Source organism: Billgrantia saliphila (assembly GCF_002930105.1).
GTDB lineage: Bacteria > Pseudomonadota > Gammaproteobacteria > Pseudomonadales > Halomonadaceae > Halomonas > Halomonas saliphila.
Map to the genome: position 1 here is coordinate 226,240 of NZ_PJRN01000002.1, position 57,671 is coordinate 283,910.

The following is a 57,671-nucleotide window of genomic DNA, read 5'->3' on the forward strand; positions in this document are numbered from 1 at the left end:
CGTGGCGGCCTCGATGCCGAAGAAGGGGGCGTATACACTGGCGTCGCGTCCGAAGTCCTGATCCGGCGAATACCAGACGATATGCCCGGCCTTGATCCGGCGCACCACGCCGCGCAGGTCGTGCCGATCGATGGCTTCGCCGAAGATATGGCTTCGCGCACCGGTCATGAAGCGGTCGAACAGCGGGTTGTTGTGGGGTCGGTAGACCACGTCAGCAGGAAAGAACAACGAGTGCAAGGCACCGCCGAGATCCAGCGTGGAGAAGTGAATGCCGATCAGCAGCACACCCTTGCCGCGCGCGTGTGCCTCGGCCAGATGGTGCGCGTTGCGGTAGGTAACCCGATGACGTAAATGGCGGGCATCGCGGCACCAGGCGGTGGCCGTCTCGAGAATGCCGATGCCGTTGGCGGCGAAGGTTTCCTTGACCCGTTTCTCGCGCTGCGCCTCGTCAAGCTCGGGAAAGCACAGACGCAGATTGGTATCGACGATATGCCGCCGTCGCGGCACCAGCCGCCAAGCCAGCAGACCGAGGCCACGGCCGACGGCTAGCTTCAGTCGCCACGGCAACCAGGCGCCTAGGTGCATGGCGCCGATCGCCAGCCAGGCGGGCCAGTAGCGGGGGTGAGCGAAGGAATCGGGCCAGTTGCGCTTGGACATTCTCGTTCTCGTTCGGATCGGGGTCGGCTTCGGTCGCAGGTTCGATCAATCCCCATAGCGCCTGGGCACTCGGGGAAGAATGCCGGTCAGCAGCGTATAGCTGATGGTGTCGCAATGGCGCGCCACCTCATCGACCGAGAGTACCGCACCGTGCCGCGACCGCCCCCAGAGCACCGCTTCGCTGCCGATATCGGCTTCGGCAATGTCGGTGACGTCGACGGTGAGCATATCCATCGATACCTTGCCGGCAAGGGCCGCGCGGCGCCCCGCGATCAGTATCGGCGTACCATCGGCCGCGTGCCGATCATAACCGTCGCCATAGCCGCAGGCCACCACGGCAATCCGCGACGGCCGCGGTGCACGCCAGCGGCCGCCGTAGCCCACCGGCTCACCCTGTGCCAGCTCGCGAATGGCGATGATCTCCGAACGCAGCGTCATGACCGGCTCGAGCTGGCGGCTGGCTTCGCTGGGCTGTTCCAACGGGTCGCTGCCGTAGAGCATCACGCCGGGGCGCACCCAATCGCCATGCGCCTGCGGCCAGGCCAGGGTCGCCGGGGAGTTGGCCAGGCACAACGGCGCCTTGAGCGTTTCCGCGAGATTTCGCATGCAGTCGAGCTGCTTGCGGCAGTAGCCCGGATCGACGGCGTCGGCAGTGGCGAAGTGGCTCATCAGCAACGGATCGGCGACGCGATCGGGAGCGGCGGCCAGGCGCGCCCAGACATCGGCGGCCCGCTCGGCGGGGAAGCCCAGTCGATGCATGCCGGAATCGACCTTGAGCCACACCGGGATTGGGCGCTGCGGGCGATAGGCCAGCAGCGCCCGGACCTGCCATTCGCTGTGCACCGCCAGCCACAAGCCCAGAGCCTCGACACGGGGCAGCTCAGCGGCCTCGAAGATGCCTTCAAGCAATACCACGGGAGAGCGCACGCCACCGTCGCGCAGGGCTTCGGCCTCCTCCAGGCAAGCCACGGCGAAGGCCGGCGGCCGCTCTCCCGGCGGCAGGGCTTCCAGCGCCAGGGCGCAGGCCACGGCGCCATGGCCGTAGGCATTCGCCTTGATCACGGCCAACGCCCGGCTCCCCGAGGCCAGTTCACGGGCGATGGCGTAGTTGCGACGCAGGGCGACGAGATCGATATCGGCGACCAATGGCCTGGCCATGGCGAGCCTCCAAGGTAAAACGGCCCGGAACCTGCGGGTTCCGATGAAGAAAAACCACCGACGCATCGGTGGCTTTCGGTCGCATACGTCCCGCTAGCGCAGAGCCGCGTTCAGGACGGCGCCTGGGGGCGCTCACCAATGTTCATCACCGAATCACCGCTGGCTTCGTCGGGCAGCTCCAGCGAGACACGCTCCTCCTCGGAGAGCCAGGCGTTGACGGTGCGTATCGACTCCGGCCCGAGCAGGCCGGCCTGCTGCTGCAGCTGCAACAGACTGAGAATGTAGTCGTAGCGTGCCTCGGCATGCTCGGCGATGGCATTGAACAGGTTCTGCTCGGCATTGAGCACGTCGACGATGTTGCGCGTGCCTACTTCATAGCCCGAGCGGGTCGCCTCGAGCGCGCTCTGGTTGGAGACGATCGCCTGGCGCCGTGCCTCGACGGTCTCCACGTTATTGTTGACCTGAGTGAACAGCGAGCGCACCTGCTGAACGGTATCGCGACGCTGGGCCTCGAAGTCGTACTGGCTGGCCTCGAGCAGAAAGCCGCTCTGGCGGATCTGAGCCCGCGTCGTGCCGCCGGTGTAGAGCGGCAGGCTGGCGCGCAGACCGATCTGACTCTCCGACTGGTAGGAGGTACCGGTACGGTCGCTGTCCGACCAGCCGTAATTGGCGAAGGCGGAAAGCACCGGCTGCTGCCCGGCACGCGCGATGTCGACGGAGCTGCGCGCCACTTCGACGCCGGCCTCGGCCAGCTGTACGAGGGGGCTGCTTGCCATGGCCAGTTGCACCCACTCCTCGCGATCGACCGGCACGGGCCCCTCGATGGGCACCTCCTCCTCGAGCGCCTCGATGCTCCGGTAGCGGTGGCCGGTCAGACGCTCGAGCGCTTCGAAGCTGACCTGCATGGCTCCCTCCGCGGCGATGCGCTGGGCGCGAGCCAGGTCAAAGGAAGCCTGGGCTTCGTGCACGTCGGTAATGGCGATCAGGCCGACCTCGAAGCGCTCGCGGGCTTGTTCCAATTGCCGGCTGATGGCGGTTTCCTGCGCCCGTCGCGCGCTGAGCACGTCGTGGGCACGCAGGATCTCGAAGTAGGCGCTGGCGACATCGAACAGCAACTGCTGCGTGGCGACGTCCACCGTCAGCGCGTCGCGGTCGATCTCGCGCTCGGCCCGTTCGAGTTCGGCGCGTCGCGAGGGGGCATAGAGCGCCTGCTCGGCATCCAGGGTCAGGCTGGCACTGTTGACGGTATCTTCGGTCTCGAATGCCTCTGAAGGCACACCGGGAAACCGGGCACCCTCGTTGGCACTGGAGTAAGTGCGGGCATGACTGGCGCTGCCCCCCACGGAAAGCTGGGGCAGCAGCGTCCCGCGCTGAGCGTCCCGCGCAGCTTCGGTGGCGCGAAAACCGGCGCGAGTGGAGCTCAGTTCGGCATCGTTGTCGAGCGCATCCTGGGTGATCGTCCAGAGATCGGCGGCCTGGGCGTTGGCGGTCATGGCCAGACCGACGAGTACGGCCAGACCGCGGCGACGAAAGTGCCTAGAGATCGGGGGGCGGAGCATTGATTCTTTTCCCTTGTTCAACCCTGCATGGTAAGGACGCTAATGATAACCCGGCAGCATGCAGAAAATATGCAGCCGGTCTGTCGACCGGCTGCATCGTCGATACATCAGTCCCGCTATTCGTTGAAGATGTTATCCATCGACAGGCCCTGCTTCTCGAGCACCCGACGCAGTTTCTTGAGCGCCTCGACCTGGATCTGCCGCACCCGCTCGCGGGTCAGACCGATCTCGTCGCCGACCTCCTCGAGAGTGGCGGCCTCGTGACCGCGCAGGCCGAAACGGCGCACGACCACTTCCATCTGCTTTTCGGTCAGTTCCGCCAGCCAATCGTCGACGTGCTCCTTGACGTCGACGTCGACCAACGAGGATTCCGGACCCTGCTCGTTGTCGTCGGCAAGCGTCTCGATCAGCGGCTTGTCGCTCTCGCCGCCCATCGGATAATCCACCGAGGAGACGCGCTCGTTGAGCCCCATCATCTTCTTCACCGACTCGACAGGCTTGTCGAGGTAGTCGGCGATCTCTTCCGGCGTGGCCTCGTGATCCAGCTTCTGGGTCAGCTCACGGGCCGCCCGCAGGTAGATGTTGAGTTCCTTGACCACGTGGATCGGCAGCCGGATGGTGCGGGTCTGATTCATCAGTGCCCGCTCGATGGTCTGGCGAATCCACCAGGTGGCATAGGTGGAGAAGCGGAAGCCGCGCTCGGGATCGAATTTCTCCACCGCCCGAATCAGCCCGAGGTTGCCCTCCTCGATCAGATCGAGCAGGGTCAGCCCCCGGTTGAGGTAGCGTCTGGCGATCTTCACCACCAGGCGCAGGTTGGACTCGATCATCCTCGCCCGCCCTGCCGGGTCTCCCTTCTGAGCGAGGCGTCCGAAGTACACCTCCTCCTCGGGGGTCAGCAGCGGCGAGAAGCCGATCTCGTTGAGATAGATCTGAGTGGCATCGAGGCTATGATGATAGTGTTTGTCCTCCCGACTCAGCGCTTTCTCGAACGCATCGTCGTCACTATCGCTGGCCGAATTATCCGCGTCCGCCCCGAGTTCCTGTTCGGCCTCGGTGACGTCGTTGAGATCCACATCCTGAAGGTCCCGTTCAAGCATGCTCATCGGTTGCTACCCCGTAGTTTCGTCCTGAGGTGCCGGTACACCTGGCATCGTTTTGTAGCACGCAGCTTCTTTTACTTGTTGTGTTTCCTCATGGTGCCCGTCGCCGGGCACCGTGGGCCACCGTGACGCCCCGGTGGCGCCGCAGCCGAACTATCGCTGCGGCAGATACTGAAGGGGGTCCTGAGGCTGGCCATCCTTGCGCACCTCGAAATGCAGCCTGGCACTTTCGGCGTCGCTATCGCCCATCGTAGCGATCACTTCGCCGGCCTCGACCACATCGTTCTCCGTGACCTGGAGCGAATCGTTGTGGGCGTAAGCGCTCAGGTATTGGTCGTTATGCTTGAGCAGGACGAGGTTGCCGTAGCCCCTCACCCCGCTGCCCGCATAGACCACGATACCGGGGCCAGCTGCTCTGACAGGTTGCCCCTTTTGCCCGGCGATATCAATGCCGGCGGTGATGCTGCCACCCTCACCGAAGCTACCAACCACTTCTCCATCGGTAGGCCACTGCCAGTCAACGTCTTCCACCGGCGTATAGCTTTGACTCTCGCGCTCGGGCTGGCGTTCCGGCGCTCCCGCCACCTCGGTGCCGGCATCCGGTTCTGCCTCGGCAGCCGGTTCCGGCTCTTCCTCGGGCTGAGCCGCAACGGCAACGTCCTCCTCGACACGAGAAGCTTCCTGCGATGTATCGGCGGGAGCCTGCGCAGGCGCTTCGGACCGTCCGTCGGACTGAGACGACGTCGCCGATCGGTTGCCGGCTACGCTCTCGGCGCCGGCGAGAGCCGCCTGACTCGGTGCCGCCCGGTCGCCCTCGAGAGACTGCACGGTCAGGCGCCGGTTGCGCTCGATGGCCTCCTCGTCGGGCAGCAGCCAGTCGTCGCCCTCGCTCCCCGCGGCGCCGCTGCCGAGAGCACTTGCCGTCGCCACTTGTTCCCCATCCCGTTCACCGGAGCGCTGTTCCTGCGACGGTTCGCCCGCGGCATCGCCCAGGCGCAGCTCCTGACCGGGTTGAATGCGGTAGGGCGGGCTGATGTCGTTGAGGCGGGCCAGGTCGCGATAGTCCATGTCATGGCGCCAAGCGATGCCATACAGGGTATCGCCCTGTTCCACCGTGTAGCGGCCGATCGTCTCGCTCTCCCGGCTCGCCGAGAGATCGCGGACCTGGGGCGTGCCACGCTCCTGCTGGGCGGCACAGCCGGCCATCGCCAAGGCAACGGCCGTCATGAGGAACACCTTACGCATTGGAGCCATCCTCCTTGTCAGGCGGGGGTTGAGAGCCTTCAGTTGCCATGTCGGGGTTGTCCCCGGCATAGCGATCAAGCATGAGGACCAGGGCCGCTCCGACCAGCATGGTCACCAGCACCGGCAGCAGCAGGCCGGGCTCCCCGGTCAGGTCGGCGTAGTGGCCGGGTGTCAGGTAGCGGTAGTCGAGCGGGATCATGCGCCCCTCGGGGCCGAGCTGGTAGCGGACGAGTTCACGCCAGGGCCACAGCACCGGCAGTGAGCCGACGATGAAGCCGACCAGCAGCTGCAGGGTCGCGGCGTGATAGTGGCGAAGCAGCCATGAAAGCAGGCGAGAGAAGCCGAACAGGCCAATCAGGCAGCCGATCGAAAACGTGCCGAGCAGCGCCAGATCGAAGCTGCGTATGCCCTGCATCACGGTTCCGTAGAGTCCCATGGAGAGCAGCAGGAAGCTGCCCGAGACGCCGGGCAGCAGCAGCGCGCTGATGGCGATGGCCCCGGCGATGACGAGCATCAGCGAGGGGCTGCCCAGCAGGTTGACCATGGGCATCAACTTGGGTAACCCGTGCGCCAGCAGCAGACCGACGACCAGCGGCAGCAAGTGCCACGGTTTCCAGTCGACGGGATGACGACTGACCACCAGCGCCGAGGCCGCCACCAGGCCGAAGAAAAAGCCGTTGAGCAGCAGCGGATAATCATCCAGCAGCCAGACGACCAGATGTGCCACGCTGACCAGACTGATGCCGACACCAAGCAGCAGCGGCAGCGCGAACGCCAGGTTGAGGTGGACGACGAGCCCACGCAGCCCGCCGCGTCGCCAGGCCGGGATGGCGGCGGGACCGAACTGTTTGATGGTATGAATGAGCTCCTCGTAGATCCCGGTGACGAAGGCAATGGTGCCACCGGAAACGCCTGGCACGGCGTCGGCCGCGCCCATGCCGGCCCCCTTGAGAAAGACACTGAGTTGTCGCTTCAACGAATCACTCCTTGCAACAGCGGCACGAAGCGTACCCGCTCCAGCCGCTGGACGTCATGTTGGTGGCCGAGGCGCCGCACCCGGGTCAGCCACTGCGCCCCCGTCGCATCGGCCAGCGGCAGGATCATCACACCTCCGTCGGCCAACTGCGCGATCAAGGCCTCGGGCAATTCATGGGCGCAGGCGGTAAGCAGCACGACATCGAAAGGTGCGGCTTCCTGCCAGCCATGGCCGCCGTCGGCCAGACGCAGGCGCACGTTATGCGCCCGCAGCAGGCGCAACCGCTGTGCCGCCCGGCGATGCAGGGCACTGATGCGCTCCACCGACCACAGCTCCGGCACCAGGCGAGACAGGATCAGCGTCTGATAACCGGACCCGGTACCGATCTCCAGCACGCGTCGTGGCGCCTCACCCATCACCAGCTCGGTCATGCGCGCCACCATCCATGGCTGCGATAGCGTCTGGCCATGGCCGATGGGCAACGAGGTATCCTCATAAGCACGATGAGCCAACGCTTCGTCGAGGAACAGATGGCGCGGCTCGCCGGCCATGGTCCGCAGCACCCGTTCGTCGACGATGCCCTGGTCTGCCAGGCGCGCCGCCATTCGGTCACGGGTTCGCTGCGATGTCATGCCGACACCGCGCAGCAACTCAGACAATCGTTCAGGCGAATGCATCCAGCCAGCCCTGCACATCTTCGATAGCGGCACGCTGCGTCAGGTCGGTCTGCAACGGCGTGATCGACACATAGCCCGCCTCGATGGCGGCGAAATCGGTATCCGGGCCATCATCGGCATTCTGTCCCACGGCCGCAATCCAGTAGCGCAGCCGCCCACGCGGATCGCGTACCTCCATCGGCCGCTCGGCCGGACCGCGATAGCCCATGCGAGTGACGCGAAAACCCTGGATCTCGTCCCAGGGTAGGTCCGGCACGTTGACGTTGAGCAGGCTGCGGGGCGGCAACGAGAGCTGGTCTGCCGCCCCCACCAGGCTCGCCGCCACACGCCCGGCGGTGTCGAAATGGTGCGAGCCGACCAGCGACATGGCGATCGCCGCCATGCCCAGGTTGCGCCCTTCCATGGCTGCCGCCACGGTGCCCGAGTAGAGCACGTCGTCTCCCAGATTGCCGCCATGGTTGATGCCCGAGATCACCAGGTCGGGTTTCTCGTCCCAGACACCGTTGACACCCAGATAGACACAGTCGGCCGGCGTTCCGTCGACGCAGTGGAAACCGTTGTCCAGTGCCGTCAGCGACAGCGGCCGGCTGAGCGTTAACGAGTTGCTCGCCCCGCTGCGATCGCGATCGGGCGCTACCACGCGCAGCCGGGCATGCGGCGCCAGCGCCTCGTAAAGGGCGCGCAGGCCCGGAGCATGAACTCCGTCATCGTTGGAAAGCAAGAGTCTGCGCATGGATATGACCTCTTCGATATGGCTCACGCCTCGGCGTGGATGCCGTCAAGCGCAAGCGTAAGCGTCGGATGCGCGATCAGTTCGCGCAGCACTGCCGTGGCGAAACCGCCCCGCGGCAGGCTGAAATCGAGCCGCAATCGATCGCCCTCGTACGTCAGCTGTGGATGATCCAGGCGCATGCGCAGGGCGCGCCGGGCCAGGCGGACGCCGCTGCGCTCGAGCCCTTCGCACAGCGCCGCATGCCGCACCTGGAGCGCCTGCTCGTAGCGCCCCGCCTCGCCGCTGGCGTGGGAGTCGCCGACGCCCCACAGTATACCGGTGGGGTGCAGGTCGAGCGTTGCCGCCCGCTCGCTCAGATCGGCAGCGACCGTCTCGACGACGAACTGGCTCGCCGTCCCGTCGAGCATCGCCACGTCGCCCGGTACCAGATGCTGCCAACTGCCGTCCGCCAAGCGCGTGGCCAGCAGTTCGTTGAACAGGAAGCTGCGCGCGGCGGAGAGCAGCATGCCCTCACGATCGTCACGCTTGCGCCAGCCGCGCGCCAGCACCGCCCGAGCGCGCATCAGATTACGCCCCTCCGGGCCGAAGCGCTGGGGGCCGAACAGGTTGGGCACGCCATGCCGGCACAGCCAGGCCCAGCGTTGGTCGAGGCCGGCCTGGACCGCCACCCCCGATATCCGCAGGGTGAAGCGGTTGGTGCGGTGAACGCCGCGCTTGAGCTTACGTGGATGACGCACCTGCTCGAGCACGCGTATCCCGCACTCGCCCAGCCGCTCGCTCAGGTCGGCCGGCGCCTCGCGGCCCGGCAGGTGTAGCGAGAGCCACTGCCGGGTCACGGCAATGCGATCCTTCATGCCCGAGTAGCCCACGGCGCGCTGCGGCAAATTGCCGACGCGTGCGAGATGACGCACCGCCTCCAGGGTGGTAAGGCCGCGCTTCTCGATCCATAGCCACAGGTGCTCGCCATGCCCCTCCGGCGCGAAACCGAGCGACTCCTCGACTACGAAGTCCTCTGGCACCAGGCGGTATTCGCCGGCGCTGGGCGGACCGAATTCGGCCTCGGTGGCACGTGGCCAGTCCCGCCGTCCTAGCGTCTCGCTCACGCATCATCTCCCCGCCGGGCGAGCAGCACCACGGCTTCGGCGGCGATGCCCTCGCCACGCCCGGTGAAGCCAAGCCGCTCGGTGGTGGTCGCCTTGACGTTGACGTCATCGATGGAGAGCGCGAGGTCTTGGGCGATACGCTTGCGCATGGTCGTAATATAAGGTGCCATCTTCGGCACCTGGGCGATTACGGTGGCATCCACGTTGCCGATCCGGTAATCGGCCTCATGGATTAGCGCCGCCACATGGCGCAGCAGGACGCGGCTGTCGGCACCTTCCCAGGCCGGGTCGGTATCGGGAAAATGGCGACCGATGTCACCCAGGGCGCAGGCGCCAAGCAGCGCGTCGCTGATGGCATGCAGCAGCACGTCACCGTCGGAGTGGGCAACGAAGCCATGTTCGAAGGGGATGGCGACGCCGCCAATCATCAAGCGGTCACCTTCGCCGAAGCGATGGACATCGAAACCATGGCCGATGCGGAACATTCAGGAATTCTCCTCGTGGGCCGATCCGGGGCTCGGTGCCGCCTCGGCCCGCTGAGCGGCCAGGACGTGGCCCGCCAACGCCAGGTCCTCCGGGTGAGTGATCTTGATATTGTCGCGGCGTCCAGGCACCAGCCGCGGCGAGAAGCCCAGTTCCTCCACCGCCGACGCCTCGTCGGTGATCGTCAGGCCACGCCTGGCGGCTTCATCCAGCGCACGGCGCAGCAGTCCGTAGCGAAAACCCTGGGGCGTCTGCGCGTGCCATAGCCCGAGTCGCGATTCGGTGGCGGCCACGCGGCCCTCGCCATCGTCACGCTTCATGGTGTCGGCCGCCGGCGCGGCAAGCAGACCGCCCACCGCATCCTGCTGGAGAATCTGGTAAAGACGCGCCAGATCGTCGATGCTCACGCAGGGGCGTGCCACATCGTGGACCAGTACCCAGTCGTTGTCGTGCGCCTCGTCGGCAATCTGAGCCAGCGCCTGTCGCACCGAATCGGCGCGCTCGTCGCCACCGTCGCTGCGCCGCCAGCGGGCGAACGGCACCCAAGCCGGATCGAAGTGGGCATCATCGGGGGCGAGGCACAGGCACAGCCGCGCCGCGGGGAAGGCCCGGTGCAAGCGCGCCAGCGTATGCGCCATGACCGGGCGATCGGCCAGCGTCAGGTACTGCTTCGGCAACTCGGCGCCCATGCGCCGGCCCTGACCCGCCGCGGGAACCACCAGCCACAGCCGCGCATCGAGAGTGCGCTCGCTCATTGCCCGCTCCCGCCGCTGTGGGTGTCGCCAGCGCCGCTTGCCACGCCGGGGACCCAATAGAACTGCTCGTCGGTGCGCACCATGCCGATGTCGCTACGCGCCCGCTCCTCGATGGCGTCGAGACCCGTCTTGAGATCCACCACCTCGGCGGCCAGGCGTGCGTTGCGGTCGCGCAGCGGCTTGTTGGCGGTGTCCAGCTGGACCACGCGTTCGCGAATCTCTTCCAGCTCGTAGACGCCGCTGGCGCCGAACCAGAGCCGGTACTGCAGCAGCGCGAGCAGCAGCAGCAGGCCCACGGCGAGCCACTTGAGCATCGATCCATCCTCATGATTCTGAATGCCCGGCATTATGCCATCATCGCCCGGCCGGCTCACGCCTTGGCAAGGTCACCGTCGATTGACGGCGGTCATCGGCGCAGCATCGCTAGATCGTACCCTGCCTGAACGGCAGGGCACATTCGGCAGCCCGGCAATACGCCTCGACATGGCGGCGCTCCTCGTCGCAGAAGCCTGCCACGGCACGGCGCAACCCCCGATCGGCAATGTAGTGCAGCGAGCGCAGCCGGCGAGGAGCGAAGCCACGCAGGAGCTTGTGCTCGCCCTGGGTACCGGGATCGAAGCACGTCAGCCCCCGCGCCAGGCAGTGCTCGATACCCTGGTAGTAGCAGGCTTCGAAATGCAGGCTGTCGGCCAATACCTCGCTGCCCCAGTAGCGGCCATACAGGGTGCGGCTACCCTGCAGGCAGAGCGCGGCGGCGACCGGCTGGCCGTCGAGGCGCGCCTGAACCAGCAGCAGCGACTCGGGAAGGGAGCGACGCAGGCGACGGAAGAAGTCGAGGTTGAGGTAGCCACTGCGTCCACGCTCTAGGTAGGTAATCTCGTAGCAGCGAAAGAAGTGAGCGAGATCCTGCTCGCCGATGGCCTCGCCTTCCAGACGATGCAAGGTCAGGCCCTGCTCGGCCACCAGGCGCCGCTCGCGGCGAATTGCCTTGCGCCGCTTGGAGCTCAACGCCGCCAGGAAACCTTCGAAGTCGCCGTAGCCGCGGTCTCGCCACTGGAATTGCACGCCGCCGCGCACCAGCAGATGGGGGCGGACCTGGATCCAGGCATCGACCTCGTCGTCGGTGGCGTACAACAGATGCCAGCTCGACAACGCGCTCGCCTCCCACGCCTCGGCCAGCAACTCGCGCGCCATCAGTGGATCGACATCGTCGGCCAGCGCCAACCGCGGACCCGGTACCGGGGAGAACGGAATCGCCGTGAGTCCCTTGGGATAGTAGCGCCCGCCGGCACGCTCCCAGGCATCGGCCCAGGCCCAGTCGAACACGTATTCACCGTAGGAGTGGCTCTTGTGATAGTACGGCATGATGCCGACCAGGGACTCGCCACGCCAGAGCGTAAGATGCCGCGGCGACCAGCCGGTAGCGCGGCTCACCGCCCCGCTCGCCTCCAGCGCGTGCAGGAATTCATGGCGCAGGAACGGATGATCGTCGCCGACCAGCGCATTCCACTGCGCGGCGGATACCGCCTCGATGGCGGGCAGCTCCTTGAGGCTCAGCTCGGGCATGGCGCTTCCATAGGCATAGCGGTGGCGGCTGCAAGTCATCGATGGAGGGCCTACATTGTGCCCAGACCCACCTACCCTTTCCATCATCGCCCAGGAAAGTCGCGACGGAAACCGAGGGCAGATAAAAGGCGGTGACGCAGCCGACCCGACAGACTTTCTGTAATAAAACTACGCAACATGCGCCCGTCGGCTTCAAAGATCGAATTGAATGCGAGATAATTGTGTAAATTTACTTTCACCAGACATTGTGAGGTGTTCCCCATGGCTCGCCCCAGCGCACTACACCCAACCGTCGATCAGGTGACTTCCCGCATCCGCGAACGCTCGCAAGGACGCCGCAAGCTCTACGAGGCGCACATGGCCGCTCAGCACAAGCAGGGCGTGCACCGCGGCGAGCTCTCGTGCGGCAACCTGGCTCACGGCTTCGCCGGCTGCGATCATGCCGGCGACAAGGACCGCCTCAAGCTGACCAATAGCGCCAACTTGGGCATCGTTTCTTCCTATAACGACATGCTCTCGGCGCATCGTCCTTTCGAGGATTACCCCGCCACCATCAAGGAGGCGGCGCGCGGCATGGGCAGCACCGCCCAGTTCGCCGGCGGCGTGCCGGCGATGTGCGACGGCGTCACCCAGGGCATGCCCGGCATGGAGCTGTCGCTGTTCTCCCGCGATGTGATCGCCATGGCCACTGCCGTGGCGCTATCCCACAACATGTTCGACGCCGCGCTGTATCTCGGCATCTGCGACAAGATCGTGCCGGGCCTGTTCATCGGCGCGGCGCGCTTCGGTCACCTGCCGGCGGTGTTCGTTCCCGGCGGCCCCATGCCCAGCGGCCTGCCCAACGACGAGAAAGCCCGCGTGCGCCAACTCTATGCCGAAGGCAAGGCGGGCCGCGAGGAGCTGCTCGAGGCGGAGTCGCGCTCCTACCACAGCCCGGGCACCTGCACCTTCTATGGCACCGCCAACTCCAACCAGCTGATGATGGAGATGATGGGACTGCACCTGCCCGGCGCCTCCTTCGTCAACCCGGGCACGCCGCTGCGCGAGGCGCTGACCCGCTACGCCGCCGAGCAAGCGGTGCGCAACACCGAACAGAGCGGCAACTACCGGCCCTTCTATCGTCAGATAGACGAGCGCGCGATCGTCAACGCCATGATCGGCCTGCTTGCCTCCGGCGGCTCGACCAACCATACCCTGCACCTGGTGGCGATGGCCGCTGCGGCCGGCATCACCATCAACTGGGACGACTTCACCGCGCTCTCGGCGGTGGTGCCGAGCCTGACGCGTATCTACCCCAACGGCAGCGCCGACGTGAACCATTTCCAGGCGGCCGGGGGCATGAGCCTGCTGATCCGCGAACTGCTCGGCGCCGGGCTGCTGCACGGCGACATTCCCACCGTGTTCGGCACCGACCTCACCGCGTATACCCAAGAGCCGTTCCTAGACGACGGCAAGCTGGTATGGCGCGAAGGCCCCGAGGAGAGCCTCGACCGCGACGTGCTGCGTCCGGTCGATGACCCCTTCGCCCCCACCGGCGGGCTGGTGGTGCTCGACGGCAACCTCGGTCGCGGCGTGATCAAGATCTCGGCGGTCAAGCAGGCGCACCGCGTGGTCGAGGCACCGGTACGTATCTTCGACGACCAGAGCCAGGTCAAGGCCGCCTTCGAATCCGGCGAGCTCGACCGTGACGTGGTGGTGGTGGTGCGCTTCCAGGGGCCCAAGGCCAACGGCATGCCGGAACTGCACAAGCTCACCCCCTTCCTCGGCGTGCTGCAGGACCGTGGCTACCGTGTGGCATTGGTCACCGACGGGCGCATGTCGGGCGCTTCAGGCAAGGTACCGGCTGCGATCCACGTCACGCCGGAGGCGGTGGACCGCGGCCCGCTGGCGCGCCTGCGCGAGGGCGACGTGGTGCGCCTGGATGCCGAGAACGGCGAGCTCACCGTCCTGGTCGACGCCGCCGAGTTCGCCAGCCGCAGCGTCATCGAACCCAACCTGGAGCGCTATCACTTCGGCATGGGCCGCGAACTGTTCGGGGGTTTCCGCCACCTGGCTGCCAAGGCCGAGCAGGGCGCCGGAGTGTTCGGCGGCTTCGAGGCCGAGGTCCTGTCGCGGGAGTTGGAGAAGATCGAACAGGAGGACCAATGAACGCATCACGGGAGGGCCGCCCATGACGCGTCAGGCACTCGTCGGCGACATCGGCGGCACCAACGCCCGCTTTGCCCTGGTCACCCCCGGCGAGTTCGTTCCTCACGACATTATGACGCTGTCCTGTGCCGACTATCCCGGCATGGTGGAGGCGGTGCGCGACTATCTCTCGCAGGTCGGTCGTGTGGCTGATGATGCGCCGCGCGAAGCGTGCCTGGCCTTCGCCTGCCCCATCGGCGACGACCAGGTGACCATGACCAACAATCATTGGTCTTTCTCGCGGCGCGAGGCGCAGGCAGCGCTCGGCCTCGAGCGCTTCAAGGCGATCAACGATTTCACCGCCCAGGCGCTGGGGGTGCCGCACGTGGGGCCCGACGAGCTGGTTGAAGTACAGCCGGGCAGGTCGCGCGAGCATGCCGCCTGCCTGGTCATCGGCCCCGGTACCGGGCTCGGCGTGGCCGGCATCTTTCCGGGGCGCCGGGCGTGGATTCCGTTGCCCACCGAGGGCGGTCACGTCACCTTCGCCCCCACCGACGAACGCGAGCAGAACCTGCTGCGCCACTTCCGTAATCGCTACGGCCGGGTGTCGGTAGAACGCATCCTGTGCGGCCAGGGGCTTCTCGACCTCTACCTGGCGCACTGCTCGCTGAAAGGGACCAACCCGAGCTGCCAGCGCCCCGCAGAGGTAACCGCCGCCGCCGCGGGCGGCGATGCCATCGCCCGTGATACCCTGCTGCGGTTTCTCAAGATCCTCGGCGACGTCTGCGGCGATGCCGCCCTGACCATGGGGGCGCGTGGCGGGGTCTACCTGTGCGGCGGTATCCTGCCGCGCCTGCTCGATTGGCTGCCGCAGAGCGGCTTCCGCGAGGCCTTTGCCGACAAGGGACGCATGAGCGCTTACACCCGGTCGATTCCGGTGCAGGTGGTCACCGCACCCTGGCCGGGTCTGCTGGGCGCCGCCGAGGCCCTGCGCAACGAAGAAGTAGAGTGATGAGGAGGTGAAATGATTCCCCAGAGCCTACGAGCCTTGCTCGATGCCACCGATGGCCAGCGCCAAAGCCAATGGGCAGGACGCCCGATATGGCTGGCCCGCGAAGCGTGGGGCGAGCTGGCCGTCTGCTTGCAGGGAGCCCAGGTGCTCCACTTTCAACCTTGCGCATCCGGCCACGCGCGAGCCGGCACGCCAAGCGCAGGCGAGGGCGAAGAAGCGCTGGTGCCCGGCGGCTGGCTATGGGTGACGCCCACGCCGCAGGCGCTGCCCGGCGCCATTCGCGGCGGCATCCCGCTATGCTGGCCCTGGTTCGCCGACGAGCGCGGCGCCGACGAGAGCCCCGACCGCTCGGGCCCCTTCCACGGTACGGCACGCAAGGCCCAATGGCGTCTGGAGGCGGTAGACGAACACGAGGGTGGGGTGGAACTGCACCTATCGCCCAGCGAACGCCTGCATAGCCAGCTGACTCCCCGCGCAGTGATTCAGGCCAACGCCCGGCGGCTCCACGTGGAACTGATCACCGAGCACGCCGGCGAGACGCCGATCAAGCTCAGCGGCGCCCTGCACAGCTACCTGGCCGTGGCGGACAGCTTCGCCTGCCGCCTCGCGGGGCTCGCCGGCGCCCGCTACCTGGACAAGCTGGCCGGCTTTGCCGAGCGTGAACAGCAGGGCGAACTCGCCGTGCGCGGCGGGCTCGACCGCATCTATCACAGCAATGCCGAGGTAACGCTCGACGACGGCAGCCACCGCCTGCGTATCGCCCGCCAGGGCAGCGATTCGGCGGTCGTCTGGCATCCGGGCGAGGTACTGCCCGACGACACGTCCGCCGAGGCGGCGCGCCACTTCCTCTGTGTGGAGTCGGCCAATACCCGGCTCGATCCGGTATGGCTCGTGCCTGGCGCCCAGCACCTGCTGGGTACGACCCTGTCGCGGGTGGATTAGCCGCGCGAGCCACACGCGTCGGACGACAACAACGACATCGAGGAGCCACCATGACCCCTGTGATCGCCTTCGGCGAAGCCTTGGTCGACATGCTCTCCAGTCGACTCGGCGACCAGGCCGGCGACGCCCCGGAGACGTTTACCCCTTATGCCGGCGGCGCCCCGGCCAACGTGGCCGTGGCCTGCGCCCGCCTGGGCGTGCCCAGCCGTTTCCTCGGCATGCTCGGCGAGGATCATTTCGGCGACTTTCTCGCCGCCGAACTCAGCGCTCACGGGGTCGATCTCTCCGGCGTGGTGCGTACGCGCGAGGCGCGCACGGCGCTGGCGTTTGTCTCGCGCGATGCCCACGGCGAGCGCACCTTCGACTTCTACCGCCCGCCGGCCGCCGATCTGCTCTATCGCCTCGAGCACCTGCCGGCCGGTGTCTTCGCCGCCCCCGCCATCGTGCACTTCTGCAGCAACAGCCTCACGGAGCCCGAGATCGCCGACACCACTCTGGCCATGGCCGATATGGCCAGCCGTGCCGGCTGCCTGGTCAGCGTCGATGCCAATCTGCGCCACAATCTGTGGACCAGTGGCAGCGCCGACATCGCCCTGGTCACCCAACTGATCGATCGCGCCGGACTGGTCAAGCTTTCCACCGACGAACTCGAATATCTGCGCGCCGATCATCCGGCCGATGCTTGGCTGGCCGAGCGGCTCGCCACCGGCGTCAGGCTGCTGGTCATTACCGACGGCCCCGGCGAGGTGCGTGCCGTGGGGGTGGAGACGGATTTTCGCATCGCACCGCCCCGGGTCGAGGCGGTCGATACCACGGCCGGTGGCGACGCGTTCATCGGTGGCCTGCTCGCCGAGCTGGCCGGCCATCTCGGAGAGAAGGTCATCGAGGGCGGCTGGCACCGGGACGACGCCCTCCTGCGCCGCGCCGTGGAAACCGCCTGCCGCTGCGGCGCGCACGCCGTGACCCGCCCTGGCGCCTACGCCGCCCTGCCCGACCGCGACGACCTGGCCCGACTGCGCGGCTAGGGCCGGCGGCGCCCCCTCACACCGTAAGCCGCACGGGCAGGCGCCGGCGCAAGGACCGCGGCACCACCTGCTGCCCGACCCGATAGTCGCCCCGCGTGGCGGCCAGGGCACAGGTCAACGCCGTCGAGGCGATGCGGTCGTGATCCTGTACCGCCGAGTTGACCGGCAGCGGCAGGAAGTCGAGCAGGCGACTATCGCCGAAGGTGGCCAGGCGCAGCGTCTGCGGCAGGCCACCCTCCTCGAGCAACACATCGAACACGCCGTCGAGCAGCGTATAGGAGGCCGTGACCACGGCATCCGGAAGCCCGTGCCGCTCGAGCAGCTCGCGCATCAGCCGGGCGCCCTCGGCGCGGTCGTAGCGCTCGGCGCCGTAGGTGATCGCTTCGAGGTCGCGCCCCGCCAGCGCCTGCTGGAAACCGGCCCGCCGCTCGCGGCTGATCGACAATGCCGGCACCGCATCCAGCCAGGCGATACGCTTCACCGAGTCGTCGAGCAGCGAACGGGTCAACTGCTCTGCGGCGTCGCGGTCGTTGCTCACCACGCTGGCGAAGCGTCGGGGATCGAACCCGCGATCCACCGCGACCACCGGCAGTCCGCCCTCCAGCAGCTCGGCGTAGAAAGGGTCATCCATCGGCAGGCAGCTGGCGGTGATCAACACCTCGCAACGCTGGGCACGCAGTGCCAGCGCCAGGTCGCGCTCGGTATCCGGCTGGTCGTCGGAGCCGACGATCAGGAGCTGGTACCCCTGTTCGCGAGCGCCGCGCTCCAGGCGCTTGGCCAGACGCGCATAGCTGGCATTCTCAAGGTCGGGCACGATCAGCCCGAGTATGCGACTCGATCCGCGGCGCAGCGCCGCGGCCTGGGCGTCGACGCGATAGCCATGCTGGCGAACCATCGCCATTACCCTGTCGACGGTATCCTGGCTGATGCGTCGCTCGGCGGCCTTGCCGTTGATGACGTAGCTGGCGGTGGTGCGCGAGACCCCGGCCAGTCGGGCGATTTCGGCGAGTGTCATGGTTGTCCTCTTGTTCCTAGGGCAAAGTCTACGTCAGTCGAACGCATTCCCACCCCCTGCCAAAGTCGAAGATGGAGTGGCTTGCCAATTTAAGTGAATCGATCCAGCATGAAATTCATCTCAGGTGACACGATTCATCAAGCGATTTGACCGCCTCACCGACCGATTGCACTGCTCGGCCCGTCGCCGCGATCAGGAGACCCACCATGCTCACGCTACACCCGGACGATATCCGGCTCGACTGCCAGGCGACGACCTGGCGCGACGCGCTGGAACAGGCCGCCGAGTCGCTGCACCAGGCGGGGCTGACCGCCGCCGACTACCGCGACGGCCTGTTCGAGCGCGAGGCGCAGTCCTCGACCTACCTCGGCAATGCCATCGCCATCCCCCACGGGACGCCGCAGAGTCGCGAGCACGTCCGCACCACCGGTGTGCGTGTGCTGCAATTCCCGGCCGGGGTCGAGTGGCACGATGGCCAGCGAATCCATGCGCTGGTGGCGATCGCCGCCAAAAACGACGAACACCTTGATATCCTGCGCCAGCTCACCCACGTGCTCGGCGACGACAGCATCGGCGAGCGGTTGGCCAGTGCCCGCTCGGCCGCCGACCTGGCCGGCCTGCTGTCGAAGGCGCCGGTGGAGGCGCGCCTGGACGCCGAGACCCTGTGCCTCGGCTTTCCTGCCCGTGACATTCGCGAGCTGGCGCTGGCGGGAGCCGCCCGGCTGCGCCAGCTCGGCTGCGTCAGCAACGAGTTCGTCGCCACCATGGCCGAATGCACCCCGCTGCGCCTCGGCCAAGGCCTGTGGTTCGCCTCGAGCGACCGAAGCGTCGAGATACCGGCGCTGAGTCTGGCCACCCCCGCGGATCCGCTGGAGGAGAACGGCGAGCGCGTCAACGGCATGTTCTGCCTCGCTACACGCGGCGAGGCCCATCGTGGCCTGCTGGAGCGTGTCCTGGCGCTGCTCGATAGCGGGGCGGCCGGCGAGTTGCCCAGGATCGATGCCGCTACCGTGCTGGCACGGCTGGCCGGCGAATCGGCCACGGCCCATACCCGGCTCGCCCGCGTGCTCAACGCCCACGGCCTGCACGCACGCCCGGCCAAGCAGCTGGTGCAGGTGGCCCGCGAACAGAGCATGCCGATCCACGTCCGGTTGGCCGAAGGGGGAAATCAAGCGGTACCGGCCACCAGCCTGACCAAGGTGATCAACCTCGGCGCCCGACGCGGGCAGCAGCTCGCCTTCTCCGCTGAAGGCGCCGACGCCGAGACGGCGTTGCAAGCGGTCTGCGAAGCCGTGGCCACCGGCCTTGGCGAGAGGGTTCTACCATTCGACGAGAGCCGCGAGCGAAGTGCGCCACGCGTCCAGGGCGCGTCACCGCCGGAGCCCTTGCCCGCCGATACGCCCCACCCTGGGGTGGCGGCCTCGCCAGGGCTCGCCATCGCCCCGGTCTTCGTGCTGCAGGCGCCACGCTTCGAGTATCCCGAGCGGGCCGCCGACCCAGTGGAGCAGCAGCATCGCCTGGAACGGGCGCTGCGTACCGGCGCCCAGCAGCTCGAGGCCCTGGTAGGGGAAGCCCGCGGTGGCGAGGTGGCCGAGATCCTCTCCATGCACGAGGAGATGCTGACCGACCCCGAGCTGCACCAGGCGGCCCGCGAGGGCATCGGCGAAGGCCGTTCCGCCGAGGCTGCCTGGTGGGACGCCATCGAGACCGCTGCCCATGCCCAGGAAATGCTCGCCGACCGTCTACTTGCCGAACGCGCCGCCGATCTGCGTGATGTCGGCCGCCGAGTGCTTGGCATCCTCTGCGATGTCGCCCTGCCCGAGGCGCCCGAGACGCCCTATATCCTGGTCACCGACGATATCGGCCCCTCCGACGTAGCGCGGCTCGACACGCGCCGGGTGCGCGGCCTGCTCACCGCCCGCGGCGGCGCCACCGCGCACAGCGCGATCCTCGCCCGGGCGCTGGGCATCCCCGCCGTAGTAGGCGCCGGCGAGCGGGTGATGAGGCTGACCAACGGCGAGGAGCTGATCCTCGACGGCGAACGCGGCCGCGTCACCCCAGCGCCCTCCGCCGAGCGCCGCGCCGCCGCCGAGCAACGCCTGGCCGAGCGCGAGCGCCGTGAAGCCGAAGCCTGGGCAGCACGCTTCGAGCAGGCCCGTTGCCGCGATGGCCACCGCGTGGAAGTCGCCGCCAACCTGGGCAACACCGCCCACGCTGCCGACGCCGTGGAGCGCGGCGCCGAGGGCGTGGGGCTGCTGCGCACCGAATTCCTGTTCATGGCCCATGCCCGGGAGCCGGACCTCGACACCCAGATCGAGGAGTACCGCGAGGCGCTCGACGCCCTGGACGGGCGACCGCTGGTGGCGCGCACCCTGGACGTGGGCGGCGACAAGCCGCTGCCCTACTGGCCGGTGCCGAAGGAGGACAACCCCTTCCTCGGACTGCGCGGCATTCGCCTGTCGCTGACCCGCCCCGAGGTGCTCGGAACCCAGCTGCGAGCGCTGTTGATGGCCGCCGCGCCCACATCGAACAACCAGCCACGGCCGCTGCGCATCATGCTGCCGATGGTCAAGGATATCGGCGAGTTCCGTGCCGCTCGCGCCATCTTCGATCGCCTGCTCGACGAGATACCGGCCAGCGAGCGAGCCGTCGACGTGCAGCTCGGCGTGATGATCGAGGTACCTTCGGCGGCGCTGCTGGCGTCGACGCTGGCCGCCGAGGTCGACTTCTTCTCGGTGGGCACCAACGACCTGACCCAGTACGCGCTGGCGATCGACCGCGACCACCCCGAACTCTCGGCCCAGGCCGATGGCCTGCACCCTGCCGTGCTGCGCCTGATCGAGATGACCGTGACGGCGGCTCATGCCCACGGCAAGTGGGTCGGCGTGTGCGGCGAACTGGCCAGCGACGCCATGGCGGTGCCGGTACTGGTGGGCCTCGGCGTCGACGAACTCTCGGTGAGCGCGCGGCAGGTACCGCTGGTCAAGGCGAGACTGCGCGAGTTCGACCTGAACGAGGCCTACGACCAGGCCGAGCTGGCCCTGGCCCAGGCTACCAGCGAGGCGGTACGCGACGCCCTGGAGGTTCGTTGATGGCCCGCGTGCTCACCCTCACTCTCAATCCGGCCCTGGACCTGTCCGTCAGCCTGGAGCGGCTGGTGCCGGGTGCGGTCAACCGCACCCGCGAGACTCACCTGACGGCGGCCGGCAAGGGCGTCAACGTGGCGCGAGTGCTGGTCGCGCTGGGCCACGACGTCACCGTGTCGGGTTTCCTCGGCGCCGACAACGACGGCCCCTTCCTGCGTGCCTTCGAAGCCATGGGCGTGGAAGACGCCTTTCTGCGCGTGCCCGGCGAGACGCGCGTCAACGCCAAGCTCGGCGAAGCCGACGGGCGTGTCACCGACATCAACGGTCCGGGCACCACCATCGGCCGTGACGCATGGCAGAGCCTGCTCGACGGGCTCGACACGCGCCTGGGCGATGCGCACCGGCGTCCGGATGCCGCGGTCATCGCCGGCAGCCTACCGCCCGGCGTTGGCGCCGAGGATCTGGCCAACCTGATCACGCGCCTGCGCACCGCCGGCCTGCCGGTGTGGGTCGACACCAGCGGTGCGGCGCTGGACCTGGCCATCGACGCCCGTCCCACCGCGGTCAAGCCCAACGAGCATGAGCTGGCCGCGTGGGCAGGGGTCGCGCTCGATACCGCCGAGGCCCGGCTCGACGCGGCCTTACGCCTCTATGCGGCCGGAGTCGAGGAAGCGGTGCTCTCCGCCGGGCCCGACGGGGTGCTGTGGGTCAGCCGTCGGGGCGCCTGGCAAGCGATGCCACCGCGCCTGGCGGTCGCCAGCACCGTCGGCGCCGGCGACACCCTGCTCGCCGGGCTGTTGCACGGCGTGCTCTCGAGTCACCCCCCGGAGCAAGCGTTGCGCCTGGCCACCGCGCTCTCCGCCGAATCCGTCCGCCACGTCGGGGTGGGCGATGCCTGCGCCGACGACTTCGCACACATCCAACAACAGACCCGCGTGCGTCGCCTCAACGACGTCGACGCAGGGGGAGCCCTCGCATGAACGTCATCATTGTCACCGCCTGCCCCAGCGGCATGGCCACCACTTTCCTCGCCGCCCGCCGCCTGGAGCAGGCCGCCCGCCGCCTCGGCTGGCAGCCCAGCATCGAGATGCATAGCGAGCTCGAGGCGCTTGTGCCCGTCTCGCCACAGGCCATCGCCGCTGCCGACCTGATCGTGGTCGCCGCCGATCATGTTCCCGCCGCTCAGCGCTTCGCCGGCAAGCGGCTGTTTCAAGCACCCATCGAGCAGGCGCTGCCCGAGCCGCAAGCGTTTCTCGAACGCGCCGAGCGCGAAGCGAGCGTTTATGCGGCGCCCGCCGAAGCGGCGCCGGCGGCTGCTCCGTCCGATACCGGCGGCAAGCGCATCGTTGCCGTGACCGCCTGCCCCACCGGGGTGGCGCACACCTTCATGGCCGCCGAAGCGTTGAGCGAGGCCGGCAGGGGCCTGGGCCATGCCATCCGCGTCGAGACCCAGGGTTCGGTGGGCGCACAGGACAAGCTGACCGACGAGGAGATCGCCAAAGCCGATGTGGTGATACTGGCTTGTGACATCGAAGTCGACCCGACTCGCTTCGCCGGCAAGCGCATCTACCGCACCTCCACCGGCAATGCGCTGAAGAAGCCGCGCCCCACCATCGAGGCGGCCCTCGAGCAAGCCGAGGTGGAGGACGCCGGCACCGTGGGACGCAAGCGCGAGACCGGCAAGAGTCTCAAGGAGAAGGGGGTCTACAAGCACCTGCTCACCGGTGTCTCCTTCATGCTGCCCATGGTGGTGGCCGGCGGCCTGCTGATCGCGCTCTCCTTCGTCTTCGGCATCGAGGCCTTCGAGCAGGAGGGCACGCTCGCCGCCGCGCTGATGCAGATCGGCGGCGGCACCGCCTTCGCCCTGATGATTCCCGTGCTGGCCGGCTATATCGCCTACTCCATTGCCGACCGGCCGGGGATCGCACCGGGCATGATCGGCGGCATGCTGGCGTCCGACATCGGCGCCGGCTTCATCGGCGGCATCCTTGCCGGCTTCCTGGCCGGCTACGTGGCGCTGGCTGTGACCCGCTACGTCAGGCTGCCGTCGAGCGTCGAGTCGCTCAAGCCGATCCTGATCATCCCGTTGATCTCGAGCTTGGTCACCGGACTGACCATGATCTATGTGATCGGCGAGCCGGTGGCGGCGATCCTGACCGGACTGACCGGTTTCCTCGCCGCCATGGATTCCACCAATGCCGTCCTGCTCGGCGTGCTGCTCGGCGCCATGATGTGCTTCGACCTGGGCGGCCCGGTCAACAAGGCCGCCTACACCTTCGGCGTCGGCCTGCTCTCCACGCAGACCTACGCGCCAATGGCGGCGATCATGGCCGCAGGCATGGTGCCCGCCATCGGCATGGGTATTGCCAGCTTCGTGGCACGCAGCAAGTTCTCCGAACCGGAGCGAGAAGCGGGCAAGGCGTCGTTCGTGCTGGGTCTGTGCTTCATCAGCGAGGGCGCAATCCCCTTCGCCGCCAAGGACCCGTTACGGGTCATTCCCGCCTGCATCGCCGGCGGTGCGGCGACCGGCGCGCTCTCCATGCTGGTCGGCGCCCAGCTGATGGCGCCCCATGGCGGCATCTTCGTGCTGCTGATTCCCAATGCCATCAATCCGATGCTGCTCTATCTCGGCGCCATCGTCGTCGGCTCGCTGATCACCGGCCTGGGCTACGCCGCGATCAAGCGCGATGCCGCGCCGGTGGCGGTGACCGCCAACGCCTGAGTCCGGAGTCGAGCGGTCCCACGAACCTTCGAGCGTCATGCTTGTCAAAATGTCTGACATTTAATAGGCTGGTCGCATTCCCCTTGTGGAGCCGTGACATGACGCTTGATGGCCTGCCCCCACACCAGGGCGGCGCCGAGGAACTGGCCTGCCTGCTGGCCCGCGCGCTGCTCGCCGGCCACTGGCAGCCGGGCGACGCCTTCCCCCGCGAGCTGGATCTCAGCACGCATTTCGGCGTGAGCCGCAACCAGGTGCGCAACGCGCTGGCCAGCCTCACGTCGACCGGCCTGCTCGAGCGCACCGCCGGACGCGGTACTCGCGTCCGTTCGATCGACGACTGGCACCTGCTCGACCCGCTGATGAGCGAGTGGCTGGCCGGTCTCGCCGATCCCGCCCCCCATCTGGTGCGCGAGATTCTCGCCTTTCGCTATTCGGCGGAGCCGGTCGTGGCGAGGCTCGCCGCCGAAGCCGCCGAGGCAGCGGACGTCGAACGCCTGGAGGCCGCCTACCAAGGCATGGCCCGCACCGCAGATGCCGCTCACGAGCAGCATGCGGAGTACGACGTGGCCTTCCACGACGCCATCTACCAGGCCAGCCACAACCTCGTCTGGCGCCAGATGGGCCACCTGCTGCGGCCGTCTATCATCGCCCTGATCCAGCGCTCCCAGGAGCCGCTCCACCGGCTCGATGCGGGCCTGCACGACAGCCTGGCCCGTCACGCCCGGGTACTCGACGCGATTCGTCGCCGGGCGCCCGATGCCGCTGAACGAGCCGCCCGCGACGTGCTGCAGCGTACGGCCGTCGACCTGGGCATCGTTACCGATACCGCGATCACGCCGCAGCATGCGGTAAACCCATAGGGACCCATTGATGAAGATCACCCGACTCAAGACCTGGCAGGTGCCGCCGCGCTGGCTATTTATCAAGATTGAGACCGACGAGGGCTGCTACGGCTGGGGCGAACCGGTCATCGAGGGGCGCGCCGCCACCGTCGAGGCCGCGGTCCACGAACTCGCCGACTACCTGGTCGGCCAGGATCCGCATCGCATCGAGCACCTTTGGAACACGCTGTATCGCGCCGGCTTCTACCGCGGCGGCCCCATCCTGATGAGTGCCATCGCCGGCATCGACCAGGCGCTGTGGGACCTCAAGGGCCGCGACCTGGGCGTGCCCGTGCATCAGCTGCTGGGTGGCGCGGTGCGCGATCGCATGCGCATGTACGCCTGGACCGGCGGCGATCGCCCCAGCGATGTGGGCGCCGGTGCCAAGGCGCTGGTCGCACAGGGCTTCACCGCATTCAAGATGAACGGCACCCCCGAGCTGCAGATCGTCGATTCGCACCGCAAGGTCGACGAGGCGGTGGCCCGGGTGGCCGAGGCCCGCGAGGCGGTGGGCCCCGAAGTCGGCATCGGCATCGACTTCCACGGACGGGTGCACCGCCCCATGGCCAAGGCGCTGCTGCGCGAGCTCGAACCGTTTCATCCGATGTTCGTCGAGGAGCCGGTGGCGCCCGAGCACCTGCCGGCGCTGAAGCACATCGCGGGGGGCCTGGGCTACCCGCTGGCCACCGGCGAGCGGTTGCACACTCGCTTCGAATTCCGCGACCTGCTCGCCGACGGCATGATCGACATCATCCAGCCCGACCTCTCCCACTGCGGCGGTATCAGCGAGGGGCTGAAGATCGCCGCGCTGGCTTCGGCCCATGACGTGGCACTGGCGCCGCACTGTCCGCTGGGGCCGCTCACGCTCGCCGCCTCGCTGCATCTGGATGCGGTAAGCCACAACGCTTTCATCCAGGAGCAGAGCATGGGCATCCACTACAACCGCGACAACGACGTGCTCGACTATCTCGTCGACAAGTCGGCGCTGACCATCACCGACGGCTTCTGTGCCATCCCCCACGGCCCCGGGCTCGGCGTGGAGATCGACGAAGCCTTCGTCGAGGAGCGTGCCAAGGTGGGCCATCGCTGGCGCAACCCGGTCTGGACCCACGAGGACGGCTCCATCGCCGAATGGTAGGCAATGACAGCATCGCGCACCGAAGGAGAAGACCCGATGGGGACCGACGTTAGTCCAGCCTGGATCGCCGTGGACTGGGGCTCCAGCAACCTGCGCGCCTGGGCCATGGACGAGTCCGGCGAGGCGCTGGCTCGCGCCGACAGCGAGCGGGGCATGCTGAGCCTGACCCCGGCGGAATATGAACCCACGCTGCTCGAGGCGATCGGTGCCTGGTTGCCGCGCACCGGAAAACTCCCGGTGCTGGTGTGCGGCATGGCCGGCGCCCGCCAGGGCTGGCGCGAAGCCGCCTACCTGCCGGTGCCGACCCGCCTGGACGGCTTGGCCCGCGGCGCGGTAAGACCGCCGCTCAACGATCCGCGCCTGGAGGTACGGCTGCTGCCGGGGCTGTGCCAGCGCCGCGATGCCGACGGCCGCACTTTCGACGTGATGCGCGGCGAAGAGACCCAGTTGGCCGGGCTGGTGGCCAGGGAGTCCGGCTTCTCGGGCTTGGCCTGCCTGCCCGGCACCCACGCCAAGTGGGCCCGACTCGAGGCGGGCGCAGTGACGCGCTTCGAGACCTTCCTGAGCGGCGAACTCTATCGCCTGCTGGCCAGCCAGTCGGTGCTGCGCCACTCCCTGGGTGAGGACGATCTCGACGCCCCCGGCTGCCGCGAGGCCTTCGTCGCCGCGGTGCGCGAGGCCGAGGCGGCGCCCGAGGCGTTCAGCGCCCGGCTGTTCGGCCTGCGCGCCCAGGACCTGCTCGACGATACCCTGCCCACGGGCGATGCCCGAGGCACGCATCTCATGGCGCGACTGTCGGGGCTGGTCATCGGCCTTGAGCTGGCCGGCGTGCGCGAGGCGCTCGCCACCCTACAGCCCGTCACGCTGATCGGTAGCGAAGCGCTGTGCGCCCGCTATGCCCTGGCGCTGCAGGCCCTGGGCCATGCCGCGCAGCGCCTGGATGGCAGCGCTGCGGTATTGGCCGGACTCGAACTGGCTCACGCTTCGCTGTCCGATTGATCCTACCGGAAGGAGAATTCCCATGTCCCTGCCCCTGATCGGCATTCTGCGCGGCCTCTCTCCCGACGACGCGGTCGCGGTAGGAGAGGCGGTGCTCGCCGCCGGCATCGAGGTCATCGAAGTCCCGCTCAACTCACCCGACCCGCTCGAGAGCATTCGCCGGCTGGCCGACGCCTTGGGCGGACGCGCCCTGGTCGGTGCCGGCACCGTGCTGACCACGGCGCAGGTCCGCGACGTGTACGACGCCGGCGGACGCCTGGTCGTCTCTCCCAACTGCCGGTCGGCGGTGATCGAGAAGACGCGCCGCCTGGGGATGGAGAGCTGGCCCGGCATACTGTCGCCCTCGGAGGCCTTCGACGCCCTGGAGGCCGGCGCCACCGGCCTCAAGCTCTTCCCCGCCATCCAGGTCGGCACGCAAGGCATGCAGGCGATGCGCTCCGTACTGCCCCAAGGAACCCGGCTCTATGCGGTGGGCGGTATCGGTGCGGCCGATTTCGCCACCTGGCGTGCCGCCGGCGCGGACGGCGCCGGTCTCGGCAGCGCACTGTACAAGCCCGGCCAGACGCCCGAGCGGGTGGGCGAGCAGGCGCGTGCCCTGGTCGCCGCCTGGCGGGCCGCGGGAGGCGAGGCATGAAGCTGCCTGCAGCCAGGCGCATCGGCAGCCAAAAAAAAGCCCGCCTAACGAGGCGGGCGAAGGACAGCAACTGGCTGCCGAGAGAGCACATGAAAGCGTGTGACGGGGCGGCGCTCAGCGATGGAAGCGCTCCGCCGCTTCCCGCGCGAGTTGACGAATGCCGTTCCAATCCTCCGCGTTGACCAGCGACTTCGGCGTCAGCCACGAACCACCCACGCACATTACGTTCTTGAGCGCCAGGTAGTCCTCGGCATTGTCCAGACTGATGCCGCCGGTGGGGCAGAAGCGCGCCTCGGGAATCGGGCCGGCGAAGGCCTTGAGCGCCTTGACTCCACCGCTGGCCTCGGCGGGGAAGAACTTGAAACGGCGGTAACCGTACTGCCAGCCGGTCATCAGCTCGGAAACGGTGGCGACTCCGGGCAACATCGGCACGGGGCTGCTCACGCCATAGCGGTAGAGCGCCTCGGTAGTGCCCGGCGTCACCACGAAGTCGGCGCCCACCTGCTCACTCTGACGATACTGGGCCGGCGTCAGTACGGTACCTACGCCGATACTGGCCTGAGGCAGCGCCTCCTTGAGTCGCCGAATCGCCTCGAGGGCGCAGTCGGTACGCAGGGTTACCTCCAGCACCGTGAGTCCACCCTCGACCAGGGCGCGCCCCAGCGGTACGGCATCCTCGACCCGCTCGATGGCCAGCACCGGAATGACCTCGGCCTTGAGGCAAATGCTGTCGAGTTCGGTGGTTCGCGTGGACGGCAGCTGTTTTTCGATGGTCATGAGCAAGACTCCAGAAGACGGTCAGGGGGCCCAGTAGACGGCCAGCGGGCAGGAAAGAAAAGCGCGGATCGGCAACTCGCGCGAGTCATCGCCCGCCAGGGCGTGCGCCAGTACGCTGCGCTTGTCATCCCCGGTGATGTGCAGGGCGTGACGCCGTGCCTGGTGAAGCCGATCGGCACTCAGCGTGATGCGCGCCTGGGGCTGGCTGGGCGTTCGCGTCGCCAGCACCGGAGCGTCGGTGGTCAATCCCAGCTCCAGCTCGCGGCTGTCGGGGAACAGTGAGGCGGTATGGCCATCCCCACCCATGCCCAGCACCACCAGGCTGGCCGGCCACGGCAGCGCCTCGATGCGCCGAGTCACCGCCTCGACGCCCTGTTCCGGCGTCATGTCGTCGGTGGTCAGGGAAACGAAGTTGGCCTTACCGGCAAGCCCCTGTAGCAGGTGACGGCGCACCAGGCGGGCATTGCTCGCCTCATCCGTCTCCGCCACCCAGCGCTCGTCGGCCAGGGTCACGTCCACCCGCGACCAGGGCAATTCCTGGTGGGCCAGCGCCTCGAAGAACGGCACCGGCGTCGAGCCGCCCGAGAGCACCAGCAGCGCGCGATCCTGTCGCGCAAGATCCTGGCGCAGCGCTTCGGCGGCGGCTTCGGCAAGCTGCTCGGCGAGCTGCTCGCGGGGGTTGGCATCTCGCTGGGTCATGTCAGTAATCCTCGTACCAGCTGCGTCCATCCTGGGTGATCATGGCGATGGAGGCCACCGGCCCCCACGAACCGGCCGGATAGCGCCGCGGCGGTTCGCCCATGTCGCGCCAGGCGGCGATCAGGCTGTCGCACCAGTGCCAGGCGTGCTCCACCTCGTCACGACGCACGAACAGGTATTGGCGCCCTTTCATTACTTCCAGCAGCAGGCGCTCGTAGGCGTCGGGTATCCGCTCTTGGGGAAAGGCGCTGCTGAAATCCAGATGCAGCGGGCCACGGCGCAGTCGCATGCCCCGATCCAGACCGCTGTCCTTGGTCAGTACCTCCAGCGCAATGCCCTCGTCGGGCTGCAGGCGGATGATCAGCTTGTTGGCCGCCAGGTTGCGCTGGTCCGGATCGAAGATGTAGTGCGGTTGCTGGCGGAAATGGATAATGATCTGCGACAGCTTCTCCGGCATGCGCTTGCCGGTTCGCAGGTAGAACGGCACCCCGGCCCAGCGCCAGTTGGCCACGCTGGTCTTCATGGCCACGAAGGTCTCGGTGTCGCTGTCGCGGTTAGCGCCCTCCTCCTCCAGATAGCCGGGCACGCTCTTGCCGTTGATCGTGCCGGCAATGTATTGCCCCCGCACCACGTCGCGGTTGAGTCGGTTCTCGCTGAACGGCTGCAATGCCTTGAGAATCTTGACTTTCTCGTCGCGGATGGCGTCGGCATCCAGGTTGGCGGGCGGGTCCATGGCAATCAGGCAGACCAGTTGCAGCAAGTGGTTCTGGACCATGTCGCGCAGCTGACCGGCGCGATCGAAGTAGCCCCAGCGGCCCTCGATGCCGACCCGCTCGGCCACGGTGATCTCGACGTGGGAAATATGGTTCTGGTTCCACTGGGTGCCGAACAGGGGATTGGCGAAGCGTAGCGCGATCAGATTCTGGACGGTTTCCTTGCCCAGATAGTGGTCGATGCGATAGATACGCGACTCGGGAAACACTTCGCCGATGGCGTCGTTGATCTCGCAGGAAGATTCGAAGTCGTAACCGATCGGCTTCTCGACCACCACGCGCGAGAGCTCGTCGAGACACTCTCCCGCCTGCAGGTTGCGGCAGATGTCGCCGTAGAGGCTGGCCGGCACGGCCAGGTAGACCACCAGCGGATAGGCCTCGGTATCGCGACGCACGGCGGTGCGCCATTCCGCAATGGCCCGGTATCCTTCGGCGGTGGCGAAGTCGAGCTGCAGGTAATCGAGACGTGCGATGAAACGCTTGACGGCTTCGCGATCGAGTTCGCTGTCCTTGACGTAGGTCTGCAGCGTCTCGGTGACGCGCCTGCGGAAAGCATCGGCTTTCACTTCCTGACGCGCCAGACCGAGAATGCGCGTGTCGTCATGCAGCAGGCCTTCGCGATCCAGATGATAGAGCGCCGGATAGAGCTTGCGCAGCGACAGGTCACCCAAGGCCCCGAACAGAGCGAGGTCGATGACCGGCCGACTATCGTCTTCTGGCCGCTTGCATGCGTTCATGTTCGCCCCCATTTGGTTAACTTAGCAAAAAAAATACGCAAGAGAGATTCGAACGGCAAGCTGTTTTTGTAATATTACATCCATTTATTGGTAGCAAGGCGTTGCGTTCGCATGGGTCCCGACGTCGCGCTACGATAGCCGGCTATCGTGTTGTTAAATCACTACGTACTGTCACTGCTTACTCAGCTTCGGAGAGCCTCACCCGTCATGGCCCATCACGATCTGCTCCAGCGCATTCGTCAACGTCTCGAGGAGCTCAACCGCTCCGAGCGCAAGGTGGCGGATGTCATCCTGGCCGATCCCGCGCGAGCCACTGGCTTGAGCATCGCCAGCCTGGCACAGGCGGCCTCGGTCAGCGAGCCCACGGTGAATCGCTTCTGTCGCAGCTTCGACGCCAAGGGCTATCCGGATTTCAAGATCAAGCTAGCTCAGAGCCTGGCAGGTGGCACGCCCTATGTCAGCCAATCGGTGGAGCCCGGCGATGCCGCTGCGGCCTACACGCGCAAGATCTTCGGCGCCACCATCGCCGCCCTGGACGAGGCGAGCCGTACCCTCGACCCGGCTCGCATCGAGCGGGTGGTCGACTACCTGATCCAGGCCAAGCAGATCCACTTCTTCGGTCTCGGCGCTTCCGGCGCCGTGGCACAGGATGCCCAGCACAAGTTCTTCCGCTTCAACCTCCCGGTCACCTCCTATGTGGACGTGCTGATGCAGCGCATGGTGGCCTCGGCCTGCCACACCGGCGACGTGGTGGTGGTGATCTCCTGGACCGGACGCACGCGCGAGCTGGTCGACATTGCGCGACTGGCGCGCGAGAGCGGTGCCGTGGTACTGGGCATTACCGCCCCGGGCTCGCCGCTGGCTCGTGAATGCACCGAGACCCTGGAAGTCGCCACCCCCGAGGATACCGACGTCTACATGCCGATGACATCGCGCATGATCCAGCTGACCCTGATCGACGTGCTCGCCACCGGCGTTACGCTGCGACGCGGCGAGGACTTCCTGCCACACCTGAAGAAGATCAAGGACAGCCTGCTGGAGACGCGCTATCCGGCTCGCGAGAGAACGCCCAACGAACCGCAGTGACCCCTGCCATGAACGTACACCGCCCCCTTAATCGGGAAGGCGGTGCACACCTATTATTTTCCTTGTGACGTACGACGGCCTCTAGCCGGCGAAGGCGGCGTAGATGGCGATCACCAGCAGCACCAGCACGAGGCTGGCCGGTAGCGCCCCACGCCAAGGCGTCAGATCAACCTCGCCGGTGTACTCCTGGACCCAGTCGGTCTCGCGCGGACGCAGCTTGCCGATGATCAGCATGATCGCCACCAGCAGCACGAAGACCATGGCCACGAAGTGGAACTCATGCATGAGCAGCGGCAGGCGGTCGAACGGCGGCACGAAATAGCCGGCGGCGATCATCAGACATCCACCTACCAGGGCGATCTTCGCGGCCATGGGCGGTACCCGCCGGGTCAGCAGCCCGACTATCACCACCGCCAGGATGGGGGTGAAGTAGATGGCATTCATCTTCTGCAGGTAGCCGAACAGGCTCTCCTGGCCCGCCAGCAACGGCGCGATGGTCATGGTAACGACGGCCATGATCCAGCCGAAGACCTTGCCCGACCTCACGACCTGCTCGTCCGTGGCGTCTTTCTTCAGCACATTCTTGTAGATGCCCAGGCTGAAGATGGTCGTGGTGCTGTTGAGCGCCGAGTTGAACGACGACAGTATCGCCCCCACCATCACCGCCGCGAAGAAGCCGGTGAGATAGGGCGGCAGCACGTTGAAGACCAGATGGCCGTATGCCTCGTCGGCTTGCACGCCCTGCTCGGCATAGAGGTGATAGGCGATGATCCCGGGCAGGACCAGATAGAGCGGCCCCAGCAGCTTGAAAAAGCCGGTCAGCAGGACCCCCTTCTGGCCCTCCGCCAGCGAGCTGGCGGCGAAAGTACGCTGAATGATTTGCTGGTTGGTGGTCCAGTAGAACAGGTTGATCAGGAAAACGCCGGTGAACAGGGTGAAGAACGGCACCTGCTGCTCGGCGCCGCCGATCGAGTTGAGTTTCTCCGGATCGCTCTCTTTGAGGATGGCCCACCCCTCCAGAATGCCGCCGTCGCCGCTCACCGCCTGCAGGCCGAAGTAGACGATGACGAAGCCGCCGATCAGCAGGCCGACGCCATTCAGGGTATCCGACACCGCGACGGTACGCAGACCGCCGAACAGCGCATAGATGGAACCGATGAGACCCACGCCCCAAACCGTCAGCCAGAGCAGCAGCGTCGGCGAATCGATGCCGGTCAGCCCCGGCAGGTCGAGCATGCCGAGCAGGCCCATGGCACCGGAGTAGAGGATGATTGGCAGCAGGATCACCGCATAGGCGATCAGGAAGATCACGTTGGTGATCAGCTGCGTGCCCGAGTCGAAGCGGATCGCCAGCAGCTGAGGCAGGGTAGCGATGCCGCTCTTGAGAAAGCGCGGCAGGAAGAACAGCGCCAGCGCCACCAGGGCGATCACCGCCACGACCTCCCAGGCCATGACGCTGAGACCATCGCTGAAAGCGGCGCCGTTAAGCCCCACCATCTGCTCGGTGGACAGGTTGGTCATCAGCAACGAGCCGGCAATCAGCGGAAAGGTCAGGGTACGGCCGGCCAGGAAGTAGCCGCGACTGCTCGCGTGATCGTCACGACGGGTCAGGCGCCAGGTGATCAAGGCGACCAGGCCGGTAAAGAAGAGAAAGGACAGCAGAGTCAGGGCATGCATGGGATATCGCTCCGGTGATGTCGATCCATGGCAGCGGGACCGGGCAAATGTCAGACATTGATAAGTAACGTCATTCTAGAGAGCTGACTCGTTTCATGCATGCGCCTTTAGTCGAATATATCGTTGTATTTTTTGGAAACTTACGAGCATCCCTCTGGGGAATTCGTCTACCCGGCGATCACCTCGCCGCGCTCGGCCCTCCTAGTGACACAGGGCTGTCCTGCAGCCGACTTGCCAGGTCGTCGCCGGAGGGGAACAATACCGACCCGCAGCCCCATCTGGAGATCCGTATGCGCTGGATGATCTTGGTCATCGCCGCCCTCGCCCCTCTCGTCCAAGGCGCTCATGCCGCCGATACCTTCCGCTTCACCGCCATTCCCGACGAGGACCAGGCGCGTCTGGTGGAGCGCTTCTCCAAGGTGGCCGACTACCTGGAGGAGCGCCTCGGCGTCGAGGTGGAGTACGTGCCGGTGAAGTCCTACAGCGCCGCGGTCACCGCCTTTCGCAACGACCAGGTGCAGCTGGCATGGTTCGGCGGGCTCTCGGGCGTGCAGGCGCGCCGACTGGTGCCGGGCTCCCAGGCGCTGGCCCAGGGCATCGAGGACAATGCCTTCGTGAGCTACTTCATCGCCCATGAGTCAACCGGACTGGAGCGCGCCGACGAACTGCCCGACGACATCGAGGGCATGAGCCTGACCTTCGGCTCGCGCACCTCCACCTCCGGCCGGCTGATGCCGGAACACTTCCTGCGCCAGCGCTTCGATGACGCCACCCCCGAAGATTTCTTCTCGCGGGTGGGCTACTCCGGCGATCACTCGCGCACCATCGCCCTGGTGGAAGCCGGCACCTACGACATCGGGGCGGTCAACTACACGGTTTGGGAAGCTGCCGTTGAGGATGGCCGTGTAGATACCGACAAGGTGAGCGTGTTCTGGGCCACGCCGCCCTATCCCGACTACAACTGGACCCTGCGTGGCGACGCCGACGAGCGCTTCGGCGAAGGTTTCACCGACAAGGTTCAGGCGGCTCTCCTGGAGATGGACGACCCCGAGCTGCTCGCCACCTTCCCCCGCGAGGCATTCATTCCCGCCGACAACGACCTCTACGCACCCATCGAAGAGGTGGCCGAGGCGCTCGGCCTGCTGCGCTGATGGAGGGCGAGCAACGCCGGCCACTGGCTCGCTTCGACGCAGAGGATATCGGCCACGACGGTCGCGTGGTTCTGCAGGGGCTCACGCTGGCTCTTCACGAGGGCGAGCGGGTCGCCCTGCTCGGCCAGAGCGGCGCCGGCAAGTCGACGCTACTCGGCGAGCTGCGCCGCCGGCTCGGCGACCGGGCCGCCTGGTGCCCCCAGCATCACGGTCTGGTACCCCAGCTTGCCGTCTATCACAACGTCTACATGGCGCGCCTGCCCGAACATTCGGCGCTGGCCAACCTGTGGAATCTGGTGCGCCCCCTGCGTCGTCCCTGGTGCGAGGTAGGCGAACTGTGTGCCGAACTGGGTCTGGATGGCCTGCTGCGCCGCCCGGTGGGCCGGCTCTCCGGCGGCCAGCGCCAGCGTGTCGCCATTGCCCGTGCGCTGTATCAATCCCGTGAACTGTTCCTGGGCGATGAGCCGGTGGCCGGCGTCGACCCGCACCAGGCGCTGCGCCTGCTGGCCTTGATCGACTCCTGTCACACCACCTCGGTGGTGGCGCTGCATCAGCGCGAGCTGGCACTGAGCCATTTCGATCGGGTCTGGGGGCTGCGCGATGGGCGACTGGCAATCGACGCGCCGACGAGCGAGCTCACCTTGGCCGACCTCGACACCCTCTACCCCGATGCCGCGTCACCGGGCGTCGGCTCCAGGCCACGCGATGCTGACATGGTTCTGCCGGGACCCGAAGCGCTGCCCTGCGGGCGAGGCAGGCCATGAGCGACGGCCTGGCACAGCGTTATCGGCTTGCTCACGGCAAGGCATGGTGGCAGGGCGATTCGATCGGCCTGCGTCTCGCCCGCCACAGCCTGGCGCTGGTGGCGCTGGCCGTGCTGCTCGCGCCGCTTGCCGATCTCGCCATTCACACCCGCGACCCCTGGGGCGAGCTCGGGCGTATGGCGGCGGGCCTGGCCTGGCCCGCCTGGGGCGCGCTGGAGTCGCCCTTCTCCGCCCTGGGCCTCACCGTGGCGGTGGCGCTGTGGGGCACCCTGGCGGGCGTGGTATTGGGATTTCCGCTAGCGCTGCTGTTCGCCCGCTCACGCCTGGTACGTGCCGGCTGCGCTTTCGTGCGTGCCATACACGAGCTGTTCTGGGCGCTGCTGTTCCTGCAGGTGTTCGGGCTCTCGGCGCTCACCGCCCTGGCGGCACTGGCCATTCCCTACGCCGGCATCTTCGCCAAGGTGTATGCCGAGATTCTCGAGCAGGCGCCGCGCGCCCCGCGCGATGCCCTGCCGCCGGGAAGCGGTCGCCTGGCGCGCTTCGTCTATGCCGAGCTGCCGCTGGCCTGGACTCAACTCGCCGCCTATACCCGCTACCGCTTCGAGTGCGGCCTGCGCGCCAGCGTGCTGCTCGGCTTCGTCGGTCTGCCGACGCTGGGCTTTCACCTCGAGACCGCCTTTCGCGAGGGGAGATACCCCGAGGCCGGCGCACTGCTGTGGCTGTTCTACCTACTGATCGCCAGCCTGCCCTGGTGGGGGCACCGGCGCCTGATCCCGCTGCTGCTGGCCGGCGGGGCCTGGCTGCTCGGCCCCTGGCCGAGCGTGAATGGCGGCCTGCTGTGGCGCTTCGTCTCGGAGGATGTCTGGCCGGCGCCGCTGCTCGCCGGTGACTGGACGGGGCTTGTGACGTGGCTTTCGCGGATGCCCGAACTGGGGCCGGCGATCGGCAACACGCTGCTGCTGGGATTGCTCGGTACCGTGGGGGCGCTACTGGTGGCACTGGCACTATGGCCGTTGGCGTGTCGCCATTTCGGCAACCGCGGCACTCGACTGGCCGGACATGGCCTGCTGGTCCTGTTGCGCTCGACGCCGGAATTGATGCTGGCGTTCATCTTCCTGCTGTTGCTGGGCCCCTCGCTACTGCCCGCCTGGCTGGCACTGGCGCTACACAACGGCGCGCTGATCGCCTTCCTGGTAGCGCGCCATGCCGACGTCATTACGCCCGGCATGCCGGGGTTGCCCGCCAGCGGCCGGCTGGCCTACGAGCTGCTGCCTCGAATCTACCCCGGACTGCTGGCCCTGCTCTACTACCGTGCGGAGGTGATCCTGCGCGAGACGGCCATCCTGGGGATGCTGGGGATCGCCACGCTGGGGTTCTATATCGAGGAGGGCTTCGATTACTTGATGTTCGATGTCGCCGTCTTCCTGCTGCTGGTCACGGCGACGCTCAACATCGCCGTGGATGCCCTGACGCGGCGCTTCAGACCACGCGAGGCGCCGATCGACGATCCCTGCGTCCGCTAAACCCGGAGCTGCCGCGCTCGCCACGCAGCTCCGGCTTTCGCCCGGCCGCTCAGAAGGGGTAGCTGCCGCCCGTGACCACCGCGGCGGTCACGCTGATTTCGACTCTGAGTTCGTCGGCGGGCATCGGGGCGCAGACGCAGGTTCGCGCCGGCGCGTGACCGGTGGGCACCCAGGCATCCCACACCGCGTTCATGGCGGCGAAGTCGCCGCCCTCCTTGAGATAGATCGTGGCGCAGAGCAAGTGCTCGCGATCGGACCCGACCTCGGCCAGCAGCGCATCGACGCGGGCCAGCATGCTCTCGGTCTGCTCGGTGATATCGCCGTGGCGTGCCTCGGGACCGGCGACCTGACCGCACAGGTAGGCGATGCCGTTGTGGATCACGGCGCGACTCATGCGCGCCTTGGTGTCGTGTCTAATGATGGTCATGCTGGCTCTCCCTGTATCGAGACCGGTGGAAACGCGGCCGCCAACGGTGTCCGTCGAAACTGATATCATGCCGCCTCGCATATCCAACGGACCATCTTGCCATTGCTCAGGGAGGGCGTCATGGGCTATCGCACCCTGCTGCGAGACCACCGGGGTTTGCTCGGTATCTGCTTTCTGGCCATGTTCACCTCGAGCCTGGGCCAGAGCTTTTTCATCGGCCTGTTCCAGGCGCCTATCAGCGAGCGCCTGGGCCTCACTGCCGGCCAGTTCGGCAGTGCCTACGCGCTGGTCACGCTGATCTCCGGCTTCGCCGTGCTGCGCCTGGGCCCCAGCATCGACTGGATCGCCCCGCGCCGCTTCGCACTGCTGGTGCTGGCCGCACTCGTGACCGGAGTGGCACTGCTGACCCTCGCGCCCTGGTGGGGACTGGGGCTACTCGGGCTGGGGCTGGTACGCTTCTGCGGCCAAGGCATGATGACCCACCTCGGCAATACCCTCGCCGGACGCGAATTCGTTGCCATGCGTGGCCGCGCCCTGGGGCTTACGAGCATGGGTATCATGCTGGGCGAGACGCTGCTGCCGCCGGTGGTGGCCGCGCTGCTGGTGATCCTCGGCTGGCGCGAGCTGTGGTGGCTGTTCGGGCTGCTGCTGGCCGGCTGCTGGATTCCGCTGCTGCTGCGCACTACCTGGCCGCAGGCACCGGGGCAGCGCCCCGCTCGCGGCCAGCCTCGCAGTGGTCCCCGGCCTTTTCGCGATGTGCGCTTCTGGCGCCTGCTGCCGCTGTTGATGACGCTGCCGATCACCATGACGGGGCTGTTCATCTACCAGGCGGCAATGACCCGCGATCTGGGCAGCACCCTGGGCATGTACGCCCTGGCGTTGACCGGGATGGGGCTCGCCAAGCTGCCCGGCGCCCTGCTCGGCGGTCGCTGGGTCGACCGCCTGGGCCCGGTGCGCCTGGCACGCCTTTATCTACTGCCTTACGCGCTGGCATTGCTTATCGCCATCGCCTTCGGCGGCCACCTCGGCGTGTGGGCGTTGATGGTGGGCGGCGGGCTCGCCATGGGCTCGCAGGAATCGATCGCTACCAGCCTACTGGTACGTATCTGGGGCAGCGAGCATCTCGGCACGGTGCGCGCCACGCTCAGCGCCGCGATGGTCTTCGCCACCGGCCTGGCGCCAGCATTCCTCGGCGTGTTCCTCGATCTGGGTGCTCACTTCTCGCTGATCCTCGCCGGCATGTTGGGGTTTCTCGTCGCCGGATGGGCATTGGCCCAAGGCGTGCTGGCCAGCCCCGAGGCGCGCGGCGAATGAGACGACAACGCCGGCTCGGGGCCGGCGTTGATTTCTTCGAGACTGGGCCAGCCTTGGCCTAGCGCAATAACAGCACCGGCACGTTGGCCCGCCGCAGCATGGCGGTGGTGGTGCTGCCCACCAGCAGGTGACGAATGCGCGAGTGGCCGTAGGCCCCCATCACCAGCAGGTCGATGGCGTTCTCTTGCTGATAAACGCGCAGGGTCTCTTCTACCTCGCCGGCGCGAATCGCCCCCTCGGCCTCGTGGCCGGCTTCGCGCAGCGCGGCCAGCGCCCAGTCGAGCTGCGAATGGTTGTCGCCGGTCTCGGCGCCGACGATGACCACATGCACCGGAATGCCATTGAACAGCGGACTCTTGGCCAGCATCTCCACCCCCTTGCGGGTGGTCTTGCTGCCGTCGAAGGCGAGCATCACCCGCTGGGGGCGCTTGTAGGTCTCCGGCACCATCAGGATCGGCCGGTGCAGGGTGCGTACCACCCGCTCCAGGTTGGAGCCCAGGTGCTCGCTGGCCTGATGGGCGGTCTCGCCGCGTTTACCCAACACCAGCAGGCGGATCTCACTCTCCAGTTCGGCCAGGGTCTCGACCAGCGTGCCGTTGCGCTGACGCGTGCCGGGCTCCGCCACGCCATCCTCGATAGCCCGCTCCTTGGCCGCCTTGAGCATCAGTCGGCCCTGCTCCTGGGCCACCTTGGCGCGCTGCTCGTCGAGCTGCGACAGCTCCTCGAGCAGATGCTCGCGGGAGCCCAGCCCGATGTTACCGGAGAGATCCGCCTCGGCGGTCTGGGGGTGGTTATCCACCACATGCAGGAAGGTCAATGGCGCTGAGAGCGCCAGGCTGGCCCAGGCGGCGTAGTCGCAAACCCCTGCGGAGAACTGCGAACCGTCGATGGCGGCCATTACCTGTTCTGTCATCGTGTCGTTTCCCAAGCTGGCGTTGTTGGCGTGCAGCCGACACTGCGGCGGCGGTTGCCTTATCATCTCTATCGGGCCGGACTTACCGTCAAGGGGAGCACCGACCTGCGCGGCGCGTCAATGACCGCCCATCAACTTTTCCACCGCGGCGGGGTCATCGTGGATCGCGTAGCGGTCGACGATGGTGGCACTGGCCTCGTTGAGGCCGATCAATTCGACCTCGGTGCCCTCGCGCCGGAACTTGATCACCACGCGGTCCAGCGTCTGTACGGCGGTAATGTCCCAGAAATGCGCGCGGGAAAGATCGATCGTGACCTTCTCCAAGGACTCCTTGAAATCGAAGGCATTGCCGAAGCGCTCGGAAGAGGCGAAGAAGACCTGGCCGACCACGCGGTAGATGCGATGGATGCCCTCCTCGACCTCATCGGAACCGATGTAGAGGATATTGCCCACCTTGTTGGCGAAGAACATCGCCGCCAACAGCACGCCGACGAACACGCCGATGGCCAGGTTATGGGTGCCCACGGTCACCGCCACGGTGGCCAGCATCACGATATTGGTGCTGAGGGGATGCTTCTTGAGATCGCGGATCGAGGCCCAGCTGAAGGTGCCGATGGAAACCATGATCATCACCGCCACCAGCGCCGCCATGGGAATCTGCGAAACCCAGTCGGCAAGGAATACCACCATGATAAGCAGGACCACGCCGGCGACGAATGTGGAGAGCCGCCCGCGTCCGCCCGACTTCACGTTGATTACCGACTGGCCGATCATCGCGCAGCCGGCCATGCCGCCCAGCAGGCCGGAGCCGATGTTGGCGATGCCCTGCCCCTTGCACTCGCGGTTCTTGTCGCTCGGGGTATCGGTCAGGTCGTCGACGATGGTGGCGGTCATCATCGACTCCAGCAGGCCCACCACGGCGAGCATGACGGAGGTCGGCAGGATGATCCACAGGGTCTCGAGGGTCAGCGGCACGTCGGGCCACAGGAATACGGGCAGGGTGTCGGGCAGCTCGCCCATGTCGCCCACGCTGCGAATGTCCATGCCGCTGATCATGTAGACGGCAGTCAGCACCACGATGCAGACCAGCGGGGAAGGTATCGTCTTGCCGATCTTGGGTACGTAGGGAAACAGATAGATGATGCCGAGCCCGACCAGGGTCATGGCATACACATGCCAGGTCACGCCGGTGAGCTCGGGCAGCTGTGCCATGAAGATCAGGATCGCCAGGGCATTGACGAAGCCCGTCACCACCGAGCGCGAGACGAAGCGCATCAGCTCGGCCAGCTTCAGGTAGCCGGCTACGATCTGCAGCACCCCGGTGAGCAGGGTGGCAGCCAGCAGGTACTCGAGGCCGTGGTCGCGCACCAGGGTGACCATCAGCAGCGCCATGGCGCCGGTGGCGGCTGAGATCATTCCCGGACGCCCGCCGGTGAAGGCGATCACCACCGCGATGCAGAAGGAGGCGTAGAGACCCACCTTGGGGTCGACGCCGGCAATGATGGAGAAGGCGATGGCCTCGGGAATCAGGGCCAAGGCGACCACGATACCGGCGAGGGAGTCGCCCTTGATATTGGAGAACCAGTCTTGCTTGATGGATCGGAACATTCTTCGGTCCAGTAGGATGGGATGTTATGCCAGATAGCGTCAGGGGTCGTTCGGGCACCCTCCCGGACATGCGCCGATGACGGCGTGACGTTGGGAGCAGCCAATGTGAAGCGTCGGATTGGGTCAGGCAGCCCGGAGCATCAGCATGATGTCGGGCGGTGACGTGCCGGTGACGGCAGCGTCGAGGAAGGGAGCACTAGGGTGGCGTGGCCAGCCCGGTCGGAGGAGTCAGCACGTTGTGTCGCATCCATGGCCAGAGACTTGGGCGGCCTAGACTTTCGTCTAACCCTCGAGCCCGATGATAGGAGGCCGAATACTAACAGAGTTCTCCCCCTGCTGCACCCCGGCCCCGCAGACGCCGTTCGATGCGACGCTCGTAGAGCCCCTTGGCCAACAGCGTACCGAGCACCAGGGCACCGCCCATGAGCGCTACCGGCACCGGGCGTTCGCCGAGTATCCACCACACCCAGAGTGTGCCCACCACCACCTCCAGCAGCATCAGCAGGCCCACCTCGGCCGCCGGCAGGTAGAGCGGGCCGCGCTGGATCAGGGTGAACCCCAGCGGCAGGATGACCAGGCACAGCAGCACCAGCAGCACCAGACTGTCGGCCGGCGGTAGGGCGAGCCCGTCGCCGGCCAGGCCGAACAGCGCCGCCACGGCCGCGACGATCAACCCGGAAAGAGTCAGCATGGGGCTCATGTCGACGCCGGGGCGGGTACGGCAGAGTGTGAAGTTGGCCGCCAGTGCCGTCGCCGCCAGCAGGGCGAAGCCGTTGCCGATCCAGGAGCCCGCCCCGGCGTCATCGAGCACAATCAGCGAAGTGCCGAGCAGACACAGCCAGATCGCCAGCCAGGTACGCCGCGGCAAGCGCTCGCCGAGGAACAGCCGCGAGAGCAGCGCGGCGATAAGCGGCGCCCCGGCCAGGATCATCAACACGTTGCCGCCCTTGGTGTATTGGTTGCCGAGCACGAAGCCGAAGGTCGAGAAGCTGAACAGCAACGCCACGCCGATGCCGGTCCCGCCGCAGCGACGATAGGCCTCGAACGTACCGCCACCGTGGCGGGCGAGCATGATGACGACGAAGCCAAGCGCAGTGAGCAAGCCCCGCCAGACCAGGATCTCGCTGTCGGGCAGACCGATCAGCTTGATCAACAGGGCATCGGGCGAAATGATCAGGGCACCGCCGCCGGTCATGAGCAGACCCTGCTGGCGGTGCGAAAGGGAGTGGAACAAGGCGACCTCGTCTTCCGTCAGGTCGCCTCAGGATGCCACGCCGGCACGGGCATGACACGTCGAACTCAGCCCTCGCCGAGGTCGCTCGGTCTTGCGCCGGCGTTTCTGGCCTGGGCCGCCGGCGAGGCCTGCATGTGCTTGAACGCCTCCATGATGTCCATCGGCAGCGGGAAGACGATAGTCGAGGCGTTCTTGTTGCTCATGTCGCTCATGGTCTGCAGGTAGCGCAGCTGCAGCGCGGCGGAGTTCTCGGCCATCACGTTGGCCGCCTCGACCAGCTTCTTCGACGCCTGCAGCTCGCCCTCGGCGTGGATCACCTTGGCGCGACGTTCGCGCTCGGCCTCGGCCTGGCGGGCGATGGCGCGGATCATGCTCTCGTCCAGGTCGACATGCTTGATCTCGACGTTGGCCACCTTGATGCCCCACTCCTCGGTCTGGGCGTCGATGATCTCCTGGATGTCGTCGTTGAGCTTGTCGCGCTCGGAGAGCATTTCGTCGAGGTCGTGCTTGCCCAGCACCGAGCGCAGCGTGGTCTGGGCCAGCTGGCTGGTGGCGACAGTGAAGTTCTCGACCTGGATGATCGCCTTCTCCGGGTCGACCACGCGAAAGTAAAGCACCGCATTGACCTTGACAGTGACGTTGTCCTGGGAGATGACGTCCTGCTCCGGCACGTCCATGGTGATCACGCGCAGGTCGACCACGCTCATCTGCTGGATGCCGGGGATGACGATGATCAGCCCCGGTCCCTTCACCGACTGGAAGCGGCCGAGGAAAAAGATCACGCCGCGCTTGTACTCGGGCAGGATCCGTATCGAGGCCGCGAGCAACATGACCAGTAGCACTACCGGCACGAGGTAGGAAATCATCATGAGCGTTCTCCTTGATGTGTCATGGACTGGATGGCTTTCGTTGCGATTCGTCAGGTTCCTTCGGACGTACGGTTGGCGGGCTCGACCCATAGGGTCAGCCCCTCGACCGCCGTCACACGCACTTGCTCGCCTCGCCGCAGTGCCCCAGTGCTGTGCGCGTTCCAGCGCTCCCCCTTGAGGCGCACATGGCCCTTGCCCTGGAAGTCTTCCAGCGCCACGCCCAGGCTGCCGATCAACTGGTCCTGTCCGGTGCGCGCGGGTTTGCGACGCAGCCCGATGAAACGGGTCAGCACCCACAGCATCAGCGCAGCCGATAGCAGGGCGATACCGCCGATCAGCGGCAGCGAAACGGCCAGGTGGTCATCATCCATCAGCATCACCGAGCCGATCACGAAGGCGACGATGCCACCGATGCCGAGAATGCCGAAGCTGGGCATCAGCGCCTCGCCGACGATCAGCCCCAGCCCCACCAGGATCAATGCCAGACCGGTGTAATCGATCGGCAGCAGCTGAAAGGCGAACAGGGCGAGCAGCAGCGAGATCACGCCAATGGTGCCCGGTACCAGGCTACCTGGGCTGGACAGCTCGAAGATCAGGCCGTAGAAGCCGATGATCATCAGGAAGTAGGCGACATTGGGGTTGGTGATCACCTGCAGCAGACGGGTACGCCAGTCGGGTTCGAAGCGCTCGATGGCAAGATCCGCGGTGTCGAGGGTGCGCTCGCCATGCTCCATTACCACCTCGCGGCCGTCGATTTGCGCGAGCAGGTCCTCGATGTCGCTTGCCACCACGTCGATCACGTTCTGTTCCAACGCCTCGCGAGAGGTCAGGTTGACCGCCTCGCGCACCGCCTCCTCGGCCCAGTCGGCATTGCGATCGTGGCGTTCGGCCAGACTTCGGATGTAATAGACGGCGTCCTCCAGCACCTTGCGCTCCATGGCGGTCTCGCCGCGCCGGCGTGTATCGGTCGGCTCACCCTCGGCATCCGCCTCATCCTCCTCGGTGCCATTACCCGCCTCTTCACCGCTGGCCTCTTCACCGTTTGCCTCGTCATCGCCAGGCGCCTCTTCCTCGGGAGGGTCCATGCCAGGCAGTCCACCACCTCCCATCTGCACGGGAGTGGCGGACCCCAGGTGGGTGGCCGGCGCCATGGCGGCGACATGGCTGCCGTAGAGCAGGTAGGTGCCGGCGCTGGCGGCTCGCGCCCCGCTGGGAGACACGTAGATGGCGACGGGCACCGGCGAGGTGAGCATGGCGCGGATCATGTCGCGCATGGTGGCGTCCAGCCCGCCCGGCGTATCCATCTGCACGATCACGATCTCGGCTTCGCGCTCGGCGGCACGGCGCAGGCCGCGCTCGAAATAGTCGCCAACGGCCGGCCCGATGGCACCCTCTACCGTCATCACCTGGACGACGCGCTCACTCTCCTGGGCCTGGGTGTGCCAGGCCAACAACCCGCCAATGGCCAGGAACAGCAGACTGGCCAGCAGTACGAGGCGATGCGAGCAGGCAGCACGGAATGCGCTCATGTTGGCCTTCCCTCGGGTCGCGATGACGGTATGCTTGAGTAGCCCCGGCAATGATTCAGCTTGTGCCGATTTCAGGTTAGCAGGCCCGACCATGCAGCGCAGAGCCAAGCGGAGCGCCGCGCGCACAGGGGACATTCACGGCACGGCCGAAACCATCGAGAAGGAGCGCGACGATGCCCAAGCGCACGTTCACCGCGATACTCGCCTTATCACTCGGCGCCCCGTTGCCGGCTCAGGCCGACGACTGGCAAGCGGTGCTCGACGAGGCCCGAGGCCAGACCGTCTATTGGCACGCCTGGGCGGGCGATACGCGCGTCAACGACTACATCGGCTGGGTGACGCGTCGCGTACGCACCGAGCACGGCATTGAGCTCCGGCACGTCAAGATCGACGACACCGGCTCCGCCGTCTCCCGAGTGCTGGCTGAATACAGTGCCGACAACCACGACGACGGCAGCGTCGACCTCGTCTGGATCAATGGAGAGAACTTCGCCGCCATGCGCGAGAACGACCTGCTCTTCGGTCCCTTCGCCGAACGGCTGCCGAACTTCACACTGACCCGGCCCGAGCACAACCCTGAAGTGGTGACCGATTTCACGCTGCCTACGCAGGGCTACGAATCGCCCTGGGGCAAGGCGCAGATCACCTTCTATTACGACGCCGAGGCGCTCGGGGAAGATCCGCCAGGAAGCATGGCGGAGATCCTTGCCTGGGCCGAAGAGCATCCCGGACACTTTACCTATCCGCGCATTCCCGACTTCCTCGGCAGCACTTTCCTCAAGCAGGCGCTGATCGCCCTGACCGAAGATGCCGATGCGCTCTACTCCCCGGTGGCACAGAGCGACTTCGAGGCCGTCACCGAGCCCCTGTGGGAATATCTGGATGCCCTGCACCCCCATCTGTGGCGCAGCGGCCGGCAGTTCCCCGCCTCCGGCCCCGAGATGCGCCGCCTAATGGCCGACGGCGAGCTGACGCTTGCCTTCACCTTCAACCCGGCTGAGCCTGCCGCCGCCGTGGCCGACTTCGAACTGCCCGCCTCGACCCGCAGCTACGTGCTCGACGGCGGCACCCTGGGCAACGTGCACTTCGTCGCCATTCCCTTCAATTCTCCACACAAGGCAGGCGCCATGGCGGTGGCAAACTTCCTGCTCTCGCCCGAGGCCCAGGCGCGCAAGCAGGATATTTCGGTGTGGGGCGACCCCACCGTGCTCGACGTGGTACGCCTCGACGACGGTAGCCGCGCCCTCTTCGAACAGGCATCCGACAACCCCGCCCTGCTGGCCCCCGAGGCCCTGGCCGAGACCTTGCCGGAACCCCACCCGAGCTGGATGGGAACGCTGCAGGAAGCTTGGCAGGCGCGATACGTCGGCGCGCCCTGATGCTGCGCTTCGCCCCGGCGCTGATCGTCACGCTGCTGGTCGGCCCGATACTCGCCGGGCTGGCCATGGCACTGCTGCCCGCCTTCGGCTACCTGCCGGCACTGGGCGGCGAGCGCTTGAGCCTCGAACCCTGGCATGAACTGTTCGCCCAGCCGGGGCTGGCTCGCTCGGTGGCGGTCAGCTTCGCCAGCGGCCTGGTCACCGCGGCCGTATCGCTCGTCGTGGTGCTGGCGTTCCTGGCCGGCGTGTCGGGCAGCCGACTGGATCGCTGGATTCAGCAGCTGGTGACGCCGCTGCTCTCCCTTCCCCACGCCGCCGCGGCCTTCGGCCTGGCCTTTCTGATCGCACCTTCAGGGTTGGTGGCGCGGCTGCTCTCGCCGGAGTTGACCGGCTGGGAGCGTCCACCCGACCTGCTCATCGTCCAGGATCCCTGGGGACTCGCCTTGATGCTGGGGCTGGTAATCAAGGAGATTCCCTTCCTGCTGCTGATGTGCCTCGCCGCCCTGCCGCAGCTCGACCCCGGCCGGCACGTGGCCATGGCACGCTCGCTCGGCTACCGCCCGACGACGGCCTGGCTCAAGGTAGTGGCCCCTGCGCTCTATCCCTTGATACGCCTGCCGGTCTATGCGGTGATCGCCTTTGCCACCTCGGTGGTGGACGTCGCCATTATCCTCGGCCCCACGTTGCCACCGACGCTTGCCGTGTCGATTCTCGACTGGTACCACGACCCCGACCTGAGCCGGCGCTTCATGGCTTCGGCCGGTGCCGTCCTGCAGCTCGGCGTCACGGCCTCAGCGCTGCTCACCTGGTGGTGCCTGGAACGGCTCGTCGCCCGGCTGGGACGCCACTGGCTCGAGCGAGGTTCGCGAAGCTGTGCGGATAGGCCGCTGCGCCTGGCGGGCAAGAGCCTGATCCTGCTCGCCGCCTTCGCCGCCTTCGCCGGCCTCGCCGGCCTGGCGCTCAATTCCGTGGCGGGCTTCTGGCGGTTTCCTGACGCCCTGCCCCAGGGCTTCACCGCAGTGCATTGGTTGCGCGCCCTGCCATCGCTTACGGGACCGGCGACAGCCACGATGATCGTCGCTATCTGTGCCACGCTGGTCGCCCTGGCGTTGACGCTCGCGGCGCTGGAGAACGAACAGCGCAGTGACCGCCACCCGGCCCAGGGGCGACTCTTCTCGGCCCTGGGATTGCTCTACCTGCCCCTGATCGTGCCGCAGATTGCCTTTCTGTTCGGCCTGGTCGTGGTGATGGAGACGCTGGGTACACGACACCGACTCGGGCTGGTGATCTTCGGCCATATACTGTTCGTGCTGCCCTACGTGTTCCTGTCACTGTCGGAAGCCTACCGCCGTTTCGATCCGCGCTGGTCGCAGCTCGCCCTTACCCTAGGGAGCTCGCCCAACGGTGCCTTCTGGCGAGTACGGCTTCCCATGCTGCTGGCGCCACTGCTCACTGCCGCCGCCGTGGGGCTTGCCGTCAGCATTGGCCAGTATCTGCCGACTCTGCTGCTCGGGGCCGGCCGTATCGCCACCGTCACCACCGAGGCGGTATCCCTCGCCGCCGGCGGCAACCGCCGCGTGATCGGGGTCTGGGCGCTGGTCCAGGCAAGCCTGCCACTGATCGGCTTCGTCATCGCCATCGGCATTCCCCGCCTGCTATGGGCGAATCGCCGCGGCCTGCAAGGAGCGTAATGAACAATCAAGCGCCTCATTCGCTGGAGCTGCGAGACATCGAGATCCGTCTGGACGGCAAGCTCATGGTCGCGCTCGACGCCACCGTCGGCCCCGGCGAAACACTTACCTTGATGGGCCCCTCCGGCTCAGGAAAATCGACCCTGCTCGCCTTTCTCGCGGGCTTCCTGCCGCCCGCCTTCGAGGCACGTGGCCGCGTCGTCCTGAGTGGCCACGACATCACCGAGCTACCAGCGGAGCATCGTGGGATTGGCTTGCTGTTTCAGGACCCCTTGCTGTTTCCGCATCTGTCGGTTGCCGGCAATCTGCGCTTCGGCCTGCCCCGCTGCATGTCCAACAGAGCGGAACATATCCAGCGGGCCCTGGCTGACGTGGGCCTGGCGGGCTACGGCGAGCGAGATCCGGCCACCCTCTCCGGCGGCCAGAAGGCACGCGTCGCCCTGATGCGCCTGCTGCTGTCGGCTCCCAGCGCGGTACTGCTCGACGAACCCTTCTCCAAACTCGACACCGAGCTGCGTGACGAGATGCGGCGCCTCGCTTTCTCGCATCTGCAGGCTGCCGGCCTGCCGAGCCTTTTGGTAACGCACGACAGGGAAGACGCCAATGCAGTCGCAGGTGCGGTCATCGAGTTGAGTGGAGGAAGATGAACCATCAGAAGTCGAGACCAGACGAACGGTGTCACACACGAGCCACTGCATCGGGTTTCGGTGCTGCGTATAAATAAAACAGTGTTCGCTCTTCTTTTCTTGCTTCAACTCACCAATAACCGCTCATCAATTGGCTTAAAGTTCCCTTTTGCTTCCGACCAATTTCCTCGACGTTCCTCGTCGCAGGGGGACATGAAGATAGGGTTGCTTCGTTCGGCACAGAGCGAATGCGGTTCAATTTATTCAGGATACGTCGTTCATTGAGCCAAAAAGCGACAAAAATTGCCGTTTAATATCTCCAGCCTCCGTTCACTTCCCTATCAAAGCCGAAAGCTGGCAATGAGGATGCCTGGACTGCACGATTTGGCGCCTCCTTTTCCTTCGCCTGATTCGCATAGTTAGGCTATATCTATTCAAGGCCTTAACGGTCCACACTGTCCGCACAATGGTTGCCGCAGGGGAATTTCGATCGCAAATTCGCGGAACCCGGACAGGGTAGAAGGCTGTCAATAAGACAGCGTTCATCATGACATACAGGGAGGTCGGCCATGGGAAACGTGGCGCTAAGGGGTTTCAACACTGAAACAAAGAGTGACAGAGTCGGCCGGGAGATCTCCTCTACTTCCGGCGCTTCAATTCTTGATGACTATGTAAGCGGAAGCGACAACGACTCGTCATTCAGGCGCAGCAACGAATCGCAACATTTCCCATCACAAAGCATCCTTTTCGTTACTTCCGAAGTGGCCGATTTCGTCAAGGTCGGTGGACTCGGTGACGTATCTTCAGCTCTTCCCCGTGCACTAGCGGCTCATCATGATGTCCGCATCTTGATTCCCGCTTATCGAGAGGTATGGCAGTCCGGCCACCATATCCGCGTCGTCGGTCATGTCGCCGCCTACGCCGAGCTGCCTGCCTGCGATATCGGCGAGATCATCTGCAGCGATGGGCTGGTCTTCTACGTACTGATTTGCCCCGAACTCTATGAGCGCGAAGGCGGCCCCTACGGCACCGGTCCGGGCGGCTACGGCAGCGACGGCTGGGACGACAACGACTTACGCTTCGCCCGGCTGTCGCTGGCGGCCGCCGAGATCGCCTCGGGCCACGCCGGGCTGGATTGGCAGCCCCGACTGTTGCACCTGAACGACTGGGGTTGTGGCCTGGCGCCAGCCTATCTGCATTGGCGCGGGCAGCAAGTGCCCAGCGTGTTCACCATTCATAACCTGGCCTACCAGGGGCTATTCGACGCCTCGCGTCTCGAACCGCTTGGCATTCCTCCCGAGGCCTTCCATATCGAAGGCGTGGAGTACTACGGCAAGCTCTCCTTCATGAAGGCCGGCATCGTCTACGCCTCCCACGTGACCACGGTGAGCGCGACCTATGCCCAGGAGATCACCACACCCGAGTTCGGCTGCGGTCTCGATGGCCTGCTCCGCTGCAAGGCCGAGCAGGGCCGGCTCAGCGGCATCCCCAACGGCATCGACGACTCCTGGGATCCGCGTACCGACGCGCACCTGGTCCAGGCCTTCTCGGCCAACGACTGGCGCGGCAAGCGCGCCAACGCCGAGTACGTGCGCCATCGCTTCGGCCTGGTGCCCAGCTCCGGCCCGCTGTTCGCCATGGTGTCGCGCATGGTCCATCAGAAGGGCGTGGATCTGGTCATCGAAGCGGCGCCGAGCATCGTCCAGGCGGGCGGCCAGCTCGTCTTCATCGGTAGCGGCGAACCCCGGGTGGAGGCCGAGCTCGACCGCTTGGCGGAGCGCTTCCCCGGTGCCGTGGGTGTCTACGCCGGTTACGACGAGGAAGAGGCGCGCTGCATCTATGCCGGCAGTGACTTCCTGCTGATGCCGTCGCGCTTCGAGCCGTGCGGACTGAGCCAGATGTACGCCCAGCGATTCGGCTCACTGCCGATAGCCCACCGCACCGGCGGCCTCGCCGACACCATCGAACATGGCGTGACCGGCTTCCTGTTCGACGAGGTCAATCAGGGCAGCTTCATGCAGGCCGTTCAGCAGGCCTTCTCCGCCTATCACGCGACGGAGCTGTTCTACGCCATGCGCCGCGCGGCCATGACGGGGCGCTACCACTGGCGGCAGTCCATCGCTCCCTATACCCGGCTCTACCGGAAACTCATCGAGGAAGCCCATAACGAGGTACAGCCCGCAGGATGAGCAGAGAAGAGAATTTGCAACCCACCTTCGGCGCGCAGGTCATGGGTCCCGAGTGGACCCGCTTCTCGCTCTGGGCCCCAAGCGCCCATCGAGTCGATGTCGAGATCGAAGGCCTCGAGCCCGTCCCCATGACGCACATGGGAGACGGGCACTTCGTCGGCGAGGCGGCGTGCGAACACGGCGCACGCTACCGCTATCGCACCTTCCTCGGCGATGCGCCCGATGGCATCACCGTTCCTGACCCGGCCGCCCGCGCCCAGGACGGCGGCATCGACGGACCGAGCGTCGTCGTCGATCCCTATCGCCATGCCTGGCGGCACTCCGACTGGCGAGGGCGTCCATGGCATGAAACGGTACTCTACGAGCTGCATATCGGCGCCTGGGGCGGCCTGGACGGGGTGCGCCAACGGCTACCCTACCTGGCCCGGCTCGGCGTCACCGCCATCGAGCTGATGCCGGTGGCCGAGTTCCCAGGCAACCGCAACTGGGGCTACGACGGGGTGCTGCCCTATGCCGTGGCCTCGAGCTACGGCCGTCCCGAGGATCTCAAGGCACTGGTGGACGAAGCGCATGGCCTCGGCCTGATGGTCTTTCTCGACGTGGTCTACAACCACTTCGGGCCGGACGGCAACTACCTGCCCCGCTATGCCGAGTCCTTTTTCCAGCAGGATCGCCACACGCCCTGGGGGCCGGCCATCGATTTCCGCCACCCCATGGTGCGTCGCTTCTTCCTCGACAATGCGCTGATGTGGTTGGAGGAGTACTACCTCGACGGCCTGCGCTTCGATGCGGTGCATGCCATCTACGAGCGTGACTTCCTCGACGAGCTGGCCGAGACCCTGCGGACCCGCATCGACGCGAACCGGCACATCCATCTGGTGCTGGAAAACGAGCACAACGACGCCGACCTGCTCGAGGAAGGTCGTTTCACGGCCCAGTGGAACGACGACTGGCACAACGTCATGCACGTGCTGCTCACCGGCGAGCGTGAGGGCTACTATGTCGACTTCGCCGACAACCCTGTCGAAGGGCTGACTCGCTGCCTGAGCGAGGGCTTCATCTTCCAGGGCCAGCCCACCCGCGGCGGACAGCCACGCGGGACGCCGAGTGCCCACCTGCCGCCCACCGCCTTCGTTGCCTTCCTGCAGAACCACGACCAGACAGGCAATCGCGCGCTGGGCGAGCGGCTGACGCGGCTCGCCGAGCCCGGAGCACTGCAGGCGGCCACGGTGCTACTGCTGCTCTCGCCCATGGTGCCGCTGCTGTTCATGGGCGAAGAGTGGGCCAGCACGCAACCCTTCCTGTTCTTCACCGATCATCGGGAAGAACTCGCCCGCGCGGTACGCGAAGGTCGTCGCGCCGAGTTCGCCGAGTTCAGCGCCTTCCAGGATCCGGTCATGCGCGAGTCGATTCCGGATCCCAACGCAGCGGACACCTTCGAGGCGTCCCGGCCCGACTTCGACGCCCAGGAGGAACCGTCGCACGCTAAATGGCTGGCGTTCGTGCAGCACCTGCTCACGATCCGCCAGGCCGAGGTCGTGCCCCGACTCGACGGTGCCAGCGCCCTGGGCGCGGAAGCGCTGGGACTCGACGCCGTCGTCGCGCGTTGGTGCATGAACGACGGCAGCCATCTGGTCATCGCCGTCAACCTCGGCGACCGGCCGGCCGCCACCAGCGCCTTCGGCGTGGGTCGCTGCCTGTACGAGACCCACGAAGGCGTAGCGGTGTCGGCCGAGAGTGGCAGCCTTCCCGCTCGCAGTGCGGCGGTATGGCTGCGCCCCGAGCCAGGCGACGAGGAGTTGAGTGCATGAACGAGCAACGCCTGTTGCAACTCGCCGAGGCCGCCGGTCTGATGGTGGAGTGGGAAGACAGCGAGGAGCGTCCGCAGCGTCTCTCGACCGCCACCCAGCGCGAACTGCTGGCACGGCTCGGCTATCCGGCCGATAGCGCCGAGGCAATCAAGGCGAGCCTGGAGCGGCTGCGCGGCCCTCAGTCACCGGCACAGTGGCCACCCCTGATCACCGCCGAGCGTGGCATTGCCACCGACCTGCCCTCGCCGCTTCCTGCCGACACCGAGTTCACCCTGTGCCTCGAACAGGGCGACCTGCTGCACGATCGGCTCGACGGCCGCGGCCGCCTCCCGCCGGTCGGGGTGGCCGGCTACCATCGCCTGCGCATCGCAGAAACCGAGCTGACCCTGGCCGTCGCACCACCGCGCTGTTTCACCCCGGCCGATGCCAGTCGTGACGAACGTCCGCGTCTCTGGGGGCTGGCAGTGCAGCTCTATGCCCTGCGCCGTCCCGGCGACGGTGGCATTGGCGATACCCTGGCACTGGAGCGGCTCGCCCAGCACGCGGCCAACGCCGGCGCCGCGGCACTGGGTATCAGTCCGACCCACGCCATGTTCAGCGCCGATGTCACCCGCTACAGCCCTTACTCCCCCTCGAGCCGCCTGCTCTACAACGCTCTGCATGCGGCGCCCGAGACGCGGCTCGGCGAAGCCTCGGTCAAGGCCGCCATCAATCGCTGCCAGGCAGGCGAGGCCATGGCACAGTTGGAAGCGGACGACCGAATCGACTGGCCCCGGGCGGCACGCGTGAAGCTCGGCTGGCTGCGCGAGCTGTACGACGATCTGATGGGGCGCGAGGATGACGACGCAACGCAGGCGCGCCGGGACCTGGAAGCGTTTCGGACCTACACCGGCCAGGTGCTGGAGGCGCACTGCGTCTTCGAGGCCCTTCAGCAGCACCGGGCGGAGCGCGACTGGCGCCAATGGCCCGCGGCGCTGCGTGATCCCGACAACCCCGAGGTCGCTCGCTTCGCCAGAGAGAACGCCCACGAGGTCGGCTTTCACGCCTTCCTCCAGTGGCTGGCCAGTGACGGGCTGGGTCGCGCCCAAGCCACGGCCAAGGAAGCCGGCATGCCCGTCGGCCTGATTGCCGACCTGGCCGTCGGCGCCGATGCGGCCGGCAGCCAGGCCTGGAGCCGCCAGTCGGAGATGCTGGAAGGCCTGTCGATCGGCGCCCCTCCCGATACCTTCAACGTGCATGGCCAGGATTGGGGGTTGGCACCCTTCTCCCCCCAAGGGCTGGTGAATTCCGGCTTCACCGGTTTCATCGAGATGCTACAGGCCGGCTTCGCCCATGCCGGCGGACTGCGCATCGACCACATTCTCGGTCTGCTGCGCCTGTGGCTGGTGCCCCATGGTGCCTCGCCTCCCGAAGGCGGCTACCTGCGCTACCCCCTGGACGACCTGCTGCGGCTGGTGGCGCTGGAATCCTGGCGTCATCAAGCCATCGTCATCGGTGAGGATCTGGGCACCGTTCCCCCCGGATTGCGCGATCGGCTCGCCGCGTGCGGCATCCTCGGCACCCGCGTGCTGTGGTTCGAGCGCGATGACGAGGACGAATTCCTGCCACCGCCGCAGTGGTCGTCCAGCGCCGTCGCCACCACCTCGACCCACGATCTGCCCACGGTGGCCGGCTGGTGGGCCGGTCGCGACATCGAGTGGCGCAGCCGCCTCGGGCTGCTCGCCGAAGGGCAGGATGCCCGCGGCGAGCATGCCGGGCGCCGGGCGGATCGTGCTCGACTGGCTCGGGCCCTGGGGTTGCTCGACGGTCACGCCGCGGCGGACACGCTCGATGCCGCCGACCTGGGGACCTCGAAGGTCCTCGATGCCTGCGCCCGTCAGCTTGGCCTCACGCCATCGCCCCTTGCACTGCTACCGGTGGAGGACGCTCTGGGACTGGAAGAGCAAGCCAACCTGCCAGGCACCCTGGAAGCCCATCCCAACTGGCGGCGCCGCTGGACGGACGATGCCGACGCCCTGCTGGCCTCCGGCGAGGTGCGCCAGCGCCTGGCGACCCTGAGCGCGGCCCGCCGGACATCACGGAGCGATGACGAGGGAGTAATCTCCGATGAGTGAGATTCGCGCCACCGTGCGCCTGCAGTTCCATCGTGGTTTCACCCTGGACGATGCTGCCGAGTGGATCGACTACTACGCCAGGCTCGGCATCAGTCACTTCTATGCCTCGCCCTTGCAGGCCTCCCGCAGCGGTTCTCCGCATGGCTACGATGGGATCGACCCGACCCGCATCGACCCCGAGCTCGGCGGCGAAGCGGCGCTGGAGCGACTGGTAAACCGACTGCGGGAGCGCGGCATGGGGCTGATTCTCGACATCGTGCCCAACCATGTGGCCGTGGGCGGTTCGGAGAATCCCTGGTGGCAGGACGTTCTGACCTGGGGCAGCGACAGCCCCTACGCCGACTACTTCGATATCGACTGGCACTCCCCCGATCCGCTGCTGGCCGGCAAGCTGCTGCTGCCTTTTCTCGGCGCGCCCTACGGCGAGGCGCTGCACTCGGGCGAACTGGCTCTACGGCACGCGCCGGAGTCAATGGCCTTTCACGTCGCCTACCACGAGCATCGCTTTCCCATCGATCCACGCTACTACGGCGAAATTCTGCGCCTGGCCGAACACGAGGCGCTGTGGGAGATGGCGCCGCAATTCGATGCCCTGCAGCAGCGCGACGACGCCTACACCGCCGTCGACGAGTGTCGTCGCGAACTGCGCCAGGCGCTGGCAACGCCAGGCGCCCCGCAGGCGCTCGAGCAAGCCCTGACGCTGTTCGACGGCGCGACCCCTTCCGGCGCGATCCGCCTGCACAGCCTGCTGGAGCGCCAGCACTACCGCCTGGCCTGGTGGCGTACGGGCGCCGACGAGATCAATTGGCGGCGCTTCTTCGATATCGCCGAGCTGGGCGGGCTGCGCATCGAGCAACCGGAGGTCTTCGAGGCGGTGCATGCCCTACCGCTGCGCCTGGTGGAGCAGGGCTGGATAGACGGACTGCGTGTCGATCATGTCGACGGCCTCGCGGATCCGCGCGGCTACTGTCGCCGCCTGCGGGCTCGCGTCGGCGAATTGCAGCAGCGGCGGCCGGCCGGCGTCGTACGCCACGTGGCCATCTTCGTCGAGAAGATTCTCGCCGCCGATGAGACCCTCCATCGCGACTGGGGAGTGGACGGCACCACCGGCTATGAAACGATGAACGAAATATCCGCGCTGCAGCACGATCCGGCCGGTGCCGAACCGCTGTGGGACCTGTGGCGCGATGTCAGCGATCGCGATGCGGATTTCCCCGGCGAGGTGCACCGGGCCCGGCGTGAGGTGCTCACCGGCATCCTCGCCAGCGACTTCGACGCCTGCTGTCGCGCCCTGCATGCGGTGAGCCGGCATCGCCTGGCGACGCGCGATATTACCCTGGCGGCGATTCGACGCGCCTTGGAAGCGCTGATCGTGCATTTTCCAGTCTACCGCACCTATGCCGACGACGGTGGTCGCCCGGAACTCGACGCCCCCTTCTTCGACCAGGCCATGGCCGGTGCCCGCGGCGAGCTGAGCCCACCCGATATCGGCGTGCTGGAGTGGCTCGAACGCTGCCTCGGCGGCGAGGCGCCGGCCGATGCCGAGGATGCCACCGAACGCTGGCTACGACAGCGCGCCATCGTGCGCTTCCAGCAGCTCACTTCGCCAGTGGCGGCCAAGGCGGTGGAGGATACCGCCGGCTATCGCTGCGCTCCGCTGATCTCGCGCAACGACGTCGGCTTCGACGGCGAGCACTTCAGTCACTCTCCCCGACAGTTCCATGCAGCCAACGCCTGGCGCGCGCGCTACTTTCCCCACGGCCTGGTCGCCACCGCCACCCACGACCACAAGCGTGGCGAGGACGTGCGCGCCCGCCTGGCCGCGCTCAGCGAGAACGCCACCGTTTTCGCCACGCGGTTAGAACGCTGGCGCGACCTGGCCTCACCGCTGCGCCAAGCGCTGCCCGAAGGTCCCGCACCTTCGCCCGGCGACGAGTTGATTCTCTACCAAATGCTTCTCGGCGCCTGGCCGCCAGCACTGGAACGCCACGAGGACGAGGCCATGCGGCACTTCGCCGAGCGCATGGCCCAGTGGCAGCAGAAAGCGCTGCGCGAGGCCAAGCTGCGCAGCCACTGGCTATGGCCCGCCGAGACCTACGAAGCGGCCTGCCGCGACTATCTGCAAAGGCTGCTCGCCGAACCCGAGCGCTGCGAGGAGATCGAGGCGGCGGCGCGTGAACTCGATCTGCCCGGCGCGCTCAACGGTTTAGTACAGACGGCACTGCGCCTGACGCTACCCGGCGTACCGGACCTCTACCAGGGCTGTGAGTTCTGGGATTACAGCCTGGTCGACCCCGATAACCGACGCCCGGTCGATCACGCCGCACGGCAGGCGGCGCTCGACGAAGGGTGCGACCCCGTCGCGGCACTGGCTACTTGGCGGGACGGCCGCATCAAGCAGGCCCTCATCGAGCGGCTGCTGGCGCTGCGCCACGCCCAGCGCGACCTGTTCGTACATGGCGACTACCGCGAACTGCGCGCCGATGGCGAGCACGGCGAGCGGCTGGTGGCGTTCCTGCGCCGCCATGGCGAAAGCCAGCTGCTGGTGGTGGTTCCGCGCCTGGCGAGCGCACTGCTGGAGGAAGCCGAGCACCCGCATGTTCCACCGCAACGCTGGGGCAATACCCGTATCGAGCTGCCCGATGAGGGGCGTGGCGCTTGGCAAAGTGCGCTGACCGATACCACGCTGAGAGTGGAGAAAGGCAGCGCTGCCGTCACGGAACTGCTGACGGAACTGCCCGTCGGCGTCTATGTACGAGACATGCACTTGCGAAGGGAGAGCTAGGATGGCTGACGAGGAACGCGTACGGAACCTGGCCTACAAGATTTGGGAATCCGAAGGACGCCCCGAAGGACAGCAGCAGCGCCACTGGGACATGGCACTGAGGATCGTTGCGGCCGAAGAGGCCGAAGGCATCGATGCCGAACTGGAGGAAGTCGGCGAGCCGGTCGACGAGCCACCGATTCTCGACGACGACCTGCCGCTCGAGGACGACGAGGTGGGCATTCAGGAAAATCGCTTGCCGCTGGATGCGCCGGACGGCGAGCCCGATTTCGACGAGATCCCCTACCGCGACGACAAGGTCGCGGGGCAGGACACGCCGGTGCAGGATCGCGCCAGCCCGCCTCCGGCCGAGGATAGTGAAGAGCCCACGGCAGCCTCGACCCGCCCGCTTCCGGCCGA

At 66.9% G+C, this 57,671-nt stretch carries 48 protein-coding genes (2 of these 48 only partly in view); 24 read left to right on the forward strand and 24 right to left on the reverse strand.

Translation table 11 applies throughout. The annotated features are described in order from the left end of the window. From lpxL to CYJ07_RS03235, 13 genes are all read right to left on the reverse strand, one after another. Positions 1-657 carry the 5' portion of an LpxL/LpxP family Kdo(2)-lipid IV(A) lauroyl/palmitoleoyl acyltransferase gene (gene lpxL / locus CYJ07_RS03175; protein ID WP_104202221.1) on the reverse strand. It extends 258 nt beyond the left edge of the window, so only the first 657 of its 915 coding nucleotides appear in the window; its start codon is at positions 655-657; its stop codon lies off the left edge, out of view. 45 nt (positions 658-702) lie between these two features. Next, positions 703-1,815: an alanine racemase gene (gene alr / locus CYJ07_RS03180; RefSeq protein WP_104202222.1), complete on the reverse strand. Its 1,113-nt coding sequence runs from the start codon at positions 1,813-1,815 to the stop codon at positions 703-705. Between the two features lie 110 nt (positions 1,816-1,925). Then, a complete protein-coding gene (locus CYJ07_RS03185; protein ID WP_104202223.1) occupies positions 1,926-3,374 on the reverse strand; it encodes a TolC family outer membrane protein in 1,449 nt (482 codons plus the stop codon). A 116-nt stretch (positions 3,375-3,490) separates the two neighbouring features. Continuing rightward, complete coding sequence (gene rpoS / locus CYJ07_RS03190; RefSeq protein WP_104202224.1) at positions 3,491-4,480, reverse strand: RNA polymerase sigma factor RpoS; 990 nt, start codon at positions 4,478-4,480, stop codon at positions 3,491-3,493. A gap of 150 nt (positions 4,481-4,630) precedes the next feature. Next, positions 4,631-5,722 carry a peptidoglycan DD-metalloendopeptidase family protein gene (locus CYJ07_RS03195; RefSeq protein WP_104202225.1) on the reverse strand — a complete coding sequence of 364 codons (1,092 nt, stop codon included), beginning with the start codon at positions 5,720-5,722 and terminating at the stop codon, positions 4,631-4,633. Next, complete coding sequence (locus CYJ07_RS03200; protein WP_104202226.1) at positions 5,715-6,698, reverse strand: DUF368 domain-containing protein; 984 nt, start codon at positions 6,696-6,698, stop codon at positions 5,715-5,717. Before CYJ07_RS03200 ends, CYJ07_RS03195 begins: the two co-directional genes overlap by 8 nt. Beyond that, a complete protein-coding gene (locus CYJ07_RS03205) occupies positions 6,695-7,375 on the reverse strand; it encodes a protein-L-isoaspartate(D-aspartate) O-methyltransferase (protein ID WP_104202227.1) in 681 nt (226 codons plus the stop codon). The genes CYJ07_RS03200 and CYJ07_RS03205 overlap by 4 nt, the downstream gene beginning before the upstream one ends. Then, positions 7,362-8,108, reverse strand: coding sequence for a 5'/3'-nucleotidase SurE (gene surE, locus CYJ07_RS03210; RefSeq protein ID WP_104202228.1), 747 nt, complete (start codon positions 8,106-8,108; stop codon positions 7,362-7,364). Before surE ends, CYJ07_RS03205 begins: the two co-directional genes overlap by 14 nt. 23 nt (positions 8,109-8,131) lie before the next feature. Further along, a complete protein-coding gene (gene truD / locus CYJ07_RS03215; protein ID WP_104202229.1) occupies positions 8,132-9,211 on the reverse strand; it encodes a tRNA pseudouridine(13) synthase TruD in 1,080 nt (359 codons plus the stop codon). Further along, positions 9,208-9,696 carry a 2-C-methyl-D-erythritol 2,4-cyclodiphosphate synthase gene (gene ispF, locus CYJ07_RS03220; RefSeq protein ID WP_104202230.1) on the reverse strand — a complete coding sequence of 163 codons (489 nt, stop codon included), beginning with the start codon at positions 9,694-9,696 and terminating at the stop codon, positions 9,208-9,210. The genes truD and ispF overlap by 4 nt, the downstream gene beginning before the upstream one ends. Further along, positions 9,697-10,449, reverse strand: coding sequence for a 2-C-methyl-D-erythritol 4-phosphate cytidylyltransferase (ispD, locus tag CYJ07_RS03225; protein ID WP_104202231.1), 753 nt, complete (start codon positions 10,447-10,449; stop codon positions 9,697-9,699). After that, entirely contained in the window at positions 10,446-10,763 is a 318-nt protein-coding gene (ftsB, locus tag CYJ07_RS03230) for a cell division protein FtsB (RefSeq protein ID WP_104202232.1), read from the reverse strand. Before ftsB ends, ispD begins: the two co-directional genes overlap by 4 nt. Before the next feature lie 109 nt (positions 10,764-10,872). Next, on the reverse strand, positions 10,873-12,015 hold the full coding sequence (locus tag CYJ07_RS03235) for a GNAT family N-acetyltransferase (RefSeq protein ID WP_104202233.1): 1,143 nt from the start codon (positions 12,013-12,015) through the stop codon (positions 10,873-10,875). A 261-nt stretch (positions 12,016-12,276) separates the two neighbouring features. Here CYJ07_RS03235 and edd point away from each other — a divergent pair, with 261 nt between their 5' ends. From edd to CYJ07_RS03255, 4 genes are read left to right on the forward strand one after another with little or no spacing between them, the layout of a single operon-like run. Next, positions 12,277-14,163: a phosphogluconate dehydratase gene (gene edd, locus CYJ07_RS03240; protein WP_104202234.1), complete on the forward strand. Its 1,887-nt coding sequence runs from the start codon at positions 12,277-12,279 to the stop codon at positions 14,161-14,163. 22 nt (positions 14,164-14,185) lie between these two features. Next, positions 14,186-15,154: a glucokinase gene (gene glk, locus CYJ07_RS03245; protein WP_104202235.1), complete on the forward strand. Its 969-nt coding sequence runs from the start codon at positions 14,186-14,188 to the stop codon at positions 15,152-15,154. A gap of 12 nt (positions 15,155-15,166) precedes the next feature. Next, positions 15,167-16,096: an aldose epimerase family protein gene (locus tag CYJ07_RS03250; RefSeq protein ID WP_104202236.1), complete on the forward strand. Its 930-nt coding sequence runs from the start codon at positions 15,167-15,169 to the stop codon at positions 16,094-16,096. Between the two features lie 50 nt (positions 16,097-16,146). Next, on the forward strand, positions 16,147-17,121 hold the full coding sequence (locus CYJ07_RS03255) for a carbohydrate kinase family protein (RefSeq protein ID WP_104202237.1): 975 nt from the start codon (positions 16,147-16,149) through the stop codon (positions 17,119-17,121). A gap of 16 nt (positions 17,122-17,137) precedes the next feature. Here CYJ07_RS03255 and cra read toward each other — a convergent pair whose 3' ends face one another. Then, complete coding sequence (gene cra, locus CYJ07_RS03260; protein ID WP_104202238.1) at positions 17,138-18,136, reverse strand: catabolite repressor/activator; 999 nt, start codon at positions 18,134-18,136, stop codon at positions 17,138-17,140. A gap of 206 nt (positions 18,137-18,342) precedes the next feature. Between cra and ptsP the strand changes: the two genes are divergently transcribed. The 7 genes from ptsP to CYJ07_RS03295 all read left to right on the forward strand — a co-directional run bounded on the left by ptsP (position 18,343) and on the right by CYJ07_RS03295 (position 27,596). Next, on the forward strand, positions 18,343-21,228 hold the full coding sequence (gene ptsP, locus CYJ07_RS03265; RefSeq protein ID WP_104202239.1) for a phosphoenolpyruvate--protein phosphotransferase: 2,886 nt from the start codon (positions 18,343-18,345) through the stop codon (positions 21,226-21,228). Continuing rightward, entirely contained in the window at positions 21,228-22,202 is a 975-nt protein-coding gene (gene pfkB, locus CYJ07_RS03270) for a 1-phosphofructokinase (protein WP_104202240.1), read from the forward strand. Before ptsP ends, pfkB begins: the two co-directional genes overlap by 1 nt. Beyond that, complete coding sequence (locus CYJ07_RS03275; RefSeq protein WP_104202241.1) at positions 22,199-23,944, forward strand: PTS fructose-like transporter subunit IIB; 1,746 nt, start codon at positions 22,199-22,201, stop codon at positions 23,942-23,944. Before pfkB ends, CYJ07_RS03275 begins: the two co-directional genes overlap by 4 nt. A gap of 98 nt (positions 23,945-24,042) precedes the next feature. Further along, on the forward strand, positions 24,043-24,804 hold the full coding sequence (locus CYJ07_RS03280; RefSeq protein ID WP_104202242.1) for a FadR/GntR family transcriptional regulator: 762 nt from the start codon (positions 24,043-24,045) through the stop codon (positions 24,802-24,804). A gap of 10 nt (positions 24,805-24,814) precedes the next feature. Next, the gene (gene dgoD / locus CYJ07_RS03285; RefSeq protein ID WP_104202243.1) at positions 24,815-25,963 is read left to right on the forward strand and encodes a galactonate dehydratase; all 1,149 of its coding nucleotides are present in this window, start codon (positions 24,815-24,817) and stop codon (positions 25,961-25,963) included. A gap of 36 nt (positions 25,964-25,999) precedes the next feature. Then, the gene (locus CYJ07_RS03290) at positions 26,000-26,962 is read left to right on the forward strand and encodes a 2-dehydro-3-deoxygalactonokinase (RefSeq protein WP_104202244.1); all 963 of its coding nucleotides are present in this window, start codon (positions 26,000-26,002) and stop codon (positions 26,960-26,962) included. Positions 26,963-26,984: 22 nt separating this feature from the next. Continuing rightward, complete coding sequence (locus CYJ07_RS03295; RefSeq protein ID WP_104202245.1) at positions 26,985-27,596, forward strand: 2-dehydro-3-deoxy-6-phosphogalactonate aldolase; 612 nt, start codon at positions 26,985-26,987, stop codon at positions 27,594-27,596. Between the two features lie 114 nt (positions 27,597-27,710). Here CYJ07_RS03295 and CYJ07_RS03300 read toward each other — a convergent pair whose 3' ends face one another. The 3 genes from CYJ07_RS03300 to zwf are packed head-to-tail and all read right to left on the reverse strand — an operon-like array spanning position 27,711 to position 30,582. Beyond that, complete coding sequence (locus CYJ07_RS03300; protein ID WP_104202246.1) at positions 27,711-28,373, reverse strand: bifunctional 4-hydroxy-2-oxoglutarate aldolase/2-dehydro-3-deoxy-phosphogluconate aldolase; 663 nt, start codon at positions 28,371-28,373, stop codon at positions 27,711-27,713. A gap of 21 nt (positions 28,374-28,394) precedes the next feature. Further along, positions 28,395-29,072, reverse strand: a complete 678-nt coding sequence (pgl, locus tag CYJ07_RS03305; RefSeq protein ID WP_104202247.1) for a 6-phosphogluconolactonase — start codon at positions 29,070-29,072, stop codon at positions 28,395-28,397. 1 nt (position 29,073) lies between these two features. Then, positions 29,074-30,582: a glucose-6-phosphate dehydrogenase gene (gene zwf / locus CYJ07_RS03310; RefSeq protein ID WP_104202248.1), complete on the reverse strand. Its 1,509-nt coding sequence runs from the start codon at positions 30,580-30,582 to the stop codon at positions 29,074-29,076. Positions 30,583-30,789: 207 nt separating this feature from the next. On the opposite strand from zwf, the gene CYJ07_RS03315 reads away from it, so the two are divergent. Beyond that, positions 30,790-31,668, forward strand: coding sequence for a MurR/RpiR family transcriptional regulator (locus CYJ07_RS03315; protein ID WP_104202249.1), 879 nt, complete (start codon positions 30,790-30,792; stop codon positions 31,666-31,668). A gap of 81 nt (positions 31,669-31,749) precedes the next feature. Here CYJ07_RS03315 and CYJ07_RS03320 read toward each other — a convergent pair whose 3' ends face one another. Further along, on the reverse strand, positions 31,750-33,345 hold the full coding sequence (locus CYJ07_RS03320) for a solute:sodium symporter family transporter (protein WP_104202250.1): 1,596 nt from the start codon (positions 33,343-33,345) through the stop codon (positions 31,750-31,752). Between the two features lie 290 nt (positions 33,346-33,635). Here CYJ07_RS03320 and CYJ07_RS03325 point away from each other — a divergent pair, with 290 nt between their 5' ends. Genes CYJ07_RS03325 through CYJ07_RS03335 form a run of 3 tightly spaced genes read left to right on the forward strand, consistent with a single transcriptional unit; the run spans position 33,636 to position 36,783 of the window. Next, positions 33,636-34,496 (forward strand): putative selenate ABC transporter substrate-binding protein, encoded by an 861-nt coding sequence (locus CYJ07_RS03325; protein WP_104202251.1) that lies wholly within the window; start codon positions 33,636-33,638, stop codon positions 34,494-34,496. After that, complete coding sequence (locus tag CYJ07_RS03330; RefSeq protein WP_104202252.1) at positions 34,496-35,260, forward strand: ATP-binding cassette domain-containing protein; 765 nt, start codon at positions 34,496-34,498, stop codon at positions 35,258-35,260. Before CYJ07_RS03325 ends, CYJ07_RS03330 begins: the two co-directional genes overlap by 1 nt. Then, positions 35,257-36,783 (forward strand): ABC transporter permease, encoded by a 1,527-nt coding sequence (locus tag CYJ07_RS03335; protein WP_197038243.1) that lies wholly within the window; start codon positions 35,257-35,259, stop codon positions 36,781-36,783. The genes CYJ07_RS03330 and CYJ07_RS03335 overlap by 4 nt, the downstream gene beginning before the upstream one ends. Positions 36,784-36,832: 49 nt before the next feature. On the opposite strand, the gene CYJ07_RS03340 is transcribed toward CYJ07_RS03335, so the two are convergent. After that, positions 36,833-37,210: a RidA family protein gene (locus CYJ07_RS03340; RefSeq protein WP_104202253.1), complete on the reverse strand. Its 378-nt coding sequence runs from the start codon at positions 37,208-37,210 to the stop codon at positions 36,833-36,835. Between the two features lie 120 nt (positions 37,211-37,330). On the opposite strand from CYJ07_RS03340, the gene CYJ07_RS03345 reads away from it, so the two are divergent. Beyond that, positions 37,331-38,524 (forward strand): MFS transporter, encoded by a 1,194-nt coding sequence (locus tag CYJ07_RS03345; RefSeq protein ID WP_104202254.1) that lies wholly within the window; start codon positions 37,331-37,333, stop codon positions 38,522-38,524. A 58-nt stretch (positions 38,525-38,582) separates the two neighbouring features. Here the strand turns inward: CYJ07_RS03345 and CYJ07_RS03350 are convergent, their stop codons facing one another. From CYJ07_RS03350 to CYJ07_RS03370, 5 genes are all read right to left on the reverse strand, one after another. Further along, complete coding sequence (locus tag CYJ07_RS03350; RefSeq protein ID WP_104202255.1) at positions 38,583-39,437, reverse strand: universal stress protein; 855 nt, start codon at positions 39,435-39,437, stop codon at positions 38,583-38,585. A gap of 117 nt (positions 39,438-39,554) precedes the next feature. After that, complete coding sequence (locus CYJ07_RS03355) at positions 39,555-41,045, reverse strand: SulP family inorganic anion transporter (RefSeq protein WP_104202256.1); 1,491 nt, start codon at positions 41,043-41,045, stop codon at positions 39,555-39,557. Between the two features lie 316 nt (positions 41,046-41,361). Further along, positions 41,362-42,279 carry a DMT family transporter gene (locus tag CYJ07_RS03360; protein WP_104202257.1) on the reverse strand — a complete coding sequence of 306 codons (918 nt, stop codon included), beginning with the start codon at positions 42,277-42,279 and terminating at the stop codon, positions 41,362-41,364. A 65-nt stretch (positions 42,280-42,344) separates the two neighbouring features. Then, entirely contained in the window at positions 42,345-43,148 is an 804-nt protein-coding gene (locus tag CYJ07_RS03365; protein ID WP_104202258.1) for a slipin family protein, read from the reverse strand. Between the two features lie 50 nt (positions 43,149-43,198). Further along, the gene (locus CYJ07_RS03370) at positions 43,199-44,677 is read right to left on the reverse strand and encodes an NfeD family protein (protein WP_104202259.1); all 1,479 of its coding nucleotides are present in this window, start codon (positions 44,675-44,677) and stop codon (positions 43,199-43,201) included. Positions 44,678-44,850: 173 nt separating this feature from the next. Here CYJ07_RS03370 and CYJ07_RS03375 point away from each other — a divergent pair, with 173 nt between their 5' ends. The 8 genes from CYJ07_RS03375 to CYJ07_RS03410 form a co-directional block, all read left to right on the forward strand. Further along, positions 44,851-46,056 carry an ABC transporter substrate-binding protein gene (locus CYJ07_RS03375; RefSeq protein WP_104202260.1) on the forward strand — a complete coding sequence of 402 codons (1,206 nt, stop codon included), beginning with the start codon at positions 44,851-44,853 and terminating at the stop codon, positions 46,054-46,056. Beyond that, a complete protein-coding gene (locus tag CYJ07_RS03380; protein ID WP_104202261.1) occupies positions 46,056-47,747 on the forward strand; it encodes an ABC transporter permease in 1,692 nt (563 codons plus the stop codon). The genes CYJ07_RS03375 and CYJ07_RS03380 overlap by 1 nt, the downstream gene beginning before the upstream one ends. Continuing rightward, positions 47,747-48,394, forward strand: a complete 648-nt coding sequence (locus tag CYJ07_RS03385) for an ATP-binding cassette domain-containing protein (RefSeq protein ID WP_104202262.1) — start codon at positions 47,747-47,749, stop codon at positions 48,392-48,394. Before CYJ07_RS03380 ends, CYJ07_RS03385 begins: the two co-directional genes overlap by 1 nt. Before the next feature lie 548 nt (positions 48,395-48,942). After that, positions 48,943-50,562, forward strand: coding sequence for a glycogen synthase GlgA (gene glgA / locus CYJ07_RS03390; protein ID WP_104202263.1), 1,620 nt, complete (start codon positions 48,943-48,945; stop codon positions 50,560-50,562). A 14-nt stretch (positions 50,563-50,576) separates the two neighbouring features. Next, entirely contained in the window at positions 50,577-52,373 is a 1,797-nt protein-coding gene (gene treZ / locus CYJ07_RS03395) for a malto-oligosyltrehalose trehalohydrolase (protein ID WP_231489520.1), read from the forward strand. Next, positions 52,370-54,487, forward strand: a complete 2,118-nt coding sequence (gene malQ / locus CYJ07_RS03400; RefSeq protein ID WP_104202265.1) for a 4-alpha-glucanotransferase — start codon at positions 52,370-52,372, stop codon at positions 54,485-54,487. Before treZ ends, malQ begins: the two co-directional genes overlap by 4 nt. Further along, complete coding sequence (gene treY / locus CYJ07_RS03405) at positions 54,480-57,272, forward strand: malto-oligosyltrehalose synthase (RefSeq protein WP_104202266.1); 2,793 nt, start codon at positions 54,480-54,482, stop codon at positions 57,270-57,272. The genes malQ and treY overlap by 8 nt, the downstream gene beginning before the upstream one ends. A gap of 1 nt (position 57,273) precedes the next feature. After that, positions 57,274-57,671: the 5' portion of a DUF2934 domain-containing protein gene (locus CYJ07_RS03410; protein WP_104202267.1), read on the forward strand. It continues 355 nt past the right edge of the window; the window shows 398 of its 753 coding nt (coding positions 1-398); the start codon lies at positions 57,274-57,276; the stop codon falls past the right edge of the window.

Excerpts from the sequence above, each read along its gene's own strand:
- alr (WP_104202222.1), bottom strand. The coding sequence starts at position 1,815 with ATGGCCAGGCCATTGGTCGCCGATATCGATCTCGTCGCCCTGCGTCGC.
- CYJ07_RS03185 (WP_104202223.1), bottom strand. The coding sequence starts at position 3,374 with ATGCTCCGCCCCCCGATCTCTAGGCACTTTCGTCGCCGCGGTCTGGCC.
- rpoS (WP_104202224.1), bottom strand. The coding sequence starts at position 4,480 with ATGAGCATGCTTGAACGGGACCTTCAGGATGTGGATCTCAACGACGTC.
- CYJ07_RS03195 (WP_104202225.1), bottom strand. The coding sequence starts at position 5,722 with ATGCGTAAGGTGTTCCTCATGACGGCCGTTGCCTTGGCGATGGCCGGC.
- CYJ07_RS03205 (WP_104202227.1), bottom strand. The coding sequence starts at position 7,375 with ATGCATTCGCCTGAACGATTGTCTGAGTTGCTGCGCGGTGTCGGCATG.
- surE (WP_104202228.1), bottom strand. The coding sequence starts at position 8,108 with ATGCGCAGACTCTTGCTTTCCAACGATGACGGAGTTCATGCTCCGGGC.
- ispF (WP_104202230.1), bottom strand. The coding sequence starts at position 9,696 with ATGTTCCGCATCGGCCATGGTTTCGATGTCCATCGCTTCGGCGAAGGT.
- ispD (WP_104202231.1), bottom strand. The coding sequence starts at position 10,449 with ATGAGCGAGCGCACTCTCGATGCGCGGCTGTGGCTGGTGGTTCCCGCG.
- ftsB (WP_104202232.1), bottom strand. The coding sequence starts at position 10,763 with ATGCTCAAGTGGCTCGCCGTGGGCCTGCTGCTGCTGCTCGCGCTGCTG.
- CYJ07_RS03235 (WP_104202233.1), bottom strand. The coding sequence starts at position 12,015 with ATGCCCGAGCTGAGCCTCAAGGAGCTGCCCGCCATCGAGGCGGTATCC.
- edd (WP_104202234.1), top strand. The coding sequence starts at position 12,277 with ATGGCTCGCCCCAGCGCACTACACCCAACCGTCGATCAGGTGACTTCC.
- glk (WP_104202235.1), top strand. The coding sequence starts at position 14,186 with ATGACGCGTCAGGCACTCGTCGGCGACATCGGCGGCACCAACGCCCGC.
- CYJ07_RS03250 (WP_104202236.1), top strand. The coding sequence starts at position 15,167 with ATGATTCCCCAGAGCCTACGAGCCTTGCTCGATGCCACCGATGGCCAG.
- CYJ07_RS03255 (WP_104202237.1), top strand. The coding sequence starts at position 16,147 with ATGACCCCTGTGATCGCCTTCGGCGAAGCCTTGGTCGACATGCTCTCC.
- cra (WP_104202238.1), bottom strand. The coding sequence starts at position 18,136 with ATGACACTCGCCGAAATCGCCCGACTGGCCGGGGTCTCGCGCACCACC.
- ptsP (WP_104202239.1), top strand. The coding sequence starts at position 18,343 with ATGCTCACGCTACACCCGGACGATATCCGGCTCGACTGCCAGGCGACG.
- pfkB (WP_104202240.1), top strand. The coding sequence starts at position 21,228 with ATGGCCCGCGTGCTCACCCTCACTCTCAATCCGGCCCTGGACCTGTCC.
- CYJ07_RS03275 (WP_104202241.1), top strand. The coding sequence starts at position 22,199 with ATGAACGTCATCATTGTCACCGCCTGCCCCAGCGGCATGGCCACCACT.
- CYJ07_RS03280 (WP_104202242.1), top strand. The coding sequence starts at position 24,043 with ATGACGCTTGATGGCCTGCCCCCACACCAGGGCGGCGCCGAGGAACTG.
- dgoD (WP_104202243.1), top strand. The coding sequence starts at position 24,815 with ATGAAGATCACCCGACTCAAGACCTGGCAGGTGCCGCCGCGCTGGCTA.
- CYJ07_RS03290 (WP_104202244.1), top strand. The coding sequence starts at position 26,000 with ATGGGGACCGACGTTAGTCCAGCCTGGATCGCCGTGGACTGGGGCTCC.
- CYJ07_RS03295 (WP_104202245.1), top strand. The coding sequence starts at position 26,985 with ATGTCCCTGCCCCTGATCGGCATTCTGCGCGGCCTCTCTCCCGACGAC.
- CYJ07_RS03300 (WP_104202246.1), bottom strand. The coding sequence starts at position 28,373 with ATGACCATCGAAAAACAGCTGCCGTCCACGCGAACCACCGAACTCGAC.
- pgl (WP_104202247.1), bottom strand. The coding sequence starts at position 29,072 with ATGACCCAGCGAGATGCCAACCCCCGCGAGCAGCTCGCCGAGCAGCTT.
- zwf (WP_104202248.1), bottom strand. The coding sequence starts at position 30,582 with ATGAACGCATGCAAGCGGCCAGAAGACGATAGTCGGCCGGTCATCGAC.
- CYJ07_RS03315 (WP_104202249.1), top strand. The coding sequence starts at position 30,790 with ATGGCCCATCACGATCTGCTCCAGCGCATTCGTCAACGTCTCGAGGAG.
- CYJ07_RS03320 (WP_104202250.1), bottom strand. The coding sequence starts at position 33,345 with ATGCATGCCCTGACTCTGCTGTCCTTTCTCTTCTTTACCGGCCTGGTC.
- CYJ07_RS03325 (WP_104202251.1), top strand. The coding sequence starts at position 33,636 with ATGCGCTGGATGATCTTGGTCATCGCCGCCCTCGCCCCTCTCGTCCAA.
- CYJ07_RS03330 (WP_104202252.1), top strand. The coding sequence starts at position 34,496 with ATGGAGGGCGAGCAACGCCGGCCACTGGCTCGCTTCGACGCAGAGGAT.
- CYJ07_RS03335 (WP_197038243.1), top strand. The coding sequence starts at position 35,257 with ATGAGCGACGGCCTGGCACAGCGTTATCGGCTTGCTCACGGCAAGGCA.
- CYJ07_RS03340 (WP_104202253.1), bottom strand. The coding sequence starts at position 37,210 with ATGACCATCATTAGACACGACACCAAGGCGCGCATGAGTCGCGCCGTG.
- CYJ07_RS03345 (WP_104202254.1), top strand. The coding sequence starts at position 37,331 with ATGGGCTATCGCACCCTGCTGCGAGACCACCGGGGTTTGCTCGGTATC.
- CYJ07_RS03350 (WP_104202255.1), bottom strand. The coding sequence starts at position 39,437 with ATGACAGAACAGGTAATGGCCGCCATCGACGGTTCGCAGTTCTCCGCA.
- CYJ07_RS03355 (WP_104202256.1), bottom strand. The coding sequence starts at position 41,045 with ATGTTCCGATCCATCAAGCAAGACTGGTTCTCCAATATCAAGGGCGAC.
- CYJ07_RS03365 (WP_104202258.1), bottom strand. The coding sequence starts at position 43,148 with ATGATGATTTCCTACCTCGTGCCGGTAGTGCTACTGGTCATGTTGCTC.
- CYJ07_RS03370 (WP_104202259.1), bottom strand. The coding sequence starts at position 44,677 with ATGAGCGCATTCCGTGCTGCCTGCTCGCATCGCCTCGTACTGCTGGCC.
- CYJ07_RS03375 (WP_104202260.1), top strand. The coding sequence starts at position 44,851 with ATGCCCAAGCGCACGTTCACCGCGATACTCGCCTTATCACTCGGCGCC.
- CYJ07_RS03380 (WP_104202261.1), top strand. The coding sequence starts at position 46,056 with ATGCTGCGCTTCGCCCCGGCGCTGATCGTCACGCTGCTGGTCGGCCCG.
- CYJ07_RS03385 (WP_104202262.1), top strand. The coding sequence starts at position 47,747 with ATGAACAATCAAGCGCCTCATTCGCTGGAGCTGCGAGACATCGAGATC.
- glgA (WP_104202263.1), top strand. The coding sequence starts at position 48,943 with ATGGGAAACGTGGCGCTAAGGGGTTTCAACACTGAAACAAAGAGTGAC.
- malQ (WP_104202265.1), top strand. The coding sequence starts at position 52,370 with ATGAACGAGCAACGCCTGTTGCAACTCGCCGAGGCCGCCGGTCTGATG.
- treY (WP_104202266.1), top strand. The coding sequence starts at position 54,480 with ATGAGTGAGATTCGCGCCACCGTGCGCCTGCAGTTCCATCGTGGTTTC.